This window comes from Azospirillum sp. 11R-A (assembly GCF_049472615.1).
GTDB lineage: Bacteria > Pseudomonadota > Alphaproteobacteria > Azospirillales > Azospirillaceae > Azospirillum > Azospirillum palustre.
The window spans coordinates 65-57735 of sequence record NZ_JBCEBL010000004.1; the positions used below are offsets into that span (position 1 = coordinate 65).

The 57671-nt window shown below is 68.0% G+C and carries 37 protein-coding genes (1 of these 37 cut by a window edge); 13 read left to right on the forward strand and 24 right to left on the reverse strand.

From position 1 onward, the window contains the following. On the forward strand, positions 1 to 346 hold a 346-nt coding region (locus tag VH569_RS07690; protein WP_423314806.1), incomplete at its 5' end, for an ABC transporter permease subunit. A 57-nt stretch (positions 347 to 403) separates the two neighbouring features. Next, positions 404 to 1255 carry a taurine dioxygenase gene (gene tauD / locus VH569_RS07695; RefSeq protein ID WP_423314807.1) on the forward strand — a complete coding sequence of 284 codons (852 nt, stop codon included), beginning with the start codon at positions 404 to 406 and terminating at the stop codon, positions 1253 to 1255. Between the two features lie 51 nt (positions 1256 to 1306). Here the strand turns inward: tauD and VH569_RS07700 are convergent, their stop codons facing one another. Both VH569_RS07700 and VH569_RS07705 read right to left on the reverse strand, forming a co-directional pair. Next, positions 1307 to 3667, reverse strand: a complete 2361-nt coding sequence (locus tag VH569_RS07700; RefSeq protein WP_423314808.1) for an Orn/Lys/Arg decarboxylase N-terminal domain-containing protein — start codon at positions 3665 to 3667, stop codon at positions 1307 to 1309. A gap of 27 nt (positions 3668 to 3694) precedes the next feature. Beyond that, on the reverse strand, positions 3695 to 4351 hold the full coding sequence (locus VH569_RS07705) for a GNAT family N-acetyltransferase (protein WP_423314809.1): 657 nt from the start codon (positions 4349 to 4351) through the stop codon (positions 3695 to 3697). A 190-nt stretch (positions 4352 to 4541) separates the two neighbouring features. Here VH569_RS07705 and VH569_RS07710 point away from each other — a divergent pair, with 190 nt between their 5' ends. Beyond that, entirely contained in the window at positions 4542 to 5552 is a 1011-nt protein-coding gene (locus VH569_RS07710) for a CorA family divalent cation transporter (RefSeq protein WP_109051646.1), read from the forward strand. Between the two features lie 124 nt (positions 5553 to 5676). Beyond that, positions 5677 to 6687, forward strand: coding sequence for a C-terminal binding protein (locus tag VH569_RS07715; RefSeq protein WP_423314810.1), 1011 nt, complete (start codon positions 5677 to 5679; stop codon positions 6685 to 6687). 48 nt (positions 6688 to 6735) lie between these two features. On the opposite strand, the gene VH569_RS07720 is transcribed toward VH569_RS07715, so the two are convergent. Genes VH569_RS07720 through VH569_RS07740 form a run of 5 tightly spaced genes read right to left on the reverse strand, consistent with a single transcriptional unit; the run spans position 6736 to position 11858 of the window. Next, the gene (locus tag VH569_RS07720; protein ID WP_423314811.1) at positions 6736 to 7800 is read right to left on the reverse strand and encodes a malate/lactate/ureidoglycolate dehydrogenase; all 1065 of its coding nucleotides are present in this window, start codon (positions 7798 to 7800) and stop codon (positions 6736 to 6738) included. Then, positions 7797 to 9077 (reverse strand): threonine synthase, encoded by a 1281-nt coding sequence (locus VH569_RS07725; protein ID WP_423314812.1) that lies wholly within the window; start codon positions 9075 to 9077, stop codon positions 7797 to 7799. Before VH569_RS07725 ends, VH569_RS07720 begins: the two co-directional genes overlap by 4 nt. Further along, complete coding sequence (locus VH569_RS07730) at positions 9078 to 9989, reverse strand: ABC transporter permease (protein ID WP_423314813.1); 912 nt, start codon at positions 9987 to 9989, stop codon at positions 9078 to 9080. Continuing rightward, on the reverse strand, positions 9986 to 10822 hold the full coding sequence (locus VH569_RS07735) for an ABC transporter ATP-binding protein (protein ID WP_423314814.1): 837 nt from the start codon (positions 10820 to 10822) through the stop codon (positions 9986 to 9988). Before VH569_RS07735 ends, VH569_RS07730 begins: the two co-directional genes overlap by 4 nt. Before the next feature lie 4 nt (positions 10823 to 10826). Beyond that, positions 10827 to 11858, reverse strand: a complete 1032-nt coding sequence (locus VH569_RS07740) for an ABC transporter substrate-binding protein (RefSeq protein WP_423314815.1) — start codon at positions 11856 to 11858, stop codon at positions 10827 to 10829. Between the two features lie 482 nt (positions 11859 to 12340). Here VH569_RS07740 and VH569_RS07745 point away from each other — a divergent pair, with 482 nt between their 5' ends. From VH569_RS07745 to VH569_RS07760, 4 genes are all read left to right on the forward strand, one after another. After that, complete coding sequence (locus VH569_RS07745; protein ID WP_423314816.1) at positions 12341 to 14503, forward strand: type I secretion system permease/ATPase; 2163 nt, start codon at positions 12341 to 12343, stop codon at positions 14501 to 14503. Further along, positions 14490 to 15962 carry an HlyD family type I secretion periplasmic adaptor subunit gene (locus VH569_RS07750; RefSeq protein ID WP_423314817.1) on the forward strand — a complete coding sequence of 491 codons (1473 nt, stop codon included), beginning with the start codon at positions 14490 to 14492 and terminating at the stop codon, positions 15960 to 15962. The genes VH569_RS07745 and VH569_RS07750 overlap by 14 nt, the downstream gene beginning before the upstream one ends. Before the next feature lie 108 nt (positions 15963 to 16070). Next, positions 16071 to 35615, forward strand: coding sequence for a calcium-binding protein (locus VH569_RS07755; protein WP_423314818.1), 19545 nt, complete (start codon positions 16071 to 16073; stop codon positions 35613 to 35615). A 33-nt stretch (positions 35616 to 35648) separates the two neighbouring features. Beyond that, positions 35649 to 37331, forward strand: coding sequence for a tetratricopeptide repeat protein (locus VH569_RS07760; RefSeq protein ID WP_423314819.1), 1683 nt, complete (start codon positions 35649 to 35651; stop codon positions 37329 to 37331). 10 nt (positions 37332 to 37341) lie between these two features. Here VH569_RS07760 and lhpI read toward each other — a convergent pair whose 3' ends face one another. Continuing rightward, positions 37342 to 38274: a bifunctional Delta(1)-pyrroline-2-carboxylate/Delta(1)-piperideine-2-carboxylate reductase gene (gene lhpI / locus VH569_RS07765; protein WP_423314820.1), complete on the reverse strand. Its 933-nt coding sequence runs from the start codon at positions 38272 to 38274 to the stop codon at positions 37342 to 37344. 212 nt (positions 38275 to 38486) lie between these two features. Here lhpI and VH569_RS07770 point away from each other — a divergent pair, with 212 nt between their 5' ends. Further along, positions 38487 to 39044, forward strand: a complete 558-nt coding sequence (locus tag VH569_RS07770; RefSeq protein WP_423314821.1) for a helix-turn-helix domain-containing protein — start codon at positions 38487 to 38489, stop codon at positions 39042 to 39044. Between the two features lie 138 nt (positions 39045 to 39182). Further along, on the forward strand, positions 39183 to 41492 hold the full coding sequence (locus tag VH569_RS07775) for a tetratricopeptide repeat protein (RefSeq protein WP_423314822.1): 2310 nt from the start codon (positions 39183 to 39185) through the stop codon (positions 41490 to 41492). Positions 41493 to 41508: 16 nt separating this feature from the next. On the opposite strand, the gene VH569_RS07780 is transcribed toward VH569_RS07775, so the two are convergent. The 11 genes from VH569_RS07780 to VH569_RS07830 all read right to left on the reverse strand — a co-directional run bounded on the left by VH569_RS07780 (position 41509) and on the right by VH569_RS07830 (position 51336). Further along, entirely contained in the window at positions 41509 to 41787 is a 279-nt protein-coding gene (locus VH569_RS07780; RefSeq protein WP_423314823.1) for a hypothetical protein, read from the reverse strand. Further along, positions 41777 to 42397, reverse strand: a complete 621-nt coding sequence (locus VH569_RS07785; RefSeq protein ID WP_423314824.1) for an RNA polymerase sigma factor — start codon at positions 42395 to 42397, stop codon at positions 41777 to 41779. The genes VH569_RS07780 and VH569_RS07785 overlap by 11 nt, the downstream gene beginning before the upstream one ends. A gap of 34 nt (positions 42398 to 42431) precedes the next feature. Next, entirely contained in the window at positions 42432 to 42911 is a 480-nt protein-coding gene (locus VH569_RS07790; RefSeq protein ID WP_174469383.1) for a flagellar protein FliS, read from the reverse strand. 38 nt (positions 42912 to 42949) lie between these two features. Further along, positions 42950 to 44632, reverse strand: a complete 1683-nt coding sequence (fliD, locus tag VH569_RS07795) for a flagellar filament capping protein FliD (protein ID WP_423314825.1) — start codon at positions 44630 to 44632, stop codon at positions 42950 to 42952. Between the two features lie 166 nt (positions 44633 to 44798). After that, positions 44799 to 45623, reverse strand: a complete 825-nt coding sequence (locus tag VH569_RS07800) for a flagellin (RefSeq protein ID WP_098736547.1) — start codon at positions 45621 to 45623, stop codon at positions 44799 to 44801. A 121-nt stretch (positions 45624 to 45744) separates the two neighbouring features. Beyond that, positions 45745 to 46650, reverse strand: a complete 906-nt coding sequence (locus tag VH569_RS07805) for a flagellin (RefSeq protein WP_423314826.1) — start codon at positions 46648 to 46650, stop codon at positions 45745 to 45747. 11 nt (positions 46651 to 46661) lie between these two features. Next, positions 46662 to 48419: a flagellar hook-associated protein FlgK gene (flgK, locus tag VH569_RS07810; RefSeq protein ID WP_423314827.1), complete on the reverse strand. Its 1758-nt coding sequence runs from the start codon at positions 48417 to 48419 to the stop codon at positions 46662 to 46664. 35 nt (positions 48420 to 48454) lie between these two features. Next, the gene (locus VH569_RS07815; protein WP_423314828.1) at positions 48455 to 49003 is read right to left on the reverse strand and encodes a hypothetical protein; all 549 of its coding nucleotides are present in this window, start codon (positions 49001 to 49003) and stop codon (positions 48455 to 48457) included. Positions 49004 to 49103: 100 nt separating this feature from the next. Then, complete coding sequence (locus VH569_RS07820) at positions 49104 to 49361, reverse strand: hypothetical protein (protein WP_423314829.1); 258 nt, start codon at positions 49359 to 49361, stop codon at positions 49104 to 49106. A 4-nt stretch (positions 49362 to 49365) separates the two neighbouring features. Further along, entirely contained in the window at positions 49366 to 50676 is a 1311-nt protein-coding gene (gene flgE, locus VH569_RS07825; RefSeq protein ID WP_423314830.1) for a flagellar hook protein FlgE, read from the reverse strand. 36 nt (positions 50677 to 50712) lie between these two features. Further along, positions 50713 to 51336 carry a flagellar hook assembly protein FlgD gene (locus VH569_RS07830; RefSeq protein ID WP_423314831.1) on the reverse strand — a complete coding sequence of 208 codons (624 nt, stop codon included), beginning with the start codon at positions 51334 to 51336 and terminating at the stop codon, positions 50713 to 50715. Between VH569_RS07830 and VH569_RS07835 the strand changes: the two genes are divergently transcribed. Beyond that, a complete protein-coding gene (locus tag VH569_RS07835; protein ID WP_247879627.1) occupies positions 51335 to 51589 on the forward strand; it encodes a hypothetical protein in 255 nt (84 codons plus the stop codon). The genes VH569_RS07830 and VH569_RS07835 overlap by 2 nt on opposite strands. Positions 51590 to 51676: 87 nt before the next feature. On the opposite strand, the gene VH569_RS07840 is transcribed toward VH569_RS07835, so the two are convergent. Both VH569_RS07840 and VH569_RS07845 read right to left on the reverse strand, forming a co-directional pair. Beyond that, on the reverse strand, positions 51677 to 52186 hold the full coding sequence (locus VH569_RS07840) for a hypothetical protein (RefSeq protein ID WP_423314832.1): 510 nt from the start codon (positions 52184 to 52186) through the stop codon (positions 51677 to 51679). 172 nt (positions 52187 to 52358) lie between these two features. Next, entirely contained in the window at positions 52359 to 54482 is a 2124-nt protein-coding gene (locus tag VH569_RS07845) for a 3-hydroxyacyl-CoA dehydrogenase NAD-binding domain-containing protein (protein ID WP_423314833.1), read from the reverse strand. A gap of 224 nt (positions 54483 to 54706) precedes the next feature. On the opposite strand from VH569_RS07845, the gene VH569_RS07850 reads away from it, so the two are divergent. Both VH569_RS07850 and VH569_RS07855 read left to right on the forward strand, forming a co-directional pair. After that, positions 54707 to 55492, forward strand: a complete 786-nt coding sequence (locus VH569_RS07850) for an SDR family oxidoreductase (protein WP_423314834.1) — start codon at positions 54707 to 54709, stop codon at positions 55490 to 55492. 56 nt (positions 55493 to 55548) lie between these two features. Further along, complete coding sequence (locus tag VH569_RS07855; RefSeq protein WP_109048488.1) at positions 55549 to 55830, forward strand: GNAT family N-acetyltransferase; 282 nt, start codon at positions 55549 to 55551, stop codon at positions 55828 to 55830. Here the strand turns inward: VH569_RS07855 and VH569_RS07860 are convergent. The 3 genes from VH569_RS07860 to VH569_RS07870 form a co-directional block, all read right to left on the reverse strand. Next, complete coding sequence (locus VH569_RS07860) at positions 55827 to 56513, reverse strand: cupin domain-containing protein (protein ID WP_423314835.1); 687 nt, start codon at positions 56511 to 56513, stop codon at positions 55827 to 55829. The two genes, VH569_RS07855 and VH569_RS07860, sit on opposite strands and share 4 nt — an antisense overlap. Further along, a complete protein-coding gene (locus tag VH569_RS07865; protein ID WP_423314836.1) occupies positions 56510 to 57097 on the reverse strand; it encodes a sigma-70 family RNA polymerase sigma factor in 588 nt (195 codons plus the stop codon). The genes VH569_RS07860 and VH569_RS07865 overlap by 4 nt, the downstream gene beginning before the upstream one ends. A gap of 139 nt (positions 57098 to 57236) precedes the next feature. Beyond that, on the reverse strand, positions 57237 to 57671 hold the 3' end of the coding sequence (locus VH569_RS07870; protein ID WP_423314837.1) for an MFS transporter. Its footprint extends 804 nt past the window's final position; 435 of the gene's 1239 nt are visible here — the last part of the coding sequence; the start codon falls outside the window, past its right edge; it ends in the stop codon at positions 57237 to 57239.

The window sequence follows — 57671 nt, forward strand, 5'->3', positions numbered from 1 at the left end:
GTCCGCCGCGGTGCCATCCAGCCGGAACCCAGCCTTGGAGCCGTCGAAGGCGTCGGTAGTCATTAGCCGCTGGCAGCTGTTCCGCGCCATCGTGCTGCCCAGTGCCCTGCCGGAAATCCTGACCGGCCTGCGCATCGGCATCGGCGTCGGCTGGAGCACGCTGGTCGCGGCGGAACTGATCGCCGCCACCCGCGGCATCGGTTTCATGATCATGTCCGCCTCGCATTTCCTCGCCACCGACGTGGTCTTCGTCGGCATCGGCATCATTGCGGTCTTCGCCTTCGCCTTTTCTTACGGAATGCGCCTGCTGGAAGCGTGGCTGGTGCCGTGGAAGGGCAAGTCCTGAGGGCGGCCGGCCGCCGGACTTTCAAAAACCGCCATACAAGAAGATTGGGGAACCGCCATGCCAGACATCGCCTTGTCCGCCCTGACCGTCACGCCCGTCAGCCCCGCCATCGGGGCGCGGGTGGAGGGGATCGACCTCTCCCGCCCGCTGTCGGACAGCGAAGCGGCGGCGCTGGAGCGGGCGCTGGTCGCCCATCAGGTACTGTTCTTCGAAAACCAGCCGCTGACGCCGCAGGCGCAGCGCGACTTCGCCGTCCGCTTCGGCCAGCTGCACGTCCATCCGATCTATCCGAAGGTGCCCGAGCAGCCGGAGATCATGGTGTTGGACACCGGGCCGCACAACCCGACCGACAACGACGTCTGGCACACCGACGTCACCTGCATCGAAACGCCGCCGGCCATCGTCGCCCTGTCGGGCAAACTGATTCCGCCTATCGGCGGCGACACGGTGTGGGCCAGCAACATCGCCGCCTACAACGGACTGTCGGAACCGATCCGCCGCCTGCTGGAGCCGCTGAAGGCGCTGCACGACTTTACCCGCTCCTTCCCGGAGTGGCGCCACAACGGCGATCCCGAGACTCATGCCCGCTGGAAGACGGCGCGCGACAAGCATCCGGCTGTGGTGCATCCGGTCATCCGCACCCATCCGGTCAGTGGGGCCAAGGCGCTGTTCGTGAACGAGAACTTCACGTCCCGCATCGTCGGGCTGAGCGACCGGGAAAGCGCCGCGATCCTTGAGTTCCTGTACGACCACATCAGCCGCCCGGAATTCACCGTGCGCTGGCGCTGGAAGGAGGACGATCTGGTGCTGTGGGACAACCGGTCGACCCAGCATTACGCGGTGAACGACTATTCGCCGCACCGCCGCATCATGCACCGCGCCACCGTGCTGGGCGACCGGCCCTATTGAAGATTGGAGAGGAGGCGGTTCGAACCGCCTCCTCCAAATCCCGGCGCGGGTTCAGTCCGCGCCGGGTTCGCGCACGACATAGGTGTAGAAGCGGATCGACCCGTCGGGTTCCGTCTCGCGGTACAGGCCCTGGATTTCGTTGTCGAAGCCGGGGAAGCGGTTGGCGCCTTCCTGGAAGACCTGGAGATATTCGATCATCGGCCGGGCATGGTCGTCCAGCCGCTCGCCCGGCACGATGGTGGCGATGCCCGGCGGGTAGACCACCCACAGGGTGGTGGCGATCCGTCCGGCGATGCGGTCGATGGGCAGGTAATCCACGTCGTTGCGCACCAGATGCCGCACCGCTTCGCGCGGCGGCATCACCATGGCGGGCAGATGGTCGGGGCGGAACATGCGGCGCTGCAGGTCGTTGGTGCCGCGCTCGCGATAATAGGCGTGCATCTCCGCGCACAGGTCGCGCAGCCGGCGGCCAGTGTAGCGGGCCGGGCGGCGGGCGACGAATTCCGGGATCACGTCCTCCAGCAGCGCATTGTCGTCGTGCAGCCGCTTGAACGCCACCAGTGCACTCAGCAGCGTGCCGGCCTTGCTCGATTCCACGCCGGGCGTCAGCAGGAAGAGGATCGAGTTGAGGTCGTTCTTCTCCGGAACGATGCGGTTCTCGCGCAGATACTGCGCCACCACCGGGGCCGGGATGCCGTGGTCCTCATAGGCCCCGGTGCGGCGGTCGAAACCGGGGGTGAGCAGGGTCAGCTTGTTGGGGTCGGTCATCGCATAGCCGGCCGCCACATGGCGGAAGCCGTGCCAGTCCGCCCCCGGCACGAATTCCCAATGCCGCACGTCGGAGGCCAGCGCGTCGGTCGGCACGTCTTCCCACGCCACTGTGGTTCCCGTCGTGGCGCCGCCGACCTCCACCCGGTCGGGCACGAAGGGGTCGAAGAACCAGCGGCGCGCCGGGTCGCTCTCGCGCTCGTCGAACTCGCGGCGGATGGCGCGCAGCTTCTTGCGCAGCTCGATGCCGAGCCGGATGGTGTCGTCCCACAGCACCTCGCCGGACTTACCCTTCATCATCTGCGCGCCGACATCGAGCGAGGCGAACAGCGGGTAGAAGGGCGAGGTCGAGGCGTGCAGCAGGAAGGTTTCGTTGAAGCGGCGATGCTCCACCCGGCGGCGCTGGCCCTTGATGTGGCTGTCCTTCACATGGATCTGCGAGGCCTGGGAGAAGCTCGCCAGCTGCTTGTGGGTCGACTGGGTGGCAATGATGCCGGGGTGCCCGTCATGCAGGCCGTCCAGCCCCATGGCGAAGCGGCCCTTGAACAGCGGGTGGAACTTCAGGAAGCCGGCCCACGCCTCGTCGAAGAGGATGTAGTCGCAGAGATGGCCGATCTTCGCCAGGATGGTCTCGGCGCTGTAGATGGTGCCGTCGTAGCTGCATTGCTGGATCACCGCGGCGCGGAACGGCCGCTCCCGCTTCCAGGCGTCCGGGTCCTTGACCAGGGGGTTTTTGCGGATCTTCTCGCGGATGCGTTCCTCGTCCAGCGCCTCGTGGTCGATGGGACCGATCAGGCCGTAGGGGTTGCGGTCGGTCTCCAGGAAGATCGGGATGCCGCCACCGAGGAACAGCCCGCCATGGTGGGCGGCCTTGTGGTTGTTGCGGTCGAAGAGGACGAGGTCATCCTCCGCCACCAGCGCCGACAGCACGATCTTGTTGGAGGCCGAGGTGCCGTTGAGCACGAAGTAAGTGCGCTCGGCACCGAAGATCTTGGCGGCTTCCTTCTGCGCCTTCAGCGCCGGCCCCTCATGGACCAGCAGGTCGCCCATCTCCAGCACCGAGTTGTCGATGTCGTCGCGGAACACCGCCTCGCCCAGATGCTCGACGAAGATGCGGCCGATGGGGCTGCGGCTGTAGAAGATGCCGCCATTGTGGCCGGGGCAGGTCCACAGCTGGTTGCCTTCCTCGGCATAATCCACCAGTTCGCCGAAGAACGGCGTCTTCAGCGTCTCGGCATACTGCTTGAGGCGGGAGACGAGGTTCTTGGCGATGAACTCCGGCGTTTCCTCGGCCAGGAAGACATAGCCGTCGACCTGATTGAGCACGTCGACCGGGATGTTCTCCAGCCGCTGGCGGCGGACCAGCAGGATGATCGGCATCTCCAGCCCGCGCTTGCGCGCCAGCGCGATCAGCGAGGCCGGCTTGCCCTCCAGCCCGCGCTTGCCCCAATCGACGATCATGCAGCCGATGGCGGCGTCGGTGCGGATCGCCAGCTCGGCATCCTCGACGCGGCGCGTCCGCACCACCTCGAAGCCGATGCGCTCGACCTCGGCGACGATCTGCTGCACGCGCACGCCTTCCAGCTCGTCGGCGTCGAAGGCCGGGGCGCAGACGAGGAAGGAGAAGCGTCGAAAGAAATCCATGGGGGAACTCCGGGGGATGGAAGGCTGTCAGTCGCCGGCCTGGACGGTGCCGCCGCGATGGTCGTCGGGCAGCGCGCCGTCGGCGGGGCCGAGCGCGCGCTGGAGGAAGACGCTGTCGGTCCAGCGGCCGAACTTGAAACCGACCGAGCGCAGAACGCCGGCCTGCTCGAAGCCGCAGGACTCATGCAGGCGCAGCGACGGGGCGTTGGCGCTGTCGACCACGGCGACCATCTGCCGGCAGCCGGCGACGGTGCAGGCATCGACCAGCGCCGACAGCAGCCGGCGGCCGATGCCGAGGCCCTGGAAATCCTTATGAACGTAGATCGAGTGTTCGACCGTGTAGCGGTAGGCCGGGCGCTTGCGGAACGGCGCCGCATAGGCGTAGCCGGCGATGGCGCTGTCGAGATCGGCCACCAGATGCGGCAGGCGGCGCTTCAGCATCGCCTTGCGCCGGCGCTTCAGCTCTTCCGGGTGCAGCGGCTCGATGTCGAAGGGGCCGAGGCCGTGCTGGATATGGTAGCCGTAGATCTCCAGCATCGCCGGCACGTCCGACTCGGTGGATTGGCGGATCACGGGATGCTGCGAGTCGGACCGGAGTCGGCCGACAGGGTCTTGGATATGGCGGGCAAAATCGCAGGCGTCCATGTCGTGGGCGCCGGCGGCGGTCTCGGTCCTCACGGTCATGCCCCTGTCGAATGGTGACGCCCGCGCGTTGATGCCGCAAAACGCGCGACAGGGTGATGACGGTTTCAAGACGGTCTTGTTGCAGTTGCTCCAAGCGCCCAAGGACGAGGTTGCGCCACACGTCCGCCGGCGTATCCTGCCCGCCGGCCGGCACCCAGCCGGCGAAGAGGCAATGGAAGGTTCGCCGGGTATGGCAGTGCCAATCAAGCTCGATACCGGGACCGACCTGATCTGCGGTTATTTCCTAACCCCCGATGCGCCGCCGGTGCCGGTGTCCTTCGATGAGATCGACGCGGCGCAGCGGCGCAGCGGCGGTGTGCTGTGGCTGCACTTCAATCTCGCCTCCGCGCGGGCGCGCGACTGGCTGGACCGCAAGAGCGGGCTCGACGAGTTTGCCCGCGAGATCCTGTTGGACGCCAAGGACGACCGGACGCGGCTGGAGCCGTTCGACGACGGCTTCCTCGCCGTGCTGAGCGACATGCATTACGACTTCAAGTTCGAGCCGTCGGACATCGGCACCCTGCGCCTGTTCATGGACGAACGCCGCATCGTCAGTTGCCGGCGGCATCCGCTGAAGGCGATCGACCGCCTGCGCAAGTCCCTGCACGACCAGGGCTGCTACGGCAGCACCGCCGCCCTGATGGCCGAGTTGATCGACATGCTGGCCGACACGCTGGGCGAGGTGGTGACGCGGGCCGAAGCCGATCTGGACAAGGTGGAGGACACCGTGCTGGCCGAACGCTACCAGCTCGCCCGGCAGCGGCTGGGCCAGCTGCGCCAGCTGATCGTCAGGCTGCGCCGCCATGTCTCGCCGCAGCGTGCGGCGCTGGGCCGGCTCGCCACCAGCGGAGTGCCCTGGATCGACGACGACGACCGCGCCCGCCTGGGTCATTCGGTCGAGAAATTCGCCGGGGTGCTCTACGACATCGAGGCGTTGCAGGACCGGGCCAAGGTTTTGCAGGACGAGCTTCTCGCCCGTGTCGCCGACCAGCAGAACCACAGCCTGCATGTGCTGGCGGTGGTGACCGTGATCTTCGCGCCGATGACCCTGATCTCGGGCATCTTCGGCATGAATGTGGCGGGGGTGCCGGGGGTCGGCGCCATCGAGGATCATGTCTCGCCGCACGCCTTCTGGTGGGTGATGCTGTCGATCCTGCTGTCCGGTCTCGCCATGCTGTTCTTCCTGCGCCCGCGCAAGTGAAACCGGAGCCTTTCGCGTGAGGCGGTCATTTCCTATTGCGCAAAGCGGCAATCGGCTTTGAAAATCCAGTGCGGCATGGGAAAATGACGGACACTTGGTTCGAACGGTGACGGGAGCGATGGGGATGGGGCAGCACAGCGCCGGGCGGTTGGTCGTCGGGGTCACCGACCACATGATTCCACCTCCCGATCTGGAGGCCGCCGTGCTGGACGGGTTTGCGGAGGTCGATTTTCTCGACTGCCGGCGGGAGGAGGATCTCGACCCGGACCGCCTTGCCCGCCTGGATGCCCTGCTGGTGTGGAGCACACGCATCGGCCCCGCCACCGTCGAGCGGTTGAAGCGTTGCCGGATCGTCGTGCGGTTCGGCGTCGGCTATGACCGGGTCGATGTCGCGGCGCTGGAGGCCGCCGGGATTCCCTTCTGCAACAACCCCGATTACGGGACGGAGGAGGTCGCCGACCACGCCGTCGCCATGATCCTGTCGCTGCAACGCCGGCTGTGGGAGCATGATGCCTGCGCCCGCGGCTACACGACGGCATGGCAGGCGAACACCTTGACCCCGCTGCGCCGGTCCAACGTCGCGACGGTCGGAGTGGTCGGGGTCGGACGGATCGGCACCGCGGTGGTGAACCGGCTGAAGGGCTTCGGCCACCGCATCCTGGGCTACGATCCGTTCCAGCCTGCCGGGCACGAGAAGGCTGTCGGCTATCGCCGCGTCCGCCGGCTGGAGGAACTGCTGGCAGAGTCCGACATCGTCACCTTCCACTGTCCGCTGAACGGCGAGACGCGCGGCCTGCTGAACGAGGCCACCCTGGCGGCAATGAAGCCGGGCGCCATCCTGGTCAACACCGCGCGCGGCGAGCTGTTCGCCGGGCTGGATCCGCTGGAGGCGGCCCTGCGCAGCGGCCGGCTCGCCGCCGTCGGGACCGACGTGCTGCCGGTCGAGCCGCCGGCCCCCCACCCGCTGCTGGATGCATGGCGGGCGCGGGAGGATTGGCTCGCCGGGCGGCTGGTGGTGACGCCGCACAACGCCTTCCACTCCGATCAGGCAGCGGTGGAGATGCGGCGCAACGCGGCGGAGACGGTGCGGCTGTTCCTTGAGGACGGGATCTTGCGGAACCGGATCACCGCCTGACCGGATGGGGCGGAGCAGGCGATGGGGCGGAGCGGAACTCCGCCCCGTTCAACCCTCCAGCAACCCCTGCACATCCAGCCCGAGCCCGCCGCCGATGCGGTGCAGTGCCGCGACCGTGTCGGGGTCGAGCGCGATACCGCGGTCCATGGCGGCCATGCGGTGCAGCGCCTCCGGTTCGCCGGGAATGCTGACGCCGTCGCTGCCGGGGGCGACGGGCGTGTCGGCGACATGGTCGAGCACGGCGTCGGTCAGGGTCTGCCATTCCGGTCCGGCCACCCGGTTGGGGTCGATGACGAAGGCCAGCGCGTTGTTGACCACCCGGCCCGGTCGCAGGTTTTCCGGCAAAGCGGGCAGGCCGCCGGCCAGGGCACCCGCCAGGATTTCACAGGCCAGTGCCAGACCGTAGCCCTTGTGGCCGCCGAAGGGCAGGATGGCGCCGGTCGGCTCGGTGAACATCACGGCCGGATCGCGCGTCGGCCGTCCGTCCGGGTCGAGCAGCAGGCCATCCTCCACCTCCTTGCCCAGAGAGGCGGCGATCCGGCATTTGTTGGCGGCGATGGCGCTGGTGGCGAAATCGAGCAGGAAGGGTGCGAATCCCGGCGTGCCGGGAACGGCGATGCAGACCGGATTTGTGCCCAGTCGTGGCCTGCCGCCGCCATGCGGAGCCGCCAGCGGACGGCTGACCACATTGACGAAGTAGAGGCCGATCAGACCGGCGGCGATGCACTGCTCGCCATAGGAGCCGACGCGGCCGATATGGTGGGCGTTGCGCAATGCCAGAATGCAGGCGCCGCCGGCCCTGGCCCGCTCGATGGCGAGGTCGGTCGCCTCCCGCGCGATCACCTGCCCATAGCCGACATCGCCGTCGACCACCAGAAAAGGCGCCTCGTCGCGGACGATGCGGGCATGGCGGTTGGGCTGGAGATGGCCAAGCTCAAGGCTGCGGGCATAGACGGCGATCTGGCAGACGCCGTGGCTGGCATGGCCGCGGGCATCGGCCTCCACCAGATTGGCGGCGACGATGGCCGCCTCCTCCGCCGAGCTGCCGCTGCGGCGGAGAATGGCGTCGAGCGTCGCGACCAGCCGGTCCGGGCGGTAACGCACCTCGCTCATCGTCCGCTGTCCTGAAAGAGCGAATAGTCGATGGGCCGGGTGCGGTCGAGCGTGCGGTGCACCGGCGGCAGCGGGTATTTCAGGCCGGTGGCGCAGTTGAACAGGACGGCGCGTTCCTCCTTGCCGACCCGGCCGTCGGCCAGAGCCTGTTTATAGGCGGCGTAGGTCGCGGCGCCTTCGGGGCAGAGCAGGAAGCCTTCCTCCCGCGCCACCTCGTTCAACGCGGCCTGAATGGCGTCGTCGGGCACGGCGATGGCGAAGCCGCCGCTCTCGCGCACGGCGCGCAGGATCAGGAAATCGCCGACCGCCTGCGGCACCCGGATGCCCGACGCGATGGTGTGGGCGTCCTCCCAGCGCGGGGCATGCTCCTCCCCCTGTTCCCAGGCGCGCACCATCGGCGCGCAGCCGGCGGCCTGGACCGCCACCATGCGCGGGCGCTTCGCGCCGATGAAGCCGATGGCCTCCAGCTCGGCGAAGGCCTTCCACATGCCGATCAGGCCGGTGCCGCCGCCAGTGGGATAGAAGATGACGTCCGGCACCTCCCAGCCCAGCTGCTCGGCAAGCTCCAGCCCCATCGTCTTCTTGCCCTCGATCCGGTAGGGCTCCTTCAAGGTGGAGACGTCGAACCAGCCGACCTTGGCCTTGCCCTCGCCGACGATCTTCCCGCAATCGTCGATCAGGCCGTTGACGCGGTAGACGGTGGCGCCTTGCAGTTCGATCTCCGACACGTTCACCTCCGGCGTGTCGGCCGGGCAGAAGATGGTGGTGCGGATGCCGGCGCGGGTGGCGTAGGCGGCCAGCGCCGCCCCGGCATTGCCGTTGGTCGGCATCGCCATGTGCTTGATGTTGAAGGCTTTCGCCATCGATACCGCCATCACCAGCCCGCGCGCCTTGAAAGAGCCGGTCGGCAGCCGTCCCTCGTCCTTCACCAGCAGCTCCGCCGCACCGAGCCGCTTCGCCAGCCGGGGCAGCGGCACCAGCGGGGTCACCGCCTCGCCCAGGCTGACGATGTCCTCGACCTTGCGGACGGGCAGAAGCTCGCGGTAGCGCCACAGATCCTGCGGGCGTTCGGACAGCGAGCTTTTGGTCAGCGTCTGCTTCACGCCGTTCAGGTCGTAGCGGACCAGCAGCGGCTTGCCGGCGCGCGACAGGTTGTGGACGGTGTCGGCCTCGTACCGCTCGCCGGTGTAGGCGCATTCCAGATGGGTGACGAAGGTCGGGCGCTCGACCGTCAGGTTGGAATCGAAGCGCACCGGGTTGATGTCTTGGAAAGCCATTTAGCGGACCATGCCCCATTTGCGGACCGTGTGGATCTCGATCCACCGGAAGACGACGTTTTCGACCAGCAGGCCGATCAGGATGACGGTGACGAGTCCGGCGAAGACCTTGTCGATGTAAAGCTCGTTGCGGTTCTGGAAGATGAACCAGCCGAGCCCGCCCTTGCCGGAGGACACGCCGAACACCAGTTCCGCCGCGATCAGCGTCCGCCAGGCGAAGGCCCAGCCGACCTTGAGGCCGGTGAGGATCGCCGGGAAAGCCGCCGGGATCAGCAGCGTGACGACATAGCGAAAGCTCCCCAGCCCGTAGTTCCGCCCGGCCATCCGTAGGGTTTCGGACACCGAGGTGAAGCCGGCATGGGTGTTCAGCGCCAGCGGCCACAGCACGGCATGGACCAGCACGAAGATCAGGCTGATCTCACCCAGTCCGAACCACAGCATGGCGATCGGCAGCAAGGCGATGGCCGGCAGCGGGTTGAACATCGAGGTCAGCGTCGACAGCAGGTCGTTACCGATGCGGGTGGAAACGGCGACCGTGGTCAGCAGCACGGCCAGCACCACCGCAACCGCATAACCCTTCAGCAACACCGCCAGCGAGGTCCAGGCCATCGACAGCAGAGTGTCGCGGCGGATGGCGTCCCACAGTGCCGCCGCGGTGTCGGTGAAGGTCGGGAACATCAGCGGGTTGTTCTGCCAGACCGCCGCCGCCTGCCACAACGCCGCGACCGCCGCCAGCACCAGCAGCCGGCGCAGCGCGGTGACGTTGCCGAGCCGCTCCCACGGGGACAGCGGGCGGGCGACGTCGCCGATGGGGCCGGTGGCGGTGACGGTGCGCTCATACTCCGGGCGCAGCGGCGGCTCGCGCCGGCCGCCGGGGGGAAGAGGGCGCGGGGAAAAGGACAGGTCGGTCATGCGTGGGCCCCCTTCACGCCGCCTTCGACATCCTCGGCGAACAGCATGGTGTGGATGCGGTTGGCAAGGCTCTGGAACTCCGCCCCGCCGACGGCGCCATGGTCGTAGCCGTCGCAGTTGACCTCCGCCTTCACCTGTCCCGGATGGGGCGACAGCACCAGGATGCGCGATCCGACGACCAGCGCCTCCTCGATGGAATGGGTAACGAACAGCACGGTGAAGCGCAAATCGTCCCACAGTTGCAGCAGCTCCTCCTGCATCTTGCGCCGGGTCAGCGCGTCGAGCGCCGCGAAGGGCTCGTCCATCAGCAGGATGTCCGGCTCCATCGCCATGGCGCGGGCGATGGCGACTCGCTGCTTCATGCCGCCCGACAGCATGTGCGGGTGGACGTCGGCGAACTTTGTCAGGTTCACCCGGGCGATGCAGTCGAGCACCTTTTCCTCCGCCTCCCGCCGCTTGGCCTTGCCGCTGGCCAGCAGGGGGAACATGACGTTCTCCTTGACCGTCTTCCAGGGCGGAAGCTGGTCGAATTCCTGAAAGACCATCATGCGGTCGGGGCCGGGCTTCGTCACCGTGCGACCGTTCAGGCGGATCGCCCCCTCCACCGGCTGGAGAAAGCCGCCGACCGCCTTCAGCAGGGAGGATTTGCCGCAGCCCGACGGTCCCAGCAGGACATAGCGTTCGGACTGGAACACCTGGAAATCGACGCGGTAGGTCGCGGTGACGAGGTGGCGGCGCGTCTTGTATTGCAGGGTGACGCCGGACACGTCGAGCAGCGGCCGTTCGGACAGGCCGTCGCTGTCGACGCTGTGCGGGTAGGTCAGCGCGTTCATCGCGTCAGCTCCCGGTGCCGTCATGCAGGTCGTCGAAGAAGTAATCCTTCCACGAGGCCGGCTTGTTCTTGATCGCGCCGACCTTGTGCATGAAATCGGCGAAGGCCTCCGTCCGGTTGGGCGTGACGGTGAAGCGGATGTCGGGGTCGTTCAGCAGGCGCAGGATGTAGGCCTTGTCCAGGCTGCCCTTGTTCTGCGCCAGATAGGCGTCCGCCGCCGCGTCATGGTTGGCGTTGATCAGATCCATCGCTTCCCGGAGCGCATCGAGGAAGGCCCGGTAGGTCTTCGGGTTCTCGTCGCGGAAGGACTGCTTGCTCCAGATCAGGTTGAAGCTGTGCGGGCCGCCCAGCACGTCGTAAGAACTGACGACCTTGTGGATCTTCGGGTCGTCCAACTGCTGGTACTGGAAGGGCGGGCTGGAGAGATGCGCGGTGATGCCGCCGCTGCCCGATAGCAGGGCCGCCGTGGCGTCGGGATGCGGCATCGACACGGTCAGCTTGTCGAGCGCATCGAATTTGCCGGCGCCAAGCTCCTTCTCCACCGCCATTTGCAGGACGCGGGCCTGAACCCCGACCTTCACCGCCGGCAGCGCGATCCTGTCGGCATCGGTGAAGTCCTTCAGCGTCTTGACCTTCGGATTGTTGGTGGTCAGGAACAGCGGCATGTCGTTCAGCGACGCGATGGCCTTGACGTTGGCGCTGCCCTTGGTGCGGTCCCAGATGGTCAGGAGCGGCCCGACCCCGGCGGACCCCAGATCGATGCTGCCGGACAGCAGCGCATCGTTCATCGCCGCGCCGCCGGACAGCTGGACCCAGTCCACCGTGACGTCGAGGCCAAGAGCCTTGCCGTGCTTCTCGATCAGCTGGTTGTGGCGCAGCACATGCAGCGGCAGATAGCCCAGGCCATACTGCTCGGCGATCCGGATGCGCCCTCCGGCGGCCGCGGGCGTCGCGATGGCCGACGTCACCAGCAGCCCCATCACCGATGCGGCGACCGCCGCTAAGGCACGGCGGTTGAGGCGTCCTGACTGTCGCATGGCGATGCTCCCATATGTCCATAAATCTACTAGAAAATATGGGAACATGATTCTGTTGCGCGGTCAACAGTGTAGAAACCTGTCGCGTTTCCACAGGAATAAACGCGGCATGAATGGATTTTCTAACGGAGTGTGGTGAGGACACTCAATCAGGGTCACGCCAATAAGGTGCTCGAAGCTCATTTCCGGACGCACAGCGGGATGTCGATGTAAACAATTTTAGCAAAATTCCCTTAATATCATTAAGGGAATATCATCTTAGGTAGAGAAGGCCGCCGCAACGGCAATTTATCTTGATTGCAACGCAACCACTTTGCTATTTGGTGGTATTAAAGTCTCACACGCTCGTAATAAGACGTTCCGTTCCGAGTAAGCGCGCGCAGATCGGGTGAGCGAACGGGAAATCTCTCCGGAGTTGTCCGTTCCCCATGGCGTGTCCGCGGATTCGGGCCGGCGCCGGTATCCAGATCAGGAAACGAGGCATGCCGCGTCTGGTTGAGGACAGCGTGACTCCGGACACCGGATTGTCATGCCTTATCTTCATGTTGCGCCTGATGGGCCATCCCGCCGATCCGGAGCAGATCCGTCACGATCATGCCGTTCGTGGCCGGGCGATGGAGACGCTGGACATCCTGCGCGCCGCAAAGCGCTTCGGCCTGAAGGCGCGATCCGTCACCACAAGCTGGGATCGGCTGGCCGCCACGCCGTTGCCGGCCATCGCCAAGCGCCGTGACGGGCGCTACTTCATCATCGCCAAGATCGACGGCGACCGGGTGCTGATCCAGGACCCGCTCGAATCGAAGCCGCTGGCCCTGCCGCGCGCGGTGGTCGAACCGGCCTGGGCGGGCGAACTGGTGCTGATGGCGCGCCGGGCCGGGCTGGATCTGGCGCAGGTCCGTTTCGGTATCGGCTGGTTCGTGCCGGCACTGCTGAAATACCGGCGGCTGTTTTCGGAAATCCTGCTCGCCTCCTTCATGCTGCAGGTGTTCGGGCTGATCAGCCCGCTGTTCTTCCAGGTCGTCGTCGACAAGGTGCTGGCCCATCGCAGCCTGACCACGCTGGACATCCTGGTCGTCGGCCTCGTCGTGGTCTCGCTGTTCGAAACGGTGCTGGGCGGCCTGCGCAGCTATCTGTTCTCGCACACCACCAGCCGGGTCGACGTCACGCTGGGCGCCCGGCTGTTCGACCATCTGCTGGCGCTGCCGCTGCCCTATTTCCAGGCGCGCCGGGTCGGCGACAACGTGGCGCGGGTGCGCGAGCTGGACCGCATCCGCGATTTTCTGACCGGATCGGCCCTGACCCTGGTCATCGATCTGGTCTTCACGGTCGTCTTCCTGGCGGTGATGTGGTGGTACAGCCCGGCCCTGACCGGGATCGTGCTGGCGTCCCTGCCGGTCTATGCCGCGATCAGCCTTGCCGTCACCCCGGTCCTGCGGCGGCGGCTGGAGGCCAAATTCGCCCTGGGGGCGGAGAACCAGGCCTTTCTGGTCGAGAGCATCTCCGGCATCGAGACGCTGAAGGCGATGGCGGTGGAGCCGGAGATGCGCCGCCATTGGGAGGAGAGGCTGGCCGCCTATGTCGGCGCCGCCTTCCGCGCGTCCAGCCTGGGGGTGGTCGCCGGCCAGGGCGTCCAACTCGTGTCGAAGCTGACCATGGCGGCCCTGCTCTATGTCGGCGCGCAGGAGGTGATCGACGGCGCGCTCACCATCGGCGCGCTGGTGGCGGTGAACATGCTGGCTGGCCGCGTGTCGTCGCCGGTGCTGCGGCTGGCCCAGCTGTGGAACGATTTCCAGCAGGCCCGCGTCTCCGTCGAACGGCTGGCCGACATCCTCAACACCACGCCGGAGCCGGCGGCCAAGCCCGGCCGGCTGCCGTTGCCCGCGATCCGCGGCCGCATCCGCTTCGACCGGGTCGGTTTCCGCTATCGCCCCGATGCCTCGCCCACCTTGCAGGGCATCGATCTGACGGTGGAGGCGGGGGAGACGGTCGGCATCGTCGGCTCGTCGGGGTCGGGGAAAAGCACGCTGACCAAGCTGGTGCAGCGGCTCTATGTCCCGGAATCCGGCCGGGTGCTGATCGACGACGTGGATCTGTCGCTGGTGGACGTGGCGTGGCTGCGGCGGCAGATCGGCGTCGTCCTCCAGGAGAATGTGCTGTTCAACCGGTCGATCCGCGACAACATCGCGCTGGCCGATCCCGGCATGCCGATGGAGCGGATCGTCGAGGCGGCGCGGCTGGCCGGGGCGGACCGCTTCATCCTGGGCCTGCCGGAAGGCTACGACACGGTGATCGGTGAGCGCGGCTCCAGCCTGTCGGGCGGACAGCGCCAGCGCGTCGCCATCGCCCGCGCGCTCGCCACCGATCCACGCATCCTGATCTTCGACGAGGCGACCAGCGCGCTGGACGTCGAGAGCGAGGCGGCGATCCAGGCCAACATGCGCCGCATCTGCGACAACCGCACGGTGCTGATCGTCGCCCACCGGTTGTCCACCGTGCGCGGCTGCGACCGCATCGTCACGGTGGAGGAGGGGCGGATCGCCGAGCAGGGCACCCATGACGAGCTGATCCGGCTCGGCGGACGCTATGCGGCGCTGTGGCGGATGCAGGCGGGCGGACAGGCGGAGGTCGATCATGGCGTCGCCTGAGAGCGCAGCCGAAGCGGCGCCGGCTCCCGGCGCTCCGGCCGCATCGCCCCCACAGCCATCCTCAACGCCACTTCCAGCACCGCCGCGTCCTCGTCCGCGCCGCGGGCACGAGCTGGAATTCCTGCCGGCTGCGCTGGAGGCGATGGACACGCCGCCGTCGCCCTTCGCCAGGGCGGTGTCGCTGCTGATCGTCGCCTTCGCCGTCATCGCCGTCGCCTGGGCCTGGATCGGCCACATCGACATCACCGCCGTCACCCGCGGGCGCCTCATTCCCAGCGACCGCAACAAGCTGGTGCAGACGCTGGAGCCCGGCATCGTCCGCGCCATCCGCGTCACCGAGGGACAGCAGGTGGAGCAGGGCGCGGTCCTGCTGGAACTCGACCCCACCGACAGCGCCGCCGACGCCGGCCGCGCCGAATGGGAACTGGCGGTGGCGGAGACCGAGGCGTCCCGCCTGCGGGCCGCGTTGGCCGACCGGCGCAGCTTCGATCCGCCGCCGACCGCCGACGCCGCCCTGGTGGCGCTCCAGCGCTCGATCCTCGTCAACCAGCTGACCGCCCGCGACGCGGCGCTCGACGCCATCGGCAGCCAGGAGCGCCAGCGCCGGGCGGAAATCGCCGCCTTGGCTGCCGAGAAGGCCCGGCTGGGCGCCACCCTGCCGCTGATCCGGGAGCAGGTGCAGGCCAAGCGGAACCTGTCCCAGCGCGGCTACAGCCCGCGCTTCGACCTGCTGGAGCTGGAGAAGGAGCTTGCCGAGGTCGAATATGGCGCCGTGGCCGCGAAGAACCGCGAGGCCGAGGCCGAGGCGGCGCTGAAGGGGCTGGCGGACGAGAGGCGGCGGGTGACCGCGGAGTTCGACGGCAAGGCGATGGCCGATCTCGCCGATGCCGAAAAGCGTGCCGCCGCCTTGCGCCAGGAACTGACCAAGGCGGCACGGCGGCGGGAGCGGCAGCTTCTGACCGCGCCGGTCGGCGGCATGATCCAGCAGCTTGCCGTCCACACGGTCGGCGGCGTGGTCACGGCGGCGGAGCCGCTGATGGTGATCGTGCCGGCGAACCGCACCCTGATCGTCGAAGTGCAGGTGGAAAACAAGGACATTGGCTTCCTCCATCCCGGCATGCCGGCGGAAATCAAGGTCGATGCCTTCCCCTTCACCCGTTACGGGCTGCTTCCCGGCACGGTCCTGGCGGTTTCGCACGACGTGATCCTGCCCCCCGACGGGGCGGCGGCACGCACCGGAGCGGCCGAGCCGGCGGCCACGGCCGAGCGGGACGGCCCCAAATTCTCCGCCCGCATCGCGCTGGAGCGCACCGCCATCCGCGGCGAGACCGGCGAGGACATCGCGCTGGCCCCCGGCATGGCGGTGACGGCGGAGGTGAAGACCGGCCGCCGCCGCGTCCTCGACTACCTGCTCTCCCCGGTGCTCGCCCACGTCCACGAAGCGATGCGCGAGCGATAAGACAAAAGTCCTAAGTATCAGATCCTAAGCTCACACCCTTTCTCCCGATCCGACCCACCAGCCGCAAGGCCCGGAGCAACCGGGCCGACATTTCCGGAGGACAAGCCGATGACCAGCACCGTGACCACCGACAGCGACGATCTGCTGACCGGTGACTGGCGCGCCGACACGCTGAGCGGCGGTGCCGGCAACGACACCCTGATCGGAGGCGACGGCAACGATTGGCTGGATGGCGGCGCCGGCAACGACGTGATCTCCGGCGGGACCGGCAACGACCTGATTCGGGGTGGCGACGGTGCCGACAGCATCGATGGCGGGGAGAACGACGACAGCATCGACGGCGGCAGCGGCAACGACACCATCGTCGGCGGCGGCGGCCGTGACGTGGTGACTGCCGGCGACGGCGACGATCTGGTGACGGACGGCGCCGGGGTGTGGAGCGACGACCGCTTCGACGGCGGTGCCGGTAACGACACGCTGGAGGGGGGATACGGCAGCGACACCCTGATCGGCGGGGCGGGCAACGACCGGCTGACCGTCGGCGACGATTACAGCGGCGATTATCTCGACGGCGGCGACGGCGACGACACGCTGACCGGTGGGATGGGCGCCGACCGGCTGGCCGACGGCGCCGGGACCGACCTCGTCCGGGCCGGCGGCGGCGACGATCTGCTGGACCATGTCCTGTCGGATCAGGCGGGCAACGACACGCTGGATGGGGGTGCCGGCTATGACCGGCTGCGGGTGGCGCTGACCGCCGGTCAGGTGACCGCCGCCGTCGCGGCCGACCTCGTCCAACTGGCGGACTTCATCCGCCGCCATGGCGACGACGGCCAGAGCTTCACCGGTCAGGCGATCCGGCTTGTCGCCAACAACTGGAACGCGCTCGAGGTGACGGTGGACGGCCGGACGGTGGCGGTCGCCGATCTGGCCGGCATGGTCGTCGCGGCCCCCAACCGGGCCCCGGCCGCCGCCGATCAGGCGTTGAGCGGGACGGAGGATATGCCGGTCACCGGTTCGGTCGGCGCGGTCGATCCCGACGGCGACGCGTTGACCTATGGCGTCGGCGCCGGGCCGGGCCATGGCCGGCTGGTGCTGGAGGCCGACGGCCGCTTCACCTACCGGCCCGATGCCGACTACGCCGGCACCGACAGCTTCCGCATCGATGTGGCCGACGGCCGGGGCGGGGTAACCAGCCAGACGGTCACCGTCACGCTGGCCGGCGTCAACGACGCTCCGTCCGGCGTGATGCTCGACGGGGTCGCCGTTGCCGAGCATGCATCGGCCGGAACCGTCGTCGGCACCGCCCACGGCAGCGACCCCGATGGAGACACGCTGACCTACAGCCTGACCGACGATGCCGGCGGGCGCTTCGCGATCGATGTGGCGACCGGGGTGTTGTCCGTCGCCGCCGGGGCAGAGTTCGATTATGCACAGGCTCCCGCCCATGCGGTAACCGTCCGCGTCACCGATGCCGGGGGGCTCAGCACCGATCGCGTCTTCCACATCGGCGTCACCGCGGTCCGGAACGACGGTGCCGCCGACATCGACGGGCTGTCCCCGGCCGACGAGCAAGCGTTTGAGGCCGGCGAGGCGCAGGTCGGCGGCAACGACGCGCTGACGGGCGACTGGCGGGCGGAGACGCTCGATGGCGGTGCCGGGAACGACACGCTGGGCAGCGGCGGTGGCGGCGGCACGCTGCTGGGCGGGGCCGGCGATGACCTGCTGAACGGCGATTGGGGCGAAGACAGCCTGCGCGGCGGATCGGGTGCCGACACGCTGCGCGGCGGATCGCAGAGCGACCGGCTGTTCGGCGGCTCCGGGAACGATCTGCTGGACGGCGGCAGCGAGGACGACACGCTGGACGGCGGGACCGGCAACGACAGCCTGGACGGCGGCAGCGGCGCCGACCTGCTTTATGGCGGCATGGGCGACGATCTGCTGGATGGCGGCACCGACGCCAACCGGCTCTATGGCGGCAGCGGCAACGACACGCTGCTGGGCGGCGACGTGAGCGACACGCTCGACGGCGGCAGCGGCGACGACGTCATCAGCGGCGGCACCGGGGCCGACGTCATCAGCGGCGGCGCCGGCAACGACAGCATCGACGGCGGCGAAAACGACGACAGCATAGAGGGCGGCAGCGGCAACGACACCATCATTGGCGGCGGTGGCCGCGACATCGTGCTGGCCGGCGACGGCGACGATCTGGTCAGCGACGGCGACGGCGTGTGGAGCGACGACCGCTTCGACGGCGGGGCGGGCAACGACACTCTGGACGGCGGCCTCGGCAGCGACACGCTGATCGGCGGGGCCGGCAACGACCGGCTGGCGGTGGGCGCCGACTATACCGGCGATTACCTGGATGGCGGCGACGGTGACGATACGCTGGTCGGCGGGCTGGGCGCCGACACCCTGCTGGGCGGCGCCGGCAATGACGTGCTGAAGGGGGGCGGCGGCAACGATGTCCTCGACGGCGGCGACGGCATCGACATCGCCGATTACTCTGCCGCGACCGGCGCGATCTCCATCGATCTTGCGACCGGCGAGGTGCACCACGGCGGCTGGATGGCCGACCGCGTGTCGGGCATCGAGACCATTCTGGCCGGTGGCGGTGCCGACACGCTGGCCGGCGACGGCGGCGACAACAGCCTGTCCGGCGGGGCCGGCGACGACAGCCTGTCGGGTGGAGCGGGGGACGATTTGCTGGACGGCGGCAGCGGTGCCGACCGGCTCGACGGCGGGGACGGCATCGACACCGCCACCTATGCGGCGTCCGGGGCGGGCGTGACCGTCGATCTGGCGGCCGGCACGGGTGCCGGCGGCGATGCCGAGGGCGACCGGTTGACCGGCATCGAGACTGTCGTCGGTTCCGCCCATGACGACCGGTTGACCGGTGACGCTGCCGCCAACCGCCTGGAGGGCGGCGACGGTGACGATCTGCTGGCCGGGGCCGGCGGCGCCGACACGCTGATCGGCGGCGAGGGGACCGACACTGCCGACTATTCCACGTCCGAAGCCGGCGTGACGGTCGATCTCGCGGCCGGCATCGGCCTGGGTGGCGATGCCGAAGGCGATGTCCTGTCGGGCGTCGAGAATCTCACCGGCTCGGCCCGGGACGACCGGCTGACCGGCGACGGCGGGGCGAATGTGCTGGATGGCGGGGTCGGGGACGACACGCTGGCGGGTGCCGGCGGCGACGACAGCCTGATCGGCGGCGACGGCATCGACACCGCCGATTACTCGGCTTCGGCCGCCGGGGTGTCCGTCGATCTGGCGGCGGGCACGGCGGCCGGTGGCGATGCCGAAGGCGACGTTCTGTCGGACATCGAGAACCTGACCGGCTCGGATCACGACGATCTGCTGGTGGGCGATGCCAACGGCAACCTGCTCGACGGCCGCGGCGGCAACGACACGCTGATCGGGCTCGGCGGCGCCGACACGCTGATCGGCGGCGATGGCGTCGACCTTGCCGACTATTCGGCATCGGCCGACGGCGTGACCGTCGATCTGTCCAGCGGCACCGGCATTGGCGGCGACGCGGACGGCGACCGGCTGTCCGGCATCGAGAATCTGACCGGCAGCGCCTTCGGCGACCGGCTGACCGGCGATGCCGGCGCCAATCGCCTCGACGGCGCCGGCGGCAACGACACGCTGATCGGGCTTGGCGGCGCCGACACACTGATCGGCGGCGATGGCATCGACCTTGCCGACTATTCGGCCTCCGATGCGGGCGTGGCGGTGGATCTGTCGAGCGGTGTCGGGCTTGGCGGCGATGCCGAGGGCGACGTGCTGTCCGGGATCGAGAACCTGACCGGTTCCGGCCATGACGACAGGCTGACCGGCGACGGCGGCGCGAACCTGCTCGACGGCGGAACGGGCGACGATCTGCTGGCCGGTGGCGCCGGTGCCGACACGCTGCTCGGCGGCGAGGGGACGGACACCGCCGACTATGCCGCGTCGGCCGGCGGTGTCGCCGTCGATCTGGCGGCGGGGACAGGTGCTGGCGGCGATGCAGAAGGCGACCTGCTGTCCGGCATCGAGAATGTCATCGGCTCGGCCGGCGCCGACCGGTTGACCGGCGATGCCGGCGCCAACCGGCTGGATGGCGGTGCCGGGGACGACTGGCTGTCCGGCGGTGCGGGAGCCGATACGCTGACCGGCGGCGATGGCATCGACAGCGCCGATTATGCGGCCTCCGCGGATGGCGTCGCGGTGACCCTGACCGGCGGCAGCGGTTCGGGTGGCGATGCCGAGGGCGACGTGCTGTCCGGCATCGAGAACCTGTCCGGCTCCGACCATGACGACCGGCTGACCGGCGATGCGACCGCCAACCGGCTCGATGGGCGTGGCGGCAACGACACGCTCGTCGGGCTGGGCGGCGCGGATACGCTGATCGGCGGCGACGGCATCGACACCGCGGAGTATCTGGCATCCGCCACCGCGGTGAGCGTCAGTCTGGCGAGCGGCACCGGCAGCGGCGGCGACGCCCAGGGCGACCGGCTGAGCGGGATCGAAAACCTGACCGGCTCCGCCTTCGGCGACCGGCTGACCGGCGACGGCGGAGCCAACGTCCTGGATGGTGCCGGCGGCAACGACACGCTGGTGGGAGGGGCCGGGTCCGACACGCTGATCGGCGGGGCCGGCAGCGACACCGCCGACTATTCGGCGTCCGGCGCGGCGGTGACGGTCGATCTGTCGGCGGGCACCGGGCTCGGCGGCACGGCGGAGGGGGATGTGCTGATTGGGGTCGAGAACCTGTTCGGATCGACCCGTGCCGACCTGCTGACCGGCGATGCGCAGGACAACATTCTGCGCGGCGGCGCCGGTGCCGACACGCTGATCGGCGGCGCCGGATCGGACACCGCCGACTACACCGGCTCGGCCGTCGGGGTGACGGTCAGCCTTGCCGATGGAACGGCAACCGGTGGCGACGCCACCGGCGACGTGCTGTCGGGGATCGAGAATTTGACCGGTTCCGCCGCCGCCGACCAACTGACCGGCGATGCCGGGGCCAACCGCCTGCGCGGCGGCAGCGGCAACGACACGCTGATCGGCGGGATCGGCGCCGACAGCCTGAGCGGCGGCGCGGGGATCGACACCGCCGACTATTCGGCGTCGGATGCCGCGGTGTCGGTCAATCTCGCCACCGGCATCGGTCGCGGCGGCCATGCCGAAGGCGACCGGCTCGACGGTGTGGAGAACCTGATCGGCACCGGCGGTGCCGACAGCCTGACCGGCGACGCCGCCGCCAACTATCTGGACGGCCGCGGCGGTGCGGACAGCCTGTCCGGCGGGGCGGGTGACGACACGCTGCGGGTGCTTGACGACGGCTTCGCCAGCATCGACGGCGGCAGCGGCTTCGACACCCTGCGCTTCGAGGGCGAGCGGCTGGTGGTCACCGGCGCCGATGCCGGCGGGGTCCATGGCGTCGAGATGATCGACCTCGGCCATCCGGGCCGCCAGACCCTGATCCTGAACGAGCAGGGCATCGTCGCCGACACCGGCGGGGCGCCGCTCTACGTCACCGGCGACCGCAACGATCTGGTGACCTTCAAGGAGTCCGGCTGGCGCCGCGGCGGCAGCCAGACCGTCGGTTCCGTGCTGTACAACCTGTACAGCCGCGGTCCGACCACGGTCTATGTGCAGGACGGCGTACGGATGTTCGGCGACCTCGTGGTCACCGGCACCGCGGGGGACGACGTCCTGACCGCGCCGTCGGGCGCCGGCCATGTGGTGGTGTTCGGCGAAGGCGGCAACGACACGGTGCGGCTCGGTTCCGGCTTCCGGCATGAGATCGCGCATCTTGTGCGGATCGACGACGACCTGCACGTCCTGTTCGACGCGCAGGGCGGCCCGGCCGGGGAGGATGGCTATGCCCGCGACCGCATCACCATCATGGGCCATTTCGCCCCGAACGGTGCCGCCGGGGCGGGGGACGGCAGCGTCCGTCAGATACAGTTCGCCGACGGCGTGGTCTGGCCGGTGTGGGGCGACGACCTGCTGCTGGGCAGCACCGGCGACGACACCATCGCCCTTGAGCCCGGCTTCGCCAGCCACAGCCTGCATGCCGATGCCGGTGTGAACGTCATCCGCTTCGGCGCCGACGTGAGCGCCGACGATCTGCGCCTGTCGCGCAAGGGCGACGACCTGGAGATCCGCATCGCCGGCACCGACCGCTCGATCCTGCTCTTCAACCATTTCTCGGCCGAGGCGCTGGCCGGCGCCGGCAACGGCGGGGTGGAGGCCATCGAACTGGCCGACGGCAGCCGCTGGCGCGTGCGCGGCAACGACATCCGCATCGGCAGCAGCGGCGACGACCGCATGGTCTTCGGGCTCGATGGCGGGCAGACGATTCTCTACGGCAGCGCCGGTGCCGACACCATCGCCTTCGCGTCGAACATCGACCCCGACCGCATGCGGCTGACCCGCGAGGGCGACGACCTGCGCATCTCCTATGACGGCAGCGGCGCGTCCTGGCTGATCAAGCAGCAGTTCGACGGCAATGCCGACGGCTATCGGACCATCCGCTTCGGCGACGGCACCGAATGGTCCATCGACAACACCCGCCTGATCGTCGGCACAGCCGCCGACGAGCGGGTGGAGGTGGCGGCGGGCCTGGGTGAGCGTGTGCTCGCGACCGGCGGCGGCCACGACGGGCTGGTGCTGGGGGCCGGCATCCTTCCGTCGCAGGTGGCGCTGCGCCGGGACGGCGACAAGCTGGTCATCCAGATCGGCAATGCCGACGACCGGGTGGTGCTGCTGAACCACTTCAACGACGCGGGCGCCGGCAACGGCGTGCTGCGCAGCCTGACCTTCGCCGACGGGACGGTGTGGCCGCTGGACGGCGGGGCCGGATTCCGCATGGGCGGCGACACCGCCGACGTGTTCGCCTTCAAGCCGGGCGACGGGGCCGTCACGCTGTTCGCCGGCAAGGGCATCGACACGCTGAACGTCGCATCCACCATCGGCGCCGACAGGCTGGGCTTCACCCGCCAGGGCGACGATCTGGTCATTTCGGTGAAGGGTTCGACGGACAAGGTCACCGTGCTGAACCATTTCGCCAGCGGCTGGGGGGCGTCGCTGCTTGAGAATGTCTATGCCGGCGGGCGCTTCTGGAACCTGTCCGATCCCGCCCTGCTGATCGGGGGAGCCGGCGACGACAGCTACACCCTGACGGTCGGCGGCGGCGCCAAATCGATCCTGCCCGGCGGCGGCAACGACCAGATCGTCATCGGTCCCGGCATCGACAAGGCGAGCGTGACCATGCAGCGGGTGGGCGACGATCTGGTGATCGGCCTGCGCACGCTACCCGACAAGCTGACCGTGCTGAACCACTTCTCCGGCGGGGCGAGCGGCGGCGTGCACACGCTGCGCTTCATCGACGGCGACACGTGGAACATCTGGGGCGCCAGCATCATGGTCGGCACCAGCGCCACCGACACCTTCACCGCCGCACCGGGCATCGGCCATGTGTCGCTTTATCCCGGTGGCGGCAGCGATCGCCTGCGGCTGGGGACCGGCTTTGACAGCCTGGACACGCTGGTGCGCCGGGTCGGCGACGACCTTGAGATCGTCATGCGCGACGGCAGCGACACGGTCAAGGTGCTGAACCACTTCCTGAACAACGAGGCGCGCGACATCGCCTTCGCCGACGGCAAGATCTGGACGGTCGGCGGCCCCGGCGCCCGCATCGGAACGGACGGCGCCGACCGGTTCCTGCTGTCGCCAGGCTCCGGCGCCGTCGTCGTCTATGGCGGCGGCGGTCAGGGCGGTGGCGACCGCATCGAGGTGGCGCCCGGCATCGACCCGTCCACCGTCCGCCTGACCCGTGTCGGCAACGATCTGCGCGTCACCGCCGGTGCCGACAGCATGACCATCGTCAACCAGTTTGCCACCGGCGGCGTGGTGGCGATCCCCGAAATTGTCTTCTCCAACGGCGTCGTGTGGCCGATCATCGGCACCAACATCTTCATCAGCGGCGGCGGAGCGGAGACGATTCCCGCCGGTCCGATGTACATCTATCCCGGCGCGTCCGGCCAGCATCTGGCCATCGACGCCGATCCGGGCAAGACCCGCATCGTGCGCGTCGGCAACGACCTGCACCTGACCATCGTCGGCCAGCCGAACGAGATGATCATCGTCAACCACTTCGCCATGAACGGCATCGGCGATCTGGTCTTCAACAACGGCACCACCTGGAACATCCAGGGCGGCAAGGTGCTGATCGGCGGCACCGGCCACGACCAGTTCGTGATCCAGCGCGGGATGGGCGACGTGATCGTCTATCCCGACAGCGCCGGCGACGACAGCCTGCGCTTCGTCGACACGGTGGACGGGTCCAAGATCCGGGTGGCGCGCATCGGCGACAATCTGCGCATCACCATCGACGGCACGGCGGATGCGCTGACCATCGTCAACCATTTCGCCGGCACGCCGATGGACTCGCTGACGCGCCCCGACGGTTCGGTGCTGCCGCTGACCGGCGACAATCTGCTGATCGGCGGCCAGGGCGGAACGGTCTTCCTGGTCGGTCCGGACAGCGGGTCGAAGACCATCTATGCCGAAGGCGGCGACCGCGTGGTGTTCGAGGACATCGACAGCACGGAGGTGCGGCTGATCCGCACCGGGTCCGACCTGCAGGTCTTCATCGACCGCACGCAGCAGGTGGTGACCGTCCTCAACTATTTCGGCGGCGTCGGCCAGCTGGACTTTTCCGACGGGCGGGTGTTCGACCTCAACTCGCCCTACACGCTGATCGGCGGCGGGGGCGGCGACCGCTTCACCATCGGCAAGACCGGTCCGGCCATCCAGTTCATCCATGCCGGGGGCGGCGGCAGCCAGATCGTCTTCGGGCCGGACGTTTCCCCCGGCGACGTGACTCTGCGGCAGGACGGCGTCGATCTGGTGGTCGCCTTCATCGGCAGCGGACGCGTCGTGCGCGTCGTCAATCACTTCACCGCGCCCACCGATGGGCTGGCACGCGGGTTGGACGCCATCACCTTCTCCGGCGGGCTGACGCTCAACCTCCAGGGCGACAGCGTGATGTTCGGCGAGCAGGGAACCGACGACTTCACCATCCTGCCCGGCCAGGGCCAGCGCTACCTCTTCCCCGGCGGCGGCAGCGACCGGCTGTATTTCGGTCCCGGCATCGACCCGGCGCTGGTGCGGATGGAGCGCGACGGCGTCAACCTGCACATCTTCACCGACGACGGCAGCGTCGACCTGACGGTGGTCAACCATTTCGGCCCCACCGGGCTGGCGGGCAGCGGGTCCGGCCTGTCCACCGTCCGTTACGACGACGGCCAGAGCTGGGCGGTTGCCGGCAACGGCATCCTGATCGGCAGCCGCGGCAACAACAGCTTCAGCGTCGGTTCCGGCAGCGGCCCGGTGACGATCCATCCGGCGGGCGGCGACAACCGGCTGGTCTTCGGCGCCGGCATCCCGCCGGCCAACCTGCGCCTGGTGCGCGAGCATGACGATCTGCGCATCGTCTCGGCCGACGGCACGATCAACGTGCTGGTGGTCAACCATTTCCTGAACCAGCTCGATGAGATCAACTTCGCGGCCGGGGTTCCGTGGGTGCTGGGGGCCGGCAACGTCTTCATCGGCGGCGACGGCCCGTCGGTCTTCCGCTTCGGCAGCATCGACACCGACCTGATCGTCTTCCCCGGCAGCGGCGACACGGTGGGCCTGCCCGACGGGCTGGACTGGAAGGACGTCGTGCTGACGCGGTCCGGCGGCGACCTGATCGTGCAGGTCCGTGCCACCGGCCGGCAGATCCGCATCGTCAACCATTTCTCGGCCAGCGACGGCACCAGCGGGCTGGCCGGGCTGATCTTCTCGGACGGCACCACCATGCCGCTGGGCGAACTGGCGATGCTGGGCGGCACCGGCGGCGACCTGCTGACCGGGGCGGCGACCGACGACCTGCTGCTGGGCCAGGACGGCGATGACCGGCTGAGCGGCGGCGGCGGCAACGACACGCTGATCGGCGGCATCGGCAACGACACGCTGGATGGCGGGGCCGGCAACGACGTCTATGTCTACCGCATCGGCGACGGGCGCGATTACATCCTGGACAGCGCCGGGTTCGACCGCATCGAATTCGGTCCCGGCATCGGCCGCGGCGATCTCTATTTCGCGCGGTTCGGCAACGACCTCTACATCCGCTTCCGCGGGCGGCCGACCGACGAGATCGTGGTGACCGGACGCTTCAACGGGGCTGGCGACGGCACCTCCTACGTGGAGCGGCTGGCCTTCGCCGACGGCACCAGCTTCGACCTGACCCGCACCGACATCGCGCTGGAGACGGTGGCGACCGCGGCCGCGGAGTATCTCCAGGGCTACACTGTCGGCGACCGGATCGAGGGGACCGCCGGCAACGACACGATCCTCGGCTATGCCGGCAACGACACGCTGATCGGCGGCACCGGATCGGATTCCATCGATGGCGGTACGGGCGACGATCTGATCGACGGCCGCGACGACCCCGGCACCGACGGCGCGAGCGATGTGATCCAGGGCCGCGACGGCAACGACACCGTCCTGGGCGGCGGCGGTTCCGACATAATTTTCGGCGGCACCGGCGACGACAGCCTGTCGGGCGGCGGCGGCAATGACAGCATCGACGGCGAGGACGGTGATGACACCATCGACGGCGGGACCGGTGCCGACTCCATCCGTGGTGGCGGCGGCAACGACGTTTACGTCTACCGGATCGGCGACGGGCGAGACACCATCATCGATGCTGCCGGGCTCGACCGCATCGAGTTCGGTCCCGGCATCGGCCGCGGCGATCTCTATTTTGCCCGTTTCGGCAACGACCTCCACATCCGCTTCCGCGGGCGGTCCACCGACGAGATCGTTGTCACCGGCCGCTTCAACGGGGCAGGCGATGGCGCGTCCTTCGTGGAGCGGCTGGCCTTCGCCGACGGCACCGGTTTCGACCTGACCCGCACCGACATCGCGCTGGAGACCGATGCGACCAATGCCAGCGAGTATTTGCAAGGCTACAATGTCGGCGACTGGATCAACAGTCGGGGCGGCGACGACACCATCTTCGGCTACGGCGGCGACGATACGCTGATTGGCGATACCGGCTGGGAGGTGATGTATGGCGGCGACGGCAACGACCTGATCGATAGCCGCGGCGATTCCGGTACCGATGGCCGTTTCGACCGCTCCTACGGCGAGGCCGGCAACGACACCATCCTCGGCGGCGGTGGCTCCGACGCCCTGTCTGGTGGAACCGGCGACGACAGCATCGAGGGCGGCGGCGGCAACGACAGCATCTATGGCGATGAGGGAACCGATACCCTGTCCGGCGGCGACGGCGCTGACTTCCTTTCGGGGGGCGACGGCAATGACGGCCTGTCCGGCGGGGCGGGGGCCGACACGCTGGACGGCGGGGCCGGCAACGACCTGCTGGAGGGTGGCGACGGCGACGACAGCCTGCTGGCTGGCGATGGCGACGACACGCTGATTGGCGGCGGCGGCACCGACAGGCTGTTCACCGGAGCCGGCGACGACACGATCCGCTTCGACGGCGGGCGCGAGACCATCACCAACGAAGCCGGCGCCGACACGCTGGAGATCGGTGGCGGGCTGACGCGGGCCCACATGTATTACGCCCGCTTCGGCAACGACCTGTATCTGCGTTTCCGCAACAGAAGCGACGAGGTGGTGCTGACCGGACGCTTCGACAAGGCCGGCGACGGCGCGAGCTATGTCCAGACCGTGCTGTTCGCCAATGGCGACCGCGCCGACCTGTCCGATCCCGCGCTGGTGCTGGAAACGGTGGCGAACGAGTTCAACGAGACGCTGGAAGGCTATAACGCCAACGACACCATCAGCGGCCTTGGTGGCACCGACACCATCCTCGGCTATGGCGGCGACGATCTGCTCGATGGCGGGGCCGGCAACGACGTTCTGCTCGGCGGCACCGGCAACGACCGGCTGCTCGGCGGTGCCGGGGCCGACCGGCTCGAAGGTGGCGACGGTGACGACACGCTGGAGGGCGGCGACGATGCCGATCTCCATTATGGCGGTGCGGGCAACGACCTGATCGTTGGCGGGGCCGGGACCGACTACATGGAAGGCGGCGAGGGCGACGACCACCTGTCCGGCGACGCCGGCAACGACACGCTGTACGGCGATGCCGGCAACGACAGCCTCCAGGGTGGCGACGGCGACGACTTCCTTTCGGGCGGCGACGGCGCCGACACGCTGGAAGGCGGGACGGGAACCAACACCATCCTGACCGGCCTGGGCGACGACGTGATCCGCCATGCCGACGGCCGGGACACCATCACCAACGAGGGCGGCAACGACGTCCTGGAAATCCGCAGCGGCCTGCGGCGGGAGGACCTGTATTACGCCCGCTTCGGCAATGACCTTTATCTGCGCTTCCGCGGCGCGGCCGACGAGATCGTGCTGAAGAACCGCTTCAACGGTGCCGGGGATGGGGCGAGCTATGTCCAGACGCTGCTGTTCGCCGACGGGCAGCGGGCGGACCTGACCGACCCGACGCTGACGCTGGAGACGCTGGCGACCGCCGGTTCCGAAAAGCTGGAGGGTTACAATGTCGGCGACCTGATCCAGGGCGTCGGCGGCAACGACACGATCTATGGCTATGGCGGGAACGACACGCTGGAGGGTGGAGCCGGCAACGACCAGCTCTATGGCGGGTCGGGTGACGACACGCTGATCGGCGGGGCCGGTGACGACCGGCTGAACGGCGACGATGGCGACGACCTGCTGCAAGGCGGTGATGGCAACGACAGTCTGACCGGCGGGGCCGGCGCTGACACCTTGATCGGCGGCGCCGGAGCCGACCAGATCTATGGCGGCGACGGCAACGACCTGATCGACAACCGGGACGATATCGGCAGCGGGGCGTCGCTGAACGTCGCCTATGGCGAGGCGGGCAACGACACCATCCTCGGCGGCGACGCGGCCGAGACCTTCTCCGGCGGCGATGGCAACGACCGGCTGGAGGGCAACGCCGGCAACGATTGGCTGGAGGGCAATGCTGGCAACGACAGCCTGTCGGGCGGTACTGGTGACGACAGCATCCAGGGCGGCGACGGCGCCGACACGCTGGAAGGCGGGGCGGGGGTCAACACCATCCTGACCGGCCTGGGCGACGACGTGATCCGCCATGCCGGCGGCCGGGACACCATCACCAACGAGGGCGGCAGCGACGTCTTGGAAATCCGCAGCGGCCTGCGGCGGGAGGATGTGTATTACGCCCGCTTCGGCAACGACCTCTATCTGCGCTTCCGCGGTGCGGCCGACGAGATCGTGCTGAAGAACCGCTTCAACGGCGCGGGCGACGGGGCGAGTTATGTCCAGACCCTACTGTTCGCCGACGGGCAACGGGCGGACCTGACCGACCCGACGCTGACGCTGGAGACGCTGGCGACCGCCGGTTCCGAAAAGCTGGAGGGTTACAATGTCGGCGACCTGATCCAGGGCGTCGAGGGCAACGACAGCATCTACGGCTATGGCGGGAACGACACGCTGGATGGCGGGACCGGCAACGACCAGCTCTATGGCGGGTCGGGCGACGATACGCTGAGCGGCGGGGCCGGTGCCGACCGGCTGGAAGGCGGCGACGGCCTCGATACACTGGATGGCGGGGAGGGGGACGACACGCTCTATGGCGACGCCGGTGACGACACGCTGATCGGTGGGGCCGGCAACAACACGCTTTACGGCGGAACCGGGAACAACGTCATCCGCTTCGATGGCGGTCAGGACATCGTCTACAACACCGGCGGCACCGATGTCATCGAACTGGATGCGTCCTTCGACAAGACTGCGCTTTATTTCTCCCGCTTCGGCAACGATCTCTATGTGCGCTTCACCGGCCGCACCGACCAGATCGTCGTCAAGGACCGCTTCAACGGTGCCGCCGACGGTGCCGCCTATGCCCAGACCCTGCGCTTCGCCGACGGATCGCTGGAGGATCTGACCCGCCAGGATCTGGCGATCCAGACGACCGGCGGCGCTGGAAGCGAGAAGCTGGAGGGCTACAATGTCGGCGACAGCATCGACGGACAGGCCGGCAACGACACCATTTACGGCTATGGCGGCAACGACACGCTGACAGGCGGTGCCGACAACGACGATCTGCGCGGCGGTGCCGGTGCGGATCGTCTCGATGGCGGAACCGGCAACGACTTTGCCTACGGCGGTTCCGGTGACGATACGGTTGCTGGCGGGGACGGCGAGGACCGGCTGTGGGGCGATGCGGTGTCGACCACGGGCAATGAAGCGATCACCATCCGTATCCGCGCGCAGACATATGGGTTGCTGAGTTCCGTGCTGAGGGTGTGGTTGGATAATTCCGTGGTGGCTGAGACAACGGTCACGGCGGTCGGCGTCTATAATCACATCGATTACGGCCAATGGCAGGATGTCGTGTTCACGGTTCGCGACCGTGATTCAGCGTCCTCCCTGCGCCTGGAGACGGTTGCCACCTTCCCGTACAGCGGCACCACCTTCATCGGGCTTTGGTTCGCCGGCGCGGAGATCAACGGAACACCGGTTCCGAGCGTTCCCGGCGCGCAGATCAAGTTCGGCCAGTCGGCATCCTTTGGCGTTTCGACGGTTCTGCCTGCTTACTCCGCCGATGAACCCACCGGCGACGACAGCCTGACCGGCGGTGCGGGCAACGACGCATTGGGCGGCGGCCAAGGCGATGACAGGCTGTCGGGAGACAGCGGCAACGACACCATCCTCGGCGGTGCGGGCAACGACACCATCCTGGGCGGTTCCGGTTCCGACGAGATGCACGGCGGTGCCGGCGACGACCTGATCGACAATCGTGACGATCCGAGCGCCGGCGGCATCAATGACGCATCCTATGGCGGCAGCGGCAACGACACCGTCTATGGCGGCGGCGGGGTCGACGTGGCCTATGGCGGGGCGGGGGACGACCTGATCGACGGTGGCGGCGGCACCGACTATCTCTATGGCGAGGACGGCGCCGATTCCATTTTCGGTGGCGCCGGTGCCGATTACCTCTACGGTCAGGCGGGCAACGATACGCTGGACGGCGGGGCCGGCAACGACACCATCGACGGCGGGGCCGGCGACGACGTGATCCGCTTCACCTCCGGTGACGGTGTGGACAGCATCACCGGCGGCGGCGGCAACGATGTGCTGCTGCTGGGTGCGGGGCTGAGCCGGGAGCGGATGTACCTCTCGCGCATCGGCACCGACCTGCATCTGAACTTCCGGGATACCGGCGACCGCATCGTCCTGGCCGGCCGGTTCAGCGGCGAGGGCGACGGTGCGAATTTCGTGCAGACCGTGACGTTCGCCGATGGAAGCACCGTCCACCTGTCCGCCCAGACCATCGTGATGGAAACCTATGGGCAGTCGACCGCGGAAACCATTTACGGCTACAGGGCCAACGACACCATCGACGGTGCCGGCGGCAACGACACCCTGTACGGCTACGCCGGCGACGACATGCTGATCGGCGGGGACGGCAACGATGCGCTGTATGGCGGAACGGGGGCCGATCGGCTGGACGGCGGCGCCGGTGCCGATTCCCTGGAAGGCGGGGAGGGCGACGACAGCCTGTCCGGTGGCGCCGACAACGACACCCTGAATGGCGGTGCCGGCAACGACACTCTGAATGGCGGAACAGGTGCCAACACCATCGACGGCGGTGCCGGCAATGACAGCATCGTCTACGAAGGCGGTGCCGACACCGTGACCGGCGGCGGCGGCACTGACGAGCTGGTCTTCGGCGAAGGCTACGACCAGGCCGGCCTGCGGCTGGAGCGGTTCGGCAAGGATCTCCATCTGGTCTTCGACGATCTCGGCAAGCGGATCGTCGTCGCCAACCGCTTCAACGGCAATGGCGAGGGGGCGAACTATGTGCAGACCCTGCGCTTCGCCGATGGCGGAACGGTGGATCTGTCCAGAACCGACCTGTTCATCGCCACGCGCGACAGCGACGTTGGGCATGTGCTGGAAGGCTACAATGCCGGCGATGTGATCCGTGGCAACGGCGGCACCGACGCGATCTATGGCTATGGCGGCAACGACACGCTGTATGGCGGCACCGGCGCCGATGCCCTTTACGGCGGCGATGGCGACGATCTGATCGACAGCCGGGACGACACGGCCAGCGGCGACAGCGCTTATGGCGAGGCGGGCAACGACACGCTGTATGGCGGCGCCGCCAACGATGCGCTCTATGGCGGCGACGGCAACGACCTGATCGAGGGGAATGCCGGGAACGACTTCATCCGGGGCGATGCCGGCAGGGACAGCCTGCATGGCGGGGCCGGGGTCGACACCGTGTATGGCGGCGCCGACAACGACACCCTGTATGGCGACGACGGCAACGATCTCCTGTATGGCGACGCCGGAGAGGACAGCCTGCTGGGCGGTTCGGGGTCCGACACGCTGTATGGCGGTGCCAGTGCCGACATCCTGTCGGGCGGGGACGATGCCGATTCACTCTACGGCGAGGACGGCAACGACACGCTGGCCGGCGGTGCCGGTGCCAATTGGATCGTCACCGGGGCTGGCGACGACCTCGTGCTTTACCAGGGCGGCGCCGACACGGTGACCGGCGGCGGCGGCAACGACACGCTGTCCTTCGGTGAAGGCTACAGCAGCGACGATCTGGGGTTCGAGCGTTACGGCAACGACCTGCATGTCCGCTTCAACGGCAAGACCAACCGGATCGTCGTCGCCAACCGGTTCAGCGGTGCCGGCAACGGTGCCAATTACCTGCAAACCCTGCTGTTTGCCGACGGAAGGACCGTCGATCTGAGCAATCCGGGCCTCATCATCGACACCTGGGACGATGCCGCGGCCCGCACGCTGGAAGGCTATGCCGCTTCGGACACCATCCATGGCGGTGGCGGCAGCGATACCATTTATGGCTATGGCGGCGACGACAGCCTGTATGGCGGGGCGGGAAGCGATCAGGTATTCGGCGGCGCCGGCAACGATCTGCTCGACAACAGCGATGACATGAGCGGAAACGACACGCTTTCCGGCGACGACGGTGACGACACCCTGCGCGGTGGCGCTGGCGGCGAAACCCTTTACGGCGCCGCCGGCGACGATCTGCTCGACGGAGGTGCCGGCAATGACGCCCTGTCGGGCGGCGATGGCGCCGACACGCTGTCGGGCGGCACTGGCAACGACGCCCTGGCGGGCAACAACGGTGCCGACGAACTGTATGGCGGCGACGGCATCGACACGCTCAACGGCGGGGCCGGCAACGATTTCCTCTATGGCGAGGCGGGTGACGACAGCATCCAGGGGGGCGACGGGGACGACGTCATCCAGGGCGGTGCCGGCAACGACCTTCTCTATGGCGAGGCGGGCAACGACACCATCCAGGGCGGCGATGGCGACGACAACATCGACGGCGGCGCGGGCGACGATCTGGTGATCTATGGTGGCGGCCGGGACACCATCATCGGCGGCGCCGGCAACGACACGCTGCTGTTCGGCGAAGGATTTGCAGCCGACCAGCTTCAGATCAAGCGCCTCGACAACAATCTGGTGCTGAGCTTCCGCGACCGGCCGGAGCAGGTGGTCATCTCCAACCGCTTCAGCGGCGGGGGCGATGGCAGCAACTATCTGGAGACTGTCCGCTTCCAGGACGGGACGGAGGTGCGGCTGTCGGATCCCGCCCTGCGGCTGGAATTCAGCGGCGGCACCGGCAACGACGCGCTGTTCGGCTATGCGAACGGCGACCTGCTCGACGGACGGGGCGGCAACGACGTGCTGGCCGGCTATGCCGGCAACGACACGCTGATTGGCGGCACCGGCCGCGACGAACTGCATGGCGGCGACGGCGACGATCTGCTGGACAGCCGGGCCGACGTTGTCGGTTCCGGCGACTTCGACGTCGCCTATGGCGAAGGCGGCAACGACACCCTGCTGGGCGGCGGCGGCAACGACAGCCTGTCGGGCGGTGAGGGCAACGACAGCCTGTCGGGCGGCGACGGCAGCGACGCTCTCTCGGGCGGCAACGGCAACGACACCATGGATGGCGGCGCCGGCGCCGACGTGCTTGCCGGAGATGACGACGATGACCTGCTGACCGGCGGTGCCGGCGCCGATACGCTGGTGGGAGGCAACGGGCGGGACGTGCTGGAAGGCGGCGACGGCAACGACAGCCTGATCGGCGATGCCGGGGCGGGAGGCGCCTATGACATGTTTGAGCCTGCGACGACAGCATTCACCCAGAACTACACCCGCAGCCTCGGATGGAGCATCGACGGCTACACTCCCCGGTTGCTCGGGGATGTGAACGGCGATGGCCGGGCCGACGTCGTCGGTTTCTCCGGCACCACGGTCCAAGTCTCTCTTGGGCAGGGTGACGGCACTTTCGGGCCGACCCTGCAAGCCTATAACGGATCCTTCACGGAAAGTTACGGCTGGCGCCTCCAGAGCGAAAACGTGCGTCAACTGGCCGACGTGAACGGTGATGGCCGGGCGGACATCGTCGGTTTCGGAAAGAATGAAGTGCTGATCGCTTTAGGCCAAGCGGACGGCACTTTTGCGCAGGCAAAAACAGCTTTGAGCGGTATCTTCACCAACAACAGCGGCTGGACCAGTGCGGAGCAATATCCCCGTCTGCTCGGCGATGTGAACGGCGATGGCCGGGCGGACATCGTCGGTTTTTCCGGGGGCGCCGTGCTGACTGCCTTGGGACAGGCGGATGGGACCTTCGGCAGTGCACAGGTCGCTTATCAGGGAGGCTTCACGACCGGCACCGGTTGGCCACAGGAATTCTATAATCCACGCCAGTTGGGAGACGTCGATGGCGATGGGATGACCGATATCATCGGTTTCGGAGACAATCGGGTCTATGTCGCCCGGGGCCGGGCCGACGGGACCTTCGCCCCGGCAATCGTTGCCAACGACGGCTCATTTTCCAGGTACGCGGGCGACTACCCGAATGGAAATGATTATCCTCGCCAAGTTGCCGACATCAACGGCGACGGACGTGCGGATATTGTTGGTTTCCATGTGTCTGGATATTATGTATCGCTGGGTCAAGCGGACGGAACTTTTAGCCGGGTATTCCGTGGCCGTAATGAGTTCGGACACGACAACTGGAACGCATACAGCACTATGCCGCGGGAACTGGCCGACGTCGATGGCAATGGAAGCGCCGACATCGTCGGTTTCGGCTCCTACAGCGTCATGGTGGCCCGGTCGGTGCTCAACGACGACACCTTGAGCGGCGGTGCCGGGGACGACACGCTGGTCGGCGGGCTGGGCAGCGACGTCTACCGGTTCGGACGCGGGGACGGGCGCGACCGCATCGTCGAGAATAGCGGAGACATCGACCGTGACCGGCTGGTGTTCGACGCCGGCATCGATGCCCATCAGCTCTGGTTCACAAAGTCGGGCACCGATCTGGAGGTGCAGGTGGTCGGCACGGCCGACAAGGTGACCGTCGCCGGCTGGTACAGCGGTGCCGAGCATCATATGGACAGCATCGAGACAGCCGACGGAAGCGTGCTGCTGGACTCCATGGTGGACCGGCTGGTGCAGGCCATGGCAGGGTTCGCTCCGCCGGCGGCCGGCACGATGAGCATCGATCCCGATGCCTTCCCGCAGGTCGAAACCGCCATCACCGCCGCCTGGCGGTGAAAGGCCGCGGAGCAATGGGGGGAAGGGACGGACATGGATCTCGGTCAGATCATCCGCAGTCACCAGCAGGGTGATCTGACACAGGCGGAGGCGGGATACCGCGCATTCCTGACGGCCATGCCCGGCCATCTCCAGGCGCTCCAGATGCTGAGCCTGCTGCTGATGCAGACCCGCCGTCCCGCCGAGGCCGCCGACCATTTCCATCAGGTGGCGGCGGCCCAGCCCGACAGCCCGGATCAGTGGGCCAATTATGCCAGCCTGCTGCGCGGGGCCGGCCGACCGGAGGATGCCGAATATGCCTGCCGGCGGGCCCTGGCACTGGCGCCGGCCCATGTGGCGGGGGCCTACAATCTGGCGAACCTCCTCGCCGCGCCGCCGCCTGCCGGTACCGGATCGCCCCTGGAGTCGGCCGGCTGGTACCAGCGCATCCTGGCCGTGGCGCCCGACCACAAGCAGGCGCGGAACAATCTGGAGGTTCTGCGCCGCAAGGAGGCCGGCCGATTGGAGGTCGCCGCCCGCCGTGTTGTGGCGCTCGACCCGCAGTCGGTGCGCGGACATGACGCCCTCGCCCGGCTGCTCCAGTACCGCAGCGGGCTGCTGGACTGGACGCCGGGGAAGGCGATGACGCTCGATCTCGGTCTGGCGGTGAAGGCCTTCGATCATCTGCACCGGGTCCAGACGGTCCATCCCGACGAGCCGGGCAGCCTGCGCCTGTGGCTGGCGCTGGCGCTGGCGCTCGACCTGTTTCAACTGGGTGCTCTGGACGACCGGCGGCTTTCATGGGCGGCACGGGCGGCGTGGCGGCACCTGCGCGGCGATCCAACGGATGCCCTGGCCGCCTCGATTGTGGGTTATCACGTCTATCGCCGGGGACGCCTGACCCTTGCATCGAAGTTGCAGATGAGATTCGCCGCCCGTTTTACGGATGCGGAACTGGACGGTGCCGGTGAACTCGGCTCCTGGTCGATGCTGCGGGCGGACGATGCGTTCTTCGAACGCTTGCCCCCGCTGGACAGCATCATCGCCCGGCTGCCGGACATGACCATCGTGGCGGATCTGCCGGAGGGCAGCGGCCCGGTCATCATGGTGAGCGGCGACGAGACCTATGTGCGCCGTTTCGGACCGGACCTTTTCCGATCCATCGGTGAGTGCAGTCCCGGCGCGTCGGTCGTGCTGAACGTGGTTTCGCCGACGCCGTCGCTGTTGGGGATGCTGGGCGAATGGCGCCGGCTTTATCCGCTGTCCATCGGCCTGTCGACCGAGCAGCCGGACTTCACCGCCTCGTCCCACGCGCAGCGCGTCACCTATTACGCCTGCGCGCGTTTCATCCGCGTCCAGCAATGGCACCGGCATCTTGGCCGGCCGTTGATTCTGGTCGATCTGGACGCCACCACCCGCAGCGATCTACGGACGCTCGCCAGGGACATGACCGGCTTCGATCTCGGCATCCTGCACGACCGGCGCCGGCGTGGACCGTTCCGCGAGGTTCCCGTCGGTTTCGTCTATTACAACGACACCCCACTCGCCGGGCAGTATCTGGCGACGGTGGCGGCCTATATCGGCCATTTGCTGCTGGAGGGCCGGCCGCAGTGGATGCTCGACCAGACCGCCCATCTGGCCGTGCTGGACTGGTTGGGCCGCCATCGGCCGGACCTGCGCATCCACCGCTACGACTTCCAGAATTTTCCCCACTGCGCCTTCATCGGCGAGAAATAGCGCCGGCGCCTCACGCCGGAACGCGGCTCCTCAGCGCACAGCGCGCGGCGGCGAGGTCCCAGGCGGCGCAGCCGACGCTCTTGAACAGGCGGGGCCTGTCGGTCAGGGCGGTGCCGTCCTGCGCCTTGGCCAGCGCATCGGCCAGCGAGCGTCCGGTCGTCCAGTCGAAGCCGGCCTGGATCAGGTCGCCGGCCTCATGGCGCGCGCCGGCTGGGTCGTCGATGAAGACGTCGCTGCCATGGATGGAGGTTGGACCGTACTCGGCCATCTCCGGCTTGAAGGCGCCGACGCCGACCAGCAGTCGGTCCGGCCGCGGTGCTTCGTCATAGACCGGCACGAGGCTGGTCGTCAGGGTGATGACGACGTCGACGGCGGGGTCTACCGCCCCGGAGGCCGGACGCAGATCGATCCCCGCCACGCCGGAGGTTCGGCAGAAGGACCGGCAGGTGTCTTCCCGCCGGCCATGCACGTCGACCCGGATGCCGGGGTAGAGCGATGCCAGCGCCTCGACATGATACGCGGCCTGCTTGCCGGTGCCGATCAGCGCGACATGCTGCGGAGGGCGCAGGGCGAGCGTCCGGATCGCCAGCATCGACACGGCGGCGGTGCGGCGGCCGGTGACCGTCGGCCCGTCGAGGATCGCCAGCGGGGCTCCGGTGGCGCCGTCATAGGCGGCGACCACGCCATGGATGGTCGGCAGCCCGAGCGCCCCGTTCCCCGGACAGACATTGACCAGCTTGTGGATGCCGATATCCCCGGCCGTCGCCGGCATGGACAGGAGGACGCCATTCTGCGGCAGCGGCAGGACCTGCCGTTCCGGGCTGTGGATCCGGCCGGCGGCATAGTCGCGGGCGGCATCGGCGATGGCGTCGCACAGGGGAGCGAAAGGCAGGAGTTCGGCCGTTTCCGCGGGCGACAGCATGGACAGGGCGGCTGTGGTCAAGGCGGTGCTCTCCTCGCGACGGATGGGCGTCAGGGACCGTCACGCTATATGCAGCCCGGACGATGCGCCACAAAATTTTCGTATAAGAAAAATTTCCGCCGGCTATACTCCGTCGGCCGGCCGAGCCGGTTGCATCAAGTCGGGAAGACAGCGTGGGCGGATCATCACAGCGAACCGGCCGGGACGGGGCAGGGTCGAACGGCGCCGCGGGCATGCTTGCGCCGACGCTGAAGCGCCTGCGGGCGGCCGCGCAGCTGACGCTTCAGCAGCTGAGCGAGCGGTCAGGCGTCTCGGTATCGACCCTGTCGAAGATCGAGAACGGGCAACTGTCGCCGACCTACGAGAAGATTGCCGCACTGGCCTCCGGCCTGGGGGTGGAGGTGGGGGTATTGTTCGGTCAGGTTGCGAAGCCGACCCCGCTGGGCCGCCGCAGCGTCACCAGGGCCGGTGGCGGCGCGGTGCACGAGACCGACCAGTACCGGTACGAGGCGGTGAACGCCGACCTGCCCGACAAGCGGTTCGTGCCGCTGGTGACCACGATCAAGGCACGCAGCATCCAGCAATTCGGCGAGCTTTCCCGCCATGATGGCGAGGAGTTCATCTATGTGCTGGAAGGAGAGGTGACGGTTCACAGCGATTACTACACGCCCCTGACCCTGTCCAAGGGCGATTCCTGCTATTTCGACAGCGCCATGGGGCATGCCTGCATCTCGGGTGGCGAGGGGGATGCGCGGGTTCTCTGGGTCTGCTCGCACACCTCGCTCGCCTGATACATCGAGGTATGGACAGCAGCGGAAAAGTTGCAGACCCGCGCAGGAGTCCGATGTCGGCACCGTAACAAGGAACAGACGCGGCCCCGGATGCCCCAGGATGCCGCTGACCAGTTCATTTGACGGAACGGCGACGACATGGACGGGAACGCGACACGGCGTACCGACGGATTGCTGCGCCTTGCGGTCCAGCACCACAATGCCGGACAGACCGAGCGGGCGGAGCGTTTCTATCGCGAGATCCTGCGGATCGACCCGACGCATGGCGACGCCGCCCATCTGCTGGGCCATATCGCCTTTCAGGATGGGCGGCGCACCGACGCCACCCGTCTGTTCGACACCGCGGCGCGCTCCAACGCGCTGGTCGGATCCTATCATCTGGCATTGGGACAGGCTCTGATGGAGGAGGGGCGGGTGACTGCGGCGTTTGCCAGCGCCCGCCGGGCTCTCGCCGTCAACCCGGACGACGCCGATGCGCTCTGTCTGCTGGGCGCCATCGCCGGGCGGCAGGCGCGGCCGGTGCCGGCCCTGCGCTGCTACCGCGCGGCGGCCCGCCTGGTGCCGGGTGCGGCCGAGCCGCGGCTCGGCATGGGCCGCGCGCTGGAGGATCTGCGGCAGGCCGGTGCCGCCATCGGCTGCTACCGCCTGGCGGCGAGGCTGCGGCCGCAGGATGCCGCCACCCGTGTCACTTTGGCCAACGCATTGCGCCGCTGGGGTGCGGTGGCCGAGGCTGCCACCGCGTATCGTGAAGCCATCGGGCTGGGGGCCGATACCGGATCGGTCTGGGCCAATCTGGGTGCCGCGCTCCAGGGAACGGGCCGGCTGGCCGAGGCGGAAAGCGCCTATGGCGAAGCGTTGCGGCGCCAGCCCGACCACGCCGAGACACGCAACAATCTGGGTCTGCTGCTGCATGCGCTGGGCCGTCACGCAGAGGCGCGCGGGCGGTTCCGGACCGCACTGGCTCTCGATCCCTGCCATGTGCCGGCCCTCGTCAATCTCGGGCTGGCGGAGGCCGCGCTCGGCGAGTATGGCCGTGCCGAGCGCTGGCAGCGCCGTGCCATCGCCCGCGACCCCGGCCAGGCGGAAGCCTGGAACAATCTCGGCAACGCCTGCAAGGCGCAGGTGCGCCCGGTGGAGGCGGAAGCCTGCTGGAAGCGGGCGCTGGCGCTCAACCCCGCCTTCGCCGATGCGCTGGGCAATCTCGGCGCCGATCTCTCCGACCGCGAAGCCTTTGCTCCAGCGACCGTGCAGGTGCGCCGTGCCATCCGGCTGATGCCCGGTCATGCGCCTATGCATGCCGTTCTGGCCTATGCGCTGAATGGCGCCCAACGGCCGGTCGAGGCCGATGCCGCCTGCCGCCGGGCACTGGCGCTGGCCCCGTCGCTTGCCGACCCGCTCTGCACCCTGGGGCTGGCGGAGCAGCGGCAGGGCCGTGCCGATGCCGGCCGCTGGTTCGAGCGTGCGGTCGCCGCCACCCCCGGCCATGCGCTGGCCCGCTTCAACCGCGGCCTGCTGTCGCTGGAGCGCGGCGCGCTGAGCGCCGGCTGGGCCGACTACGCCTTCCGCTTCAAGGCCGGCCGCGTCCGTCCGGAACGGCGCTTCACCATTCCCGAATGGACAGGCGAGCCGCTGGCCGGCAAGCGCTTGTTCGTCTGGCGTGAGCAGGGGGTGGGCGACGAGTTCCTGTTCGCATCCTGCTATCCCGACCTGATCAAGATGGCGGGGCATGTGGTGATCGAATGCGAACGCCGGCTGGTGCCGCTGTTCGCCCGCTCCTTCCCGAAGGCGACCTTGCGGGCCGAACAGCCGCCCTGCGGGCTGATGGAAGCCGAGACGGTCGATTGCGACTATCACATCCCCGCCGGCTCGGTCCCCCGTCTGCTGCGGGAACGGCTGTCGGCCTTCCCGACGCGGTCCTGCTGGCTGTTCGCCCAGGGTGGCCGCGTCGCCGACTGGCGCGAGCGGCTGGACGGTGCCGGCGACAACCTGCGTGTCGGCATCAGCTGGCGCAGCCAAGTGATGACCGCCGACCGCCGAAACGCCTATCTGCCGCTGGATGCCTGGGGCTCGGTCTTCTCCGTGCCCGGCGTCACCTTCGTGAATTTGCAATATGACGAGTGCCAGCGCGAGATCCTGGCAGCGGAACGCCGGTTCGGGCAGCCGATCTATGGCTGGACCGGGCTCGACCTGCGTGACGATTTCGAAGAGACGGCGGCACTGGTCTCGACACTTGACCTCGTCATCGCGCCGGCGAATTCGGTTGCGGAGCTTGCCGGTGCGCTGGGCGTGCCGGTCTGGCGCTTCGGTCACCGCGACTGGACGCAGCTCGGCACCGCCGGGCGGCCCTGGTACCCGTCGATGCGCCTGTTCCAGCCGCTGGGCGGCCAGGGGCTGGAGCAGGCGCTTGAGCGCATTGCGGCGGAGCTGCGCCGGGTCGTGGCGAACTGACGGCTATATCAGCCGGCTACATCAACCGGGGCGGCTGATCGCCATCCTCGTCGAAGCCGCGGTCGGACGGCGGCAAACGGAAAGCCGCGGCAAAGATGCGGTCGGCGAGACCGGGCGGCGGGCGGTCTTCGGAATGGCCCAGCGCCAGTTCCATCGTCACCATCTCGTCCAGCATCGCCTGCGCCTTGACCGAACGCAGAAGAAGGCGCCGCGCGTCCCTGGCCGCGTCGGTCGGCCAAAGGGCGAGGTCGCCTCCATGACGATCAAGCCGATCGCGAAACTCCTCATCCGTCATCGAAGGAATCCCTGGCCGCCTGCGCACTGGCGCGCAGAAGCAGCCGGAGCTGCTGGCGCGCGCGTTTCAACAGCGACTCTACAGCACCTATGCTGATTTGCATAACGCTGGCGATGTCGGCGTTGCTTAAATTCTCGTAATAAAACAGGGTCACGGCCGCGCGCTGCTGCGGAGTCAGCCTGTCCTGGGCCTCCAGCAGCCGGGCGGCGACCTGCCGGCGATGGATGGTGCTGACCGCATCGGGCGCTCTGTCCGACGGCTCCGCCACGGTTTCCAGATCCTGGCCGACCGGCCGCCGCTTGTGGTCGATGCAGCGGTTCACCACCACCCGGTAGAGCCAGGTGGTGAAGCGGGCGCCGCCGTCGTCGCTCCATTGGCTGCGGCGCTGCCAGACCTGGAGGAAGGCGTCCTGCACCACATCCTCCGCCTCCGCCTCGTTGCCGGTCAGGCGACGGGCCAGGGCGTAGGTGCGCTTCAGGTGGCGATGAACCAGCGTCCGGTAAGCCGTCTGGCTGCCGGAGCGGATTTTCGCCATCAGTGCTTCGTCGCTGTCCTCGTCCGCAGGGATGATGACGCCGGAGGTTGACCCCCGGCTCAGATCCCCGGACATGGAGCGCCCGGCACCGGAATCCTCGCAAGGACGGTCAAGCCGAGAGTCCGCCATTTGCATGATCCATCGTTCTCCCGACGACGGATGCATGCGGCCCTTTGGCCGTGGCACCGACGACAGTGGATGGCCCGCCGCGTTCTGCGGCCACGGCCTGCCAAGCCTTCAGCATGAAGGACGTCTGGCGGATGAGCGAGTCACAGGCCGCAACCGGATCCGTCCGGCTGGCGGCGGCGCCGGCCTGCGCGATCAGCCGGTGGTAGAACCGGCGAAGCGTCAGCGCGACATCCTCATTTTTGTCGAAAACCAGAATGGAATCAAGGCCCGCGAACACCATGACCGCGTTTCGGATTGCGGTGTGGTGCGCTTCGAACCGGCGCTCCGCGGCGGCGTCGCGGGCGGCGTGCAAATGGGTCATCGCCCGCTCGTACAGCCGCACCACCGCCGTCAGCGGCGGCACCGCGCTGTTGGCGACGGCATAGGCGTTCAGGGCCTTCGAATAGGCGGAATTGCGCATGGCGCCAAATCCTTATCGTTGGATGGACTTGACCAGTGTCAGCTGTCGCTGCTGCTGTCCTTGTAGGTCAGCTGTTTCAGCAGCAGCGCCGCCTGTTCCGCCGCCGCCTCCAGCCTGGCGTAATAGGCGGTCAGGGTGCTGCGGTAGGTCTCGGCCTTGGTCTTGATGTCGGTGGACCGGCTTTCCAGCTCGGTGTCCCGGGTTTCCAGATCGTCGATGGCGGTGGCGAGGTCGCTGCCGTAGGTGGCCGACGCATCGTCGATGACGCCGAACAGCTTGTCGGCCAGCCCCTGCGAGAAGTCGATGTCCACGCTGCCGCTGTTGCCGGAATAGACCAGCACGATGCCTTCATAGGCCGAGCCGGTCGCACCGATGATGCGGTTGCCGCTGACGGTGAACAGGCTGCTGTCGCCGCCGACCGATGCCGAGGCCAGCGTCCCGTCGTCTCCGCGTACGATGTCCAGCGTGAAGGACAGCGCCGAGGCGCTGCTGGTGTAGCGCAGCAGCGACATCTGGCTGGAGGACGAGGTCATGTTCAGGCCGAGCAACTGCTTGACTGAGTCGATGTCGCTGCTGAGGATGCTGTTCAGCGTGTCCTCGTCCAGCTCCAGCTCGTTGGAACTGTTGAAGCTGATGCCCAGCGAGGCCATCGACAGAACCGTGCCGTCGTCGGTGGTGATGGAGGTGTTGAGCGCGCTGTTCACCGACCGGACGATCTGCCGCAGCAGGCTGTCGGAAAACAGCGTGGCGTCGCTGGAGGCCGTGCCGTCGCTGGTGGTCGCCTGCTGCGTCACCACGAAGTCGCGGTATTCGTTGTAGGCGTCGACGAAGCCGGTGATCGCCGACTTGATCGAGGACAGGTCGGTCGACACCTCCATCGAGATCGCCGTGTCCGGGCTGGCGCTGTAGAGGGTCAGCGTCACGCCTTCGATGGCGTCGTCGATGGTGTTGGAACTGCGGGTGATGGTGACGCCGTCCACCTCCACGATTGCCTTCTGCACGGCGACCAGCTCGTTCTTGATGGCGCCGTCGCTGTCGGTCAGCCCGAGCGACGAGAGGACGCCATCGCCGCCGTCGGTCATGGAAATGGTCTGGCCGGTGTTGTTGGAGGTCAGGATCAGCTGATAGCTGCTGTCGCTGACCTGCACGATGCTGGCGGTGACGCCGCTGGTCGATTTGCTGGCGTTGATGGCGTCGCGCAGGTCGGTCAGGCTGTCGTCGCTGTCCATCGCGATGGTGACGGCGCTGCCGTCGGCCGCCTGGAGCGTGAAGCTGCCGGAATATCCCAGCGCGCTTGTCTTGCTGGCGACGCTGTCCGCCGCGATCTTGTGCTTGGTGGCGAGCTGCTGCACCACAACCGAATAGGTGCCGACCTCCGTATCGTCGTCCACCGCGGCGCTGAACACGTCGTCGTCGCCGACATAGGCGGTCCGCTGACCGAACAGGTTGGAGGACGCGCCGGTTGAGACGCTGCGGTTGCGCAGTCCGTCGATGGCGTCGCTGACCGCCTGCAGCTTGTCCTGAAGGTCGGTATAGGCGGTGATCTTCGCTTCGTTGGCGGTGATCTTGGTGTCGATGCGGTCGGCCTTGGCCAGCCGCGCGTTCACCTTGGCCTCGATCAGCAGGGAATAGTCGATGCCGGTGCCGGAATCGCTGGAGGACAGCGCCGAATAGCCCGTCGTCGCGGCCGTGCTGGAGGTGGTGGAACTGACGGTGGTCATGGCAAGGCTCTCCCGGTTCCGGCCGCGGCGGGCGCGGCGGATGGCACGGCGATGCGGGGTTTTGCGGCGCTGACGATGGAAGGAAACGGCCGCCGGCGGGGCGCGCCCCACGAGTGTGTGAGGCTGTGCGGGACGCGGCACCCTTGCCCGGCGGCCTTGCGAACCGTCAGCGGAGAAGGGAGAGCAGATTCTCGGGCATCTGGTTCGCTTGGGACAGCACGGCGATGGCGGCCTGGGTCAGGACCTTCTCCGATGCCAGTTTGGATTGCTCCTCGGCCACGTCGACGTCCATGATCTTGGACTGGGCGGCCTCGGTGTTCTCGATGGTGGTGTCGATCATGTCGCTGCGGAATTCGAAGCGCGAGATCAGCGCGCCGACGTCGGCGCGGGCGTCCGACAGGGTGGTGACCGCGGTGTCGAGCGCCGTCAGGGCGGCGGCGGCGGTGGCCGACGTGCCGACATCCAGCGTGTTGATGCCAAGCCCCGTCGTGGTGACGCCGGCGATCTGCACGGTGATGTTGTCGTTCGACGTGGTGCCGACGCGGAAGGAAACGCCGGTGGACCAGTTGGTCGCGCCGTCGAGCAGGGATTCGTCGTTGAAGCGGGTGCCGGACGCGATGCCGTCGATTTCATCCTGCAACTGCTGGAATTCGGCGTCGAGGTAGGAGCGTTCGTTGTCGGTGACCGAGCCGGACAGCGACTGGGTGGCGAGCGAGCGCATGCGCTGCACGATGTCGGAGATGCTGGACATGCCGCCGTCGGCGGTCTGGAGGATGGACGATCCGTGCGAGGCGTTGGTGGCCGCCTGGTTCAGCACCGTGACGTCGGATTTCAGCGAGGTGCCGACGGCGAGACCGGCGGCATCGTCCGACGCCTTGGTGATGCGCGAACCGCTGGCGATCTTCGAGACCGAGTCCGACTGGTTGGTCGAGTTGATGTTGAGGTAACGAAGGGCCGAGTTGGAAGCCGTGTTGGTCGAGATGACGGGCATGATGTGGTCTCCTGATCGAACCGGGCCGTTTCGGCGACCCTCACTGGGACTCACGGGGCAGGCGGCGAAAGCTGGCGGACTTTTTCGATGGGAGTAGCGCTTTTTTGTGGAGCCCCGACCCTCACAGATATTTGGACAGGTTGTTCTCTGCGAGGATCTTCATCAGGCTCATGGTCGCCTCCAGCGAGGCCTGGAGCTGCGACAGTTTGGTGGTGGATTCGGCCAGATCGACGCTGCGGATGTCCTCCACCTGGGTTTGCAGCACCAGCTGCTCGTCCACATGGCGGTCGATGGTGTTCTCCAGCGAGGAACTGGCGGCACCCAGCTTGGCCTGGACGATGGACAGCCCGTCGGTGGCGTCGGAGGCGAGCTGCGTCGCCTCGGCCAGCAGATCGGTGTCGACCGGATCGGTCGACATGTTGGCGATCAGGCTGAAGGCGCGCAGGGCTTTTTCGAAGGCCGGCTGGTCGGCGGTGACGCCGTAGGACAGCACGAAATCGTCGGCGGCCTGGAAATGGGCGACGGTGGAATCGCCCTGGTAATAACCGGTGTCGGCACTGGAGGGATAGGTCGCCGCGCTGTAGCTGTCGAGTTCGACCGCCGGCTGGTCGGTGCGCCCGCCGGCGAACAGATAGCGGCCATCCTGCCGGGTGTTCAGCAGCCCGCCGAATTCCTCCATCAGCTGGCCGGCCTCGGCCACCACGCCTTCGACGCCGGCCGCGTTGTTGCCTTGCAGGCCGGTGATCAGTGCGCTGAGGCGGGAGGTCAGGTCGGACATGCCGCCGACGGCATCGTACATCGACTGGATGCGGCCGTTCACGACCTCGCCCTCGTCGATATACTGTTCCAGCCGGCGGTAATGGCTTTCGAGATTGACCAGCCGGCCGCTGTCCGAGGCGATGCCCTTGTAGTCGGTGGAGTTCAGCCCGGATGCCGATCGGACCTGTTCCGCGGCCACCTTGGCCTCGGCCTTCATCATATAATGGACGAGCGTGTTCTGATGGTTGTAGGTCGCGACCCGTTCCATCGCGGTCTCCTCTACTGGACCATGTCGAGCGCCGTGCTGAACATCTCCTGCAACGTCTTCATGACCGCGGCGGCGGCCTCGTAGGCGGATTGCAGGGTGGAGATCGCGGCGGTCTCCTCGTCGACATTCACGCCGCTCTGCGACGAGAAGGTCGATTCGAGGCTGCTGGTGTAGGTTTTCTGGCTGTCGTAGGCGGTGGATGCCTTGTCGGCGAGCGTCGCCGCCCCCTGGATCACCGCACCGGCGTAGCCGGCGAAGCTCGTGCTGCGGGCGCTCAAGGAGCCGGCGGCATCGAAGTCGTAGCTGGCGGAAAAGGCCGCCGACAGCGCCTTCGCCGCCGACCCCTCGCCACTGGTCAGCGCCGTGTCGCCGGCGGTCAGCCCGCTGGCGGAGGACAGGGCGCCGGTGGCGAGAAGGCTGCTGTCGCCGGCGATGCGGGTCGCCACCTTGATGTCGGAGGCCCCGGTGCCGGTCAGCAGGTCGTTCAGGCCATAGGCGTCGGAGAAGGCGCCGGTCGTGCCGTCGTTGGCGTCGCCGCCCAACGCGATGCCGTTGCCGGTGCCGGTGGCGGAGATGACCAGCTTGCCGTCGGCGGAGATCGAGGCCGAGGCGCTGCTCATCGTGTTGATGGCATCGACGACGTCCTGAAGGGTCGATTGGGTCGACAGGTCGATATCGAGAACCTCCGCCGCCGTGCCGGAACTGTCGGTGACCGCGACGCGTAGCGTGCCACCGGTCACCTTCAGCGCGTCGCTGGCCGAGACGGTCTCCGTGCCGGTCAGGCTTTGCGGGGCGGGGTAGGAGGAGCCCTGGTTCTGGATGGCGTTCAGCCTGTCCATCATGGTGGTCGCCAGCTCGTCCAGGCCGGCCTGCTGCGCCGGCAGGTCGGTGTCGCGCAGTTGAACCAGCGCGCCCAGCGAACCGCCGAGCGACGAGCCGGTGACGTCCACCCCGTTCAGCATGATGCCGCCGAAGCCGCTGCTGCCGCTGGCGCTGTACACCGTGCTGGTGGTGACCGAGGCGGCCGGCGTGTAGGACAGCTCATGCACCTTGGTGTCGAGCAGCGACTTGCCGGAGGCGGTGGAGATGCGCATCAGCCCGCTATCGTCGACCTGATAGGTGACGTCGATGGACTTGGACAGGCTCTTCAGCGCGGTGTTGCGCTGGTCCTCCAGGTCGGTGACGTTCTGGCCCAGCACCTTTCCCTTCACGATCCGGTCGTTGAGGGAATCGATGCCGCTCAGCGTCTCGTTGATGGTGTCGACGGTGGTGGCGATCTCGTCGTCGGCCTGGGCGCGCAGCGATTGGATGGACGAAGAGGTGTTGCGCAGCGTCTCCGCCAGATCCGACAGGTCCTGCACGGTTGCGGCCTTGGCGCTCTCGCTTTCGGGGGAGGTCGCCAGCGTGCCCAGCGTGTCGGCCAGCGCGTCGATCATCGACCCGATGTCGGTGCCGCCGCTGTCGTCGTCGCTGACGCTGCCGAAGGCCGACTGCATCTGGTCGAGATAGCTGTTGCGGGTGTCGGTGTAGCCGAGGTCGGACTGGGCCGAGACGAGCGTCTTCAACAGATAGCGGTCGACGTTGCTGCTGACCGCGGTGACGTCGACGCTAGCGACGTTGACGCCGGTGTTGCGGGTGACGTTGGACGCGGTCTTGCGGGTGTAGCCGTCCGTGTCGGCATTGGCGACGTTGGAGGAGGCGACGGCGATCCCGACCTCGGACGTGCGCAGCGCCGATGAGGCGATGGAACTGGCGACGCGAAGCGACATGGCGGGCCTCCTTTCCGGTTATCCGTTTGATACCGTCAGGCCGTCAGGCCGACGACATGGCCGGTGGTGCGCATCGCCACCCGTGCGCCATAGCGGGCGCCGGGGCCATAGGCGACGCCATAGACGCCGGCCGGCGCGGTGGACGCGGCGCGCAGGGCGGCGCCGATGGCGTTCTGGCGGGCGCGGTGGACCCTGATCTGCGCCTCCATCTCCCGCATGCGGGCGGCCAGCACCGGCAGGACCCGGTCGGCGGCGGCCTTGGCGGCGCCGCGCACGGCAGGGGCGACGCGCTTGCTGCGCGTCTGCGCCAGCGCATCGGCCAGCCGGTCCTTCCAGCTCCGCAGCAGCGTCTGCATGTCGCCTGCCGCCAGCAGCGCATCGCGCGGCCGCCCCTCGCGCACCGCCGCCTCGGCGCGCGTCGCGGCGCGGTCCAGTTCGGCGACGAAGGCCTCCAGCACCTCCACCGCATCGACGCGGAGGAAGACGGTCGGGGTATCCGGCGTGCCGCTCTGGGCGGGGGGCTGGGCCTTGGTCAGAACGGGCTTCGGTGGTGCGGGCTTGCGCAGGGTCTGCTTGAGGGCCATGGCGATAGCTCCGGGTTTTGGATGTCTGGTTCCACGGCAGGTGGTGTGAAAACTGGCGGGGATTTTTGAAGGGAGCGTCGGCTTCGATTGCCCGCTCCCACTACCGCCGCGTCGCCATCGCCCGCCCGTAGGCGCTCATTGCGGTATTGGCGACCCGGCCGCGCTGGATCCGGGCTCCCAGCGCCCGCTTCTCCACATCCAGCCCGTCGATCAGCGAGATCAGATCGTCGGCCATCGCCAGCCGCTCGGCCTGCGTGGCGGTTCTCGCCAGCAAGGCCCGCGCCTGGACCGTCAGCCGCCGGTGCTCTATCAGCAGGGATTCGGCGCGGGCGAAGCGCTCGTCGGGTGCGGCGGCCATGGCGTCAGCGCTTCATCGAGATCAGCGTGTCGATCATGTCCTGCGCCGTCGTCATCACCTTGGACGCGGCGGAATAGGCCTGCTGCGCGACGATCATCCGGCTGAACTCGTCGGTCAGCTCCACGGTGGAGCTTTCGAGCGAGCTGGCCTCGATCTCGCCGGCCTTGCCGTCGCCGGCGGTGCGCAGCTGGTAATTGCCGGACTCGTAGGTCTGGGTGTAGGTGCTTCCGCTCTCGCTCTCCAGCCCGTTGGAGTTGGCGAAGGTCGCGATGGGGATCTGGTAGATCGCCCGCGTCTCGCCATTGTCGAAGGTGGCGCGCACCACGCCGCTGCTGTCGATGGTGGTCCCGGTCAGGGTGCCGGGCTCGTAGCCGTTGCCGGTGGCGGTCCAGTCGCCGATGGCGGCGGTGCTCTCGCCCGATGCGTATTGCGTCAGCCCGGTCGTGCTGTTGGCGCTGCCGAGCGACATCGTCACCGTGCTGTCGCCGGCGCCGGTGGTCCAGCCGCCGACCGAAAAGTCGATGGCCGAGGGATCGACGCTGGTCGTGGTGCCGCTGCTGTCGGTCTGGGTGGCGCTGGCGAGCGAGCCGTCGCTGTTGAAGGAGATGGAGATCGGGAAGCCGGAGATCGTGCCGGTCGTGGTCGTGCCGTCGGCCGAGCCGGTCGGATCGGACGCGCTGAGCGACCACGCGTTGTCGGCCGTCTTGCTCCAGGTCATCGTCACCGAATGGCTGTTGCCCAGGGCGTCGAACAGTTCCACGTCGGTGGTGAAGCTGTCGCCGGTCGCGGCGTCGGACGGCAGGTTGGCCTCGATGTCCAGCGTCGAGGTCGCCTTGGGCGTGCCCTTGATGCTGGTCAGGTTGATCGCCTGCAGGCTGTCGGTGGAGGTCTTGTTGCCGGCCTTGATGGTGCCGTCGTCGCCCACCGCCCAGCCATAGAGGTAATAGCCCTCCGAATTGACCAGATTGCCGTTGGAATCGGTGGAGAAGGAGCCGTTGCGGGTGAAGTAGGTGCCGCCGCTCGACGTCTTGTCCGACACGACGAAGAAGCCGTCGCCGTTGACCGCCATGTTGGTGGTGGTCGCCGAGGACTGGATTTCGCCCTGGCGGCTGACGCTGCGGGTGTTGGACGCGATGACGCCGCCGACCTGCTCGTCCACCGTGGTGGTCTTGTTGATGTAGGAGGTGAACTCCGTCACCGTGCCCTTGAAGCCGGTGGTGCTGGAATTGGCGATGTTGCTGGAGATGCTGGCGAGCGCCTTGCTCTGGGCGGTCAGCCCGGACGTGGCGCTGTACATTGCGCTGGTGAGGCTCATGGCGGCACCTGTCTTTCGAATTGTCCGGGGGAGGGATCAGGAAACCGTCAGCACCTTGTCGGCCGACAGGCTGACGCCGCCGACATTCAGCACCGCCGTGCCGGACGAGCTGTCCACGGCGGTCACGGTGCCCTTGAAGCGGGTGGCGGTGTCGATGGCCTTGCCGTTGGCGTCGAGCGCGGTGACCGACAGGGTGTAGGTGCCGCTGCTGTAGCTCTTGCCGTTGGTGCCGACGCCGTCCCAGGTCACCTCGTGCGTGCCGGCGGCGGTGGAGGAGCTGACATCGCTGTAGACGGTGTTGCCGCTGGAATCGGTGATGGTCAGCTTGACCGAGGACGCTGCGGAATCGAGGTCGTATTCCCAGCTCGCCTCGCCGTCCTGCAATGGCGTGGTGGATCCCTCGGCCTCGACCGTCTTACCGTAGTAATTGACGGCGCCGCTGCCGGACCCGAGGGAGGACGACAGGGTGCTGCTGAGGTCGGACACCGTGCTGTTCAGCTCGTCGAGCTTGTCGTTGATCGACATCTGCTGTTCCAGCCCGGACAGTTGGACGAGCTGGGTGGTGAAGGTGGTCGTGTCGACCGGGTTGGTCGGGTCCTGGACCTCAAGCTGCTTCATCAGCAGTGTCAGAAATGTCTGATAGCTGTCGGTCGCGCTCATGGCTGACGAGCTGCTCGACGTGGACTTCGTCGACGTCGTTGACGTCGTTGCGCTGACGGAATCGACCAGCATCGCCTTCTCCACCCAATCGCGGCCCGTTCGCGGAATCCGGGCGGGATTTCGCGGCGGTTCAGGCCGATGGCTTTTCGGGATGGGCGGCGGGCTGGCGCCGCCCCGTTCGTTCTGTGGCTATCCACGGAACGGCGGGCGAAAGCTGGCGCAGATTCTTCCGGGAAAATTCAGATGGACATAAAAAGCCCCGGCGGGACGGGTCCGGCCGGGGCGAAAAGGCAATTGAGACGACGACGACTGCGGAAATGAAGCGGTTACGACAGGACGGTTACGAGGCGTGGCGCAGATCGGCGGAACCGGGGGAGGTCGGCCGCCTGTGCGCCACGGTAGCGGGGAAGACCAGGACAGACGGGCGGCGGTCGGACACCTGAAGGGCATCCGCAGGCTCCCGCCCGTTCAACAGCCACTGGTAGGCGGCGGCGATGGCGACCCGGTCGCGTCCGTCCGCGGACAGCACGCGCAGGCCGGCAGCCATTTCCCCATTCGAACCGCTGCGGCGAACCGCATCGCACAGCGCATGGCCGAGCCGGAGGTCCGACACCAGAACCGCACTGTAACCGGCCTGTGCGACGACCGATGCCAGGGCTCCCAGATGGGACGGCGGCAAGGGGGAATTGCCGACCTCCCGCAGGTCCAGGAACAGAGTGCGGCCGGTGCCGGCACCGGACAGCGCGTTGCGCAACGTCCCGAGCCAGACGGAGGGAGGAACGTCACGAAGGCCGCTGCAGGCGACGGCGTGGAGACCCCAGTCGGTGGCTGCGACGGTCATGTCCTTCATGCTTTTCCCCTTCGGTGTGGTCCGGGTTCCTCGGGTCAGGTCCGCTCCGTCGATCCCGTCGGCTGGGGGGCCGGTAGGGGGCAGCGGGGCATCCCTGACGACAGAGTATAGGGGATATTGCTAACAATCAGTAACGGAAACTAGTTTCCGGTTTGAAATCCACATTCCGGCGTCAGCATCCGATGGCCCGGCCTTCGGCGGCACATTGCAGAAGCAAAGCCGACGGCCGCCATTGCGGGCCGCCGATGTCGCGGTGGTAACGCTGGACCGCCTCGGCGATCTTGCCCAGCCCTTCTTGGTTTGCCCAGAACAGCAGGCCGCCGCGCCAGGACGGGAAGCCGTAGCCGTGCAGCCAGATGGCGTCGATGTCCACCGCACGGGCGGCGATGCCCTCCTCCAGGATTTTTGCCGCCTCGTTCACCATCGCATAGAGGCAGCGTTCGCGGACCTCCGCGTCGCTGACCGGACGCGGGACGATGCCGCGGCGGCGGCGGTCCTCCTCGATCACCGCCGCGACCTCCGGATCGGGGATCGGGACACGGCTGCCGGGTTCGTAGTGGTAGACGCCGGCCGAGGTCTTCTGGCCGTACCGCCCACGCTCCGCAAGGGTGTCGAGCCAGTTGGGCGACTGCGCCTCCGGATCGCCGGCCTTGCGCCGCTCCTCGCGGATGCGCCAGCCGACATCGATCCCGGCAAGGTCGGTCATCGAGAAATGGCCGAGCGGGAAACCGAACTCCGTCAGCACGCGGTCGACCTGTTCCGGGCTGGCGCCTTCCTCGACCAGGGCCATCGACTCCCGGCCGCGCTGGTGCAGGATGCGGTTGCCGACGAAGCCGTAGCAGACGCCCACCGCCACGCCGACCTTGCCGATCCGGCGTGCCAGCCCCATCGCCGTCGCCAGCACCGTGTCGGAGGTCCTGGCCCCGCGCACCACCTCCAGCAGGCGCATGACGTTGGCCGGACTGAAGAAATGCATGCCGAGCACGTCCTGCGGCCGGCCGGTCGCCGCGGCGATGGCGTCCACGTCCAGCGTCGAGGTGTTGGTGGCGAGGATCGCCCCCGGCTTGCAGGTCCGGTCCAGCGTCTGGAAGATCGCCTGCTTGACCTCCATGCTCTCGAAGGCCGCCTCCACCACCAGATCGGCGTCGGCCAGTTCGTCGTAGGACAGGGTGGGGTGGATCAGCGCCATCCGCTCGTCCAGCTGTGCCGCGGTCAGGCGGCCCTTGCGGAGGGTGGAGTCGTAATTGCGGCGGATGGCGGCGATGCCGCGGTCCAGCCCGTCCTGCGCGCTGTCGACCAGCACCACCGGAATGCCGGCATTGGCGAAGCACATGGCGATGCCGCCGCCCATGGTGCCGGCGCCGATCACGCCGACCTTGCGGATGTCGCGCGTCGGCGTGCCGGCCGGCAGGCCGGGGACCTTGGCCACCTCGCGCTCGGCGAAGAAGGCGTGGATCAGGCCGGCGCGCTGGGGCGAGTCCATGCAGGCGAGGAACAGCTCCCGCTCACGCGCCGTCCCCTCGTCGAAGGGCAGGGTGACGGCGGCCTCGACCGCGTCGACGATGCGGTGGGGGGAAAACAGGTGCGGCTGCCGCTTGGCAAGCTCGGTCCGCTTCGCCGTGAACAGGGCGGGATCGGTGCCGGCGATGCGGTCGGTACGGGCACTGACCGGCTGCGGGCGGCTCCCGTCGGCCAGAAGCCGTTCGGCGGCACGCAGGCCGGCCTCCAGGGGGGAGGTGCCGTCCTCCACCGCATCGACGAGGCCGAGGGCCAGCGCCTCTTCGGCACCCACCGGATCGCCGGACAGGATCATGTCCAGCGCCTTGGCCGCCCCGACCAGCCGCGGCAGCCGCTGCGTGCCGCCGGCCCCCGGCAGCAGGCCCAGCTTGACCTCCGGCAGGCCGAGCTTCGCCGATTTCAACGCGACGCGGAGATGGCAGGCCAGCGCAACCTCCAGCCCGCCGCCCAGTGCCGTGCCATGGATGGCGGCGATCACCGGCTTGGCCGCCGCATCGAGGCGGGCCACCACCTCCGGCAGGGTCGGCGGGGCGGAGGGCTTGCCGAAATCCCGGATGTCGGCACCGGCCATGAAGGTGCGGCCGGCGCAGACGATCAGCAGCGCCTCGGCCCCGTCGTCGGCCAGCCCGGCGTCCAATGCCGCAACCAGCCCGCTGCGCACGCCATGACCGACGGCGTTCACCGGTGGGTAATCGACGGTGATGACGCCGACTTTGCCATGGCACGCATACTGGACAGGATTGGGCGGAACCGCTTCAGTCTGGGCGGGCGACGGCATCGGCACTCTCCGAAAAGCCAAAGGTCCGGGTTGATCCGATCACAGACGGCAGTGCGGATCGGAGGCCGGTGGATCGTCAGTCTAGCAGACAGTTCAACTGAATCAAGTTTTCGGAATTTAATTCCTATATACGGAATTTGAGCAGCGCGGCTTGCCCATTGGGAACCGAACGGCGCGGCCACGGGTTGGCATTCGCGTCGAAGGTCACTGGCTGGAGTTGGGTTATGGATTTGACGGGGAAGGTCGCACTGGTCACCGGTGCGGGGTCCGGGATCGGTAAGGCGTCCGCGATACGCTTCGCCCAGTCCGGCGCCTCGGTCGGTGTGCTGAGCCACACCGCGGACGAGATCGCGAAGACCGCCGAGGAGATCCGTGCCACCGGTGGACAGGCGATTCCCCTGACTGCGGATGTCGGCGACGACGCGGCGATGCGGCAGGCCACAGAGCGGCTTGTGGAGGAGTTCGGGCGGCTCGACATCGTCTTCGCCAATGCCGGCATCAACGGTGTCTGGGCGCCCATCGACGACCTGACGCCGGACGAATGGGACCGCACCATCAACACCAACCTGCGTGGCACCTACCTGACGCTGCACCATGCGGTTCCGCACCTGAAGAAAGCGGGCGGCGGCTCGGTGATCGTCACCGCGTCGATCAACGGCACGCGGGTGTTCAGCAACACCGGCGCCACCGCCTATTCCTGCACGAAGGCGGCACAGCTCGCCATGGTGAAGATGCTGGCGCTGGAACTGGCGCCGAGCCGCATCCGCGTCAACGCCATCTGCCCCGGCATCATCGAAACGGACATTCCCGACAATACCAGGATGCGGAATATCGAATCGGTGAAGACTCCCATCGAGTATCCGCAAGGTAAGGTGCCCCTGACCGGCGGCAAGTCCGGCGACAGCTTCGACGTGGCGGAGCTTGCGCTGTTCCTGGCGTCCGACCGCGCGAAGCACATCACCGGCACTCCGGTCTGGATCGACGGTGCGGAATCCCTGATGGTCGGCTGACGATCCGCACTCCCGCGGCTCGGCCGCAAAACCGAACAACCAAGGCGAAGGACACCATGAGCTTGCACGAGAAGGTGCGGAAGAACGAGGAACTCGGCCGTTATGAGCTGACGGTGGCCGGCTCCACCGCGCTGGTCACCTACGACATGCGCGATGGCAAGATCGCGCTGACCCACACCGAGGTGCCGGGTGCCCTGACCGGCCAGGGGGTGGGGTCGGAACTGGCGAAGGGCACGCTGGACGACATCCGGGCGCAGGGCCTGAAGGTGCTGCCGCTCTGCACCTTCATCGAGTCTTACATCAAGCGCCACCCGGAGTATCAGGACCTCGTCGGCTAAAGCGGATTGCCGTCCTCGTCGAGGAAGATCAGATCGCCGTCCAGCAGGAAGAGGCAGATGCAGTCTTCCTCGCTGGCGCCGCGGGCATAATGGTCGGTGCCGGCGACATAGTGGGCGACGTCGCCAAGCCCGTAGCTGCCATATTCGTCGCGGAAGGCGCCGCGCAGGACCAGCAGCAGTTCGTCCGCAGTGTGGCGGTGCGCCGGAACCGGGGCGCCCGAGGCCATGCGAAGAAGGCGGATCGTCGTGCCGGACATCGTCGTGCCGGACAGGGTGCGCTCCCAGCCCGACAGCCAGACCCCCTTGGCGATCTCCCGCCAGGACCCGTCATCGGTCGGCGTGTCGATGGCGTCCGGCAGCCAGCTGCGCAGCGGTTCCGGCACCGGACATCCGCATGTCCGGCCGGTGGCGGGCGGCTCGATGGGGGCCGGCTCCGGCGGCGTCCGCGTGGCGGTCAGCAGCCCGTCCATGCGGTCCAGCAGCGCATCCAACCCATCGTGACCGGCGCAGGGCAGCTCTTCGAACCAGTTCCCGCACAAGGCTTCGTAAGATGCGACGCGCTGGCGGCACTCCGGGCAATAGGCGAGGTGGGTCGCCACCAGCAGGGACTTCCCGGCCCGCTCCTGCCCGCTGGCGTAGCCGATCAGAAGCTGGTCGTCCGGATGATGGAGCGGCACCGTCACGCCTTGTCCCTCATGCTGCGTTTCAGATGGCTGAGCGCGAGGCGCAGCCGCGTCTTAACGGTTCCCAAGGGCACCTCCGTGTCCTCGGCGATCTCTTCATGGGTCTGTTCGAGAAAATACGAACGGCGCAGCACCTCGGATTGGTTCTCCGCCAGAGTTTCGATCGCGTCCTGAAGCTGGCGGCTGCTCTGGACCATCTGGGCGGTCTCCTCGGGCGTGGCGAAGGAGGCGGGGGTCATCGCCGGATCGTCCGGGTCGGGGGCCGGGCGCATCTCCTTGCGCAGGCGGTCGATGCGCCGGTTGCGGGCGATGGTGAACACCCAGGTGCCGACGGTCGCCTGGGCCGGATCGAAGCTGGCGGCCTTCAGCCAGACCGTCAGCATCACGTCCTGGACCAGTTCCTCCGCCGTGCTGCGGTCGGCGCCGAGCTTCAGGCAATAGTGCAGGATCTTCGGCGCGAAATGGCGGAACAGCGCAGCGAAAGCCGTGCGGTCGCGATCCTGCGCCACCGCATGGACCAGCCCGCCGAACTGGTCGGCATCGGCCCGGTCGGCATCTGGACTCCCTGCCCCGTCCTTGTTCAACGTCCCCGGCAAAAGGGGCCCACGCGTAAACGGCATTCAACCACCAGTCAGCATTCCAGCGGGCGGCAGCTTATCCTGAACTTCTTAACGGAGCATTCCCGAAAATCGTCAGTGTACCATTGGTCCTTTGGGTGTGCTCTTAGCGTGCTCTCAGCGCACTCATGGGATCCAGGGGCGAGACGGTGGGCGTGGTCTGGGGCAGGGGGCGGAAGGCGGCCTGCGCCTCGGCGGGCAAAGGCGGGCGCATGCGGGTCCGCCACAGGCCATAGAGGGTGGCGCACAGCGCGCCGCCGGTGACGAAGCTGAAGAGCCCGGCCGGCCCGGTGGCGATCATCAATGCCGACGCCACCGGCGGGCCGATGATGGCGCCGACGGAATTGGCCAGGATCAGGCCGCCGCTGGCCGACACCATGTCCTCCCGCCGGACGTAATCGTTGGTGTGGGCGAGGCAGACCGGATAGAGCGTGAAGGCCAGTCCGCCGAACAGCGGCGCCACCAGCATCAGCGCCAGCGGCTGGTCCAGCCCGGCGGCGGCGATCATGCCCAGGCTGGTCAGCGACAGGGAGGCCGACAG

Coding starts and splice junctions, on each gene's coding strand:
- VH569_RS07750 (WP_423314817.1), top strand. CDS start 14,490: ATGGCGTCGCCTGAGAGCGCAGCCGAAGCGGCGCCGGCTCCCGGCGCT.
- VH569_RS07745 (WP_423314816.1), top strand. CDS start 12,341: ATGCCGCGTCTGGTTGAGGACAGCGTGACTCCGGACACCGGATTGTCA.
- VH569_RS07725 (WP_423314812.1), bottom strand. CDS start 9,077: ATGGCTTTCCAAGACATCAACCCGGTGCGCTTCGATTCCAACCTGACG.
- VH569_RS07730 (WP_423314813.1), bottom strand. CDS start 9,989: ATGACCGACCTGTCCTTTTCCCCGCGCCCTCTTCCCCCCGGCGGCCGG.
- VH569_RS07840 (WP_423314832.1), bottom strand. CDS start 52,186: ATGAAGGACATGACCGTCGCAGCCACCGACTGGGGTCTCCACGCCGTC.
- VH569_RS07755 (WP_423314818.1), top strand. CDS start 16,071: ATGACCAGCACCGTGACCACCGACAGCGACGATCTGCTGACCGGTGAC.
- VH569_RS07785 (WP_423314824.1), bottom strand. CDS start 42,397: ATGTCCGGGGATCTGAGCCGGGGGTCAACCTCCGGCGTCATCATCCCT.
- VH569_RS07800 (WP_098736547.1), bottom strand. CDS start 45,623: ATGCCCGTCATCTCGACCAACACGGCTTCCAACTCGGCCCTTCGTTAC.
- VH569_RS07735 (WP_423314814.1), bottom strand. CDS start 10,822: ATGAACGCGCTGACCTACCCGCACAGCGTCGACAGCGACGGCCTGTCC.
- VH569_RS07815 (WP_423314828.1), bottom strand. CDS start 49,003: ATGGCCCTCAAGCAGACCCTGCGCAAGCCCGCACCACCGAAGCCCGTT.
- VH569_RS07775 (WP_423314822.1), top strand. CDS start 39,183: ATGGACGGGAACGCGACACGGCGTACCGACGGATTGCTGCGCCTTGCG.
- VH569_RS07790 (WP_174469383.1), bottom strand. CDS start 42,911: ATGCGCAATTCCGCCTATTCGAAGGCCCTGAACGCCTATGCCGTCGCC.
- VH569_RS07830 (WP_423314831.1), bottom strand. CDS start 51,336: ATGAGCGCGACCGACAGCTATCAGACATTTCTGACACTGCTGATGAAG.
- flgK (WP_423314827.1), bottom strand. CDS start 48,419: ATGTCGCTTCGCGTCGCCAGTTCCATCGCCTCATCGGCGCTGCGCACG.
- VH569_RS07710 (WP_109051646.1), top strand. CDS start 4,542: ATGGCAGTGCCAATCAAGCTCGATACCGGGACCGACCTGATCTGCGGT.
- VH569_RS07835 (WP_247879627.1), top strand. CDS start 51,335: ATGGCTGACGAGCTGCTCGACGTGGACTTCGTCGACGTCGTTGACGTC.
- VH569_RS07700 (WP_423314808.1), bottom strand. CDS start 3,667: ATGGATTTCTTTCGACGCTTCTCCTTCCTCGTCTGCGCCCCGGCCTTC.
- VH569_RS07770 (WP_423314821.1), top strand. CDS start 38,487: ATGCTTGCGCCGACGCTGAAGCGCCTGCGGGCGGCCGCGCAGCTGACG.
- tauD (WP_423314807.1), top strand. CDS start 404: ATGCCAGACATCGCCTTGTCCGCCCTGACCGTCACGCCCGTCAGCCCC.
- VH569_RS07720 (WP_423314811.1), bottom strand. CDS start 7,800: ATGAGCGAGGTGCGTTACCGCCCGGACCGGCTGGTCGCGACGCTCGAC.
- VH569_RS07850 (WP_423314834.1), top strand. CDS start 54,707: ATGGATTTGACGGGGAAGGTCGCACTGGTCACCGGTGCGGGGTCCGGG.
- VH569_RS07740 (WP_423314815.1), bottom strand. CDS start 11,858: ATGCGACAGTCAGGACGCCTCAACCGCCGTGCCTTAGCGGCGGTCGCC.
- fliD (WP_423314825.1), bottom strand. CDS start 44,632: ATGACCACCGTCAGTTCCACCACCTCCAGCACGGCCGCGACGACGGGC.
- flgE (WP_423314830.1), bottom strand. CDS start 50,676: ATGAGCCTCACCAGCGCAATGTACAGCGCCACGTCCGGGCTGACCGCC.
- VH569_RS07760 (WP_423314819.1), top strand. CDS start 35,649: ATGGATCTCGGTCAGATCATCCGCAGTCACCAGCAGGGTGATCTGACA.
- VH569_RS07845 (WP_423314833.1), bottom strand. CDS start 54,482: ATGCCGTCGCCCGCCCAGACTGAAGCGGTTCCGCCCAATCCTGTCCAG.
- VH569_RS07705 (WP_423314809.1), bottom strand. CDS start 4,351: ATGACCGTGAGGACCGAGACCGCCGCCGGCGCCCACGACATGGACGCC.
- VH569_RS07820 (WP_423314829.1), bottom strand. CDS start 49,361: ATGGCCGCCGCACCCGACGAGCGCTTCGCCCGCGCCGAATCCCTGCTG.
- VH569_RS07855 (WP_109048488.1), top strand. CDS start 55,549: ATGAGCTTGCACGAGAAGGTGCGGAAGAACGAGGAACTCGGCCGTTAT.
- VH569_RS07780 (WP_423314823.1), bottom strand. CDS start 41,787: ATGACGGATGAGGAGTTTCGCGATCGGCTTGATCGTCATGGAGGCGAC.
- VH569_RS07805 (WP_423314826.1), bottom strand. CDS start 46,650: ATGGAACGGGTCGCGACCTACAACCATCAGAACACGCTCGTCCATTAT.
- VH569_RS07715 (WP_423314810.1), top strand. CDS start 5,677: ATGGGGCAGCACAGCGCCGGGCGGTTGGTCGTCGGGGTCACCGACCAC.